This window comes from Nonomuraea sp. NPDC049504, from assembly GCF_040676845.1.
GTDB lineage: Bacteria > Actinomycetota > Actinomycetes > Streptosporangiales > Streptosporangiaceae > Nonomuraea > Nonomuraea salmonea.
The window spans coordinates 111260-167724 of the sequence record NZ_JBFAPT010000007.1 but is presented as its reverse complement, the minus strand read 5'-3'; the positions used below and the strand labels follow the sequence as shown (position 1 = coordinate 167724).

The window sequence follows — 56465 nt, the reverse complement described above, 5'->3', positions numbered from 1 at the left end:
ATGCACCACCGAGCCACTCCTTACCGCGATTCGCCCATCTAGTCTGAACTCAGGTTAATCCCGCCGCGCACTTGCCAACAGATTCGCCGCGTTTCCCTGTCAAAGACGCTCTACATCAGATGTGGTATAAATGCCCTACATCACGTAACAGCGGCTGCCCGAGCCCCTGGGAGCGTCCCTGGTGGTTGATATCGCGGTAATCGACGACCACCCCATCGCCCGTTATGGGGTCGAACACGTCGTCGCCGACGCCCAGGATCTGACGGTCGTCGCATCGGTGGGTTCCGTGGCCGAGTTCACGCGCCTGCTCCAGAGCGGCGGCCACGCCGACGTGATCATTCTCGACCTCTACCTCAACGGTGACGATGCACCCAGCCTGGCCGCGGTCGCGGACCTCGTCACGGCCGGCAGAGTGCTGATCATGTCGACCTCGGCCAAACCGAGCGACGTGATCAGCGCAGTGCGCGCCGGAGCCGCCGGATATCTCACCAAGCGCAGCCCCGCGGACCTGCTGATATCAGGCATTCGCACCGTCGCCGCCGGAGGCTTCCTGCTGTCGGCCGAACTGGCGGACATCGTCCATGACTCACTGCCCTCGCTGCAGCAGAAGGAGCCCCGCCTTTCCCCGCGCGAGGAGGAGACGCTACGGCTCATCGCCTGCGGACTCACCCACGGCCAGATAGCCACTCGGCTCGGCGTGCGCAAACCCACCGTGGACACCTACGTCGAACGCATCAGAGCCAAGCTTAACCTCGGCAACAAAGCGGACCTGACTAGAGCCGCGCTAATCCGTCAAGGCCAAATACCGGAAGATCCTCTGCATTTTCCGTAATCTCCGCCCGCGGGCCGTCCAGCGATTCCTCCACACCCCGATGTAGGTGCTTCTGCCGAACTGACGGCTTGCGCGGCATACGGCATTCTCCAGGTGATGGCGATGATCGCCATAACAAGGAGCCCCTATGGTCAACAGCGTCTTGACGGCCCAGCGCCGTAACCTCCGAACCCTCATCCTGGCCACTTTGGCCGTCGTCGTGGGCGGCTTGATCGCAGCCCCGCCGGCACTCGCTGCCTCAGGCACCATCTCCACCGATGGCCGGACGGATACACCTACTACAAGCGCGAGTGCGTGTCCTTCGCGGCATGGGCCGTCCGGAACGACGGCGTCACCGACCGGAACACCGATCTCACCTGGCTCGGGAACGCCCATTCTTGGGGCCACGACTCGCGTGCCGTCCAGCGCACCGGAACGCCTCGCCCAGGCGATGTCGCCTGGTGGGACAAGAGCGGCAACTACCCCCTCGGTCATGTGGCATACGTGGCCGAAGTTTCCGGAGGCAGTGCCCGCCTGTACGAATACAACGAGCGCGGCGACCATCTCCTGCGTACCGACCGGTGGGTCAGCCTGTCCAACCCCACCGCCTTCCTGACGTTCTCAACCCCGTTCACGCACGTCGCTGGTGCCTCCTGTTCCCGCTCACAGTGAGATCGGCGATGCGGACGCGACCCGTCGTAAAGATGCCCAGCCGGATGCCTCTGGAGTGCCTTCGGCCGGCGAGACGACGCCTGACCCGAGACGTACAACTGAAAGCGAGCCCATCCTCCGGTGGAACGCCCTTGGTGTCGACGCCCATCGACCTCCGGGAACCCTGATCCATGCTGGTGTCGATCGAGACCGGTATCCGTGTCCGGTGAGACCGCCAGATCGCCGCCACACGCGCGGACGAAGGCGAGCACAACGTTCAACGTGGACGGCTTGTTGCCCTTGCTCGCCGGCGAAACGCTGCAACGGCCCCCTGCCCCAGACCAACGTTCCTATCCCTTCGTTGTGCACGGGCGACAGCGCCAGCCCCGACCCCCGATATCAACCAGCACGAAGATTCGTTCCCCATTTACCGCGTCACGCGGAAGGAGACGTAACAGTGAGGTCATCGGTTACTTCCAGGAGCAGGATGAGAATCGCCCGTCTCGTGGGCGCCGCCGTCATCGGGGCCTCCGGGATTCTGCTCTCGGCGACCCCTTCGAATGCCGCCGACATCGCGGCCTGCAGGAACGCCCCGGGCGACGCGAACTGCACCGGCGCGCAGATCAAGCGGCACGACGCGTGCTGGGAAAACTCCCGGGTCGTGGCGGCACGGGCGTACTCCGAGCTGGGGTGGAACTTCCTCACCACGTTGCGCTGGAGCCAGCAGTGCCAGTCCAACTTCGCGGTGACGGAACTCACGTCCCTGGACATCCTCCACAGCCCGTACTACGAACTGCGCAACAAGGTGCGTCGCCACGCCGGCCCGAACGGGCCGTACCGGATGCTGTACGCCCCCTGGGCGAGACTGACCGGCGACGTCGGCAGTCTGGTCATCTCGCCGCTGGTCTGGTCGCCGACCAACCCCGCCGAGGCTTGCCTGAGCATCCGGTCGAACGATCAGGTCGTCTGCACTGAGGCGATCTGAGGGCAGAAACCCGCCCGGGACCGTCTGACACGGTCCCGGGACTCTCAAGCGCCTGACCAGCTAGATCACTTGACAGCCGTGTTCGTCGGGTGGCCGTGCTGCGCGCATACCGCAGCCCCTCGGTGATGAGCCAGGGGGCCCGGCCGCACCCACGGGCGAATGCGGCGCCGCAGGGACAGCTCCTGCTGTTCCCTGCTGACAGCGCAGCACCCGCACGTGATCCGGGCCGAGCGTGGCAGCAGAGCGCCGGGTCGACCAGCCACCTTCACCAGCCGCGTACGCAACGAGCTCCCAGCAGACCGGCCTCGACGGTGGCGTCGACTCGCGGCGGGACCAGGCCGGCGTTCGGCCCCAAAGCGATTTCCCCTGGTGAAGATGGAGGGCGACGGCCTGCTCGGGGCTCTTGCCCGAATGACCGACGGTCAAGCAGGGCGCCCGCGAGCGCGTCGAGGGCGCCCTGCTTGGCGGTCTTGCAGATCTGGTTCACCGTCATCCGGTTGACGCCATATCTGCCGGCGGCTTCGCTACCCGCGGTTGATAGGTGTTTCGGACTGGGACTGGTTCATTGACTCTGACGCGGAAGGGGGCCGGCACCTGGTGTGGACGGTCATGAGTTTCTCCAGGTAGGCGGCCAGCCTGATCCAGGCTGGCGGCCATGCCATCTCCAGGTAGATGGACATGTGACGTCCAGGTGAACGGTCAGGTCAGAGGAACGACGCCCTTCCCGGCGAGGGCCTCGGCCAGGCGATGGGATTCGCCGCTGGTCTCGACCATGTGGGCGTGGTGCATGAGCCGGTCGACGGTGGCGGTGGCCATGGTCTTGGGCATGATCGTGTCAAAGCCGGAGGGGTGGATGTTGCTGGTGACAGCGAGGCTGCGGCGTTCGTAGGCGGCGTCGACCAGGCGGTAGAAGGCTTCAGCAGTCTCGTGGCTGACCGGGAGCAGGCCGATGTCGTCGACCACGATGATGTCGGAGCGGCAGATCTTGGCGATGGTTCGGGCGACGCTGCCGTCGACTTTGGCCTTGTCTATGGTGATGGCCAGGGTTTCCAGGGTGAACCAGGACACGCGCAGGTCGGCGTCGATGGCCTTGTGGCAGAGCGCTTCCATGAAGTGGGTCTTGCCGGTGCCGGACGGACCGGAGATCACGCAGTTTTCGCGGCGGCTGACCCACTCCAGAGTGCGCAGGGCGTTCTGGGTGGCCTGCGGGATGGACGACAGCTCGCTCTCCCAGGAGCCGAAGGTCTTGCCGTTGGGCATGCCGGCGCTCTTGCGGCGGCTGCGCCGGGTGGCGTTGTCCCGGCCGACGACCTCTTCGGCGAGCAGCACCCGCACCACTTCGGCGGGATCCCAGCGCTGAGCGCGGGCGGTGGCCAGAACGTCGGGTGCGGCTTTGCGGGCGTAGGGGAAACGCATCCGGGTGAACAGGGTCTCCAGTTCGGCCGGGATGGGTGGCGCCTTGGGCAGGGAAACGCTCATGTGTAGTCTCCAAATGTTGTTGTTGGTGGTCAGGCCGCCGGATCGGCATGGTGGTTGATGCCGGCGGTCTGGTCAGTCCGTGCTCGTGCGGTTCCGGGGTGTTGCCCGGAAGGCGGCCCAGGAGGCGGTGCCGGGCTGGGCGGAGTGCTCTTCATCGGCCACGGAGGTGGGGCCCGCTGCTGAAGCGCGGGTCAGGTGGTCGCAGATGGAAGCCAGATCGGTCTCACCGAAACGGCCGTGGACGGCGGCCAGGCCGAGCGCTGCATCGACGCGTTCGGTGCCGATCAGCGAGGCGAGTTCGATGGCGCGGGCCATCTTGGCGCGGATGCGGGCCACGCCGGTGGCCGCGGCTTCGATCAGCCAGGTCTCGGCGCCCGGGCCGATGGCCAGGAAGCGTTCTTCCGCCTTGGTCTGCGGGCGTGGTTTGGGCTGGCGTGGGCCGTTGCCGCCCGGGTGGTCGGGATAGTGCGCCTCGACGATGCGGGGCCGGCCGGGAGTCGAGAGCTGATGCCGCCAGAGTTCGGCCAGCGCGACGCCGCCGGTCTGCTGCTCACCGGGCCCGCCGTGCTTCCGCTGGCCGACGATGACCAGTTCATCGCCGTGGACGCGGCACCAGACCTTGCGGCCTTCGTGTCCGGGCGGCACCGAGTAGCGGACATCGCCCCAGCGGACGGTGCGGTCCTCGCCGACGAGTCGTTCCTCGCCCAGCGCCAGTGCGTAGGGATCGGCAGGCAGTGGGTGCAGGTGGGCGAGTTCCTCGTCGAGCATGTGAGCGGGCAGCCGGTGGGTGGACCGGTGCATGCGGTGGTTGACCTGCTCGGCCCAGCGGGCGCAGGCGTCCTGCAGTTCGGCGAAGCTGCCGTAGCTGGAGCGCAGATTCGTGGTGGTGGGCACCAGATCGGCTTTGGCGATCTTCACGGTGTTTTCCACGCCGCCCTTGGACTCGGGGTCGAACGGCTCGCAGGTGTGGACCACGCATCCGTAGTGGCGGCCGAGTTCGACCATCTGCGGGTGCCGGACCGGGATCTTGGCGATGTGCTCGACGGTGACCGTGCGGGGGTTGTCGGTCAGCAGATAGGTGGGCGCCCCGCCGATCGTCCGCAGCGCCGCGTCCAGGCAGGCGGTCAGCGAGCCGAGCGTCTGGTCCCAGGACGGCAGCACCACCCGGAACTTCGACCAGGCCAGCCAGGCGCAGAACAGTTGTGTGCGGCGTCCTGCGATACGGGGTCCCTCGCCCCAGTCCCATTGCAGCCACATGCCCGGTTCGGGGATCCAGGGCCGGTAGACCCGTCGCCGGCCCGCTCGCCACGACTCCTTGATCGTCGCGACGGCTCGCCGGGTGGTCCGCTCCGAGCCGCGAAAGCCCATCGCGACCAGGTCTCTGTGGACCACATCGGCCCGGACCTTGCCGCCTAATCGTTCGACCTTCTCCTCGATCTTGGCGAGGAACGGATCGATCGACTTGGGCCGCGGTGCTCGTTCCGACGGGACGCCGCCCGCATCGCGCATCGCAACGTAGCTGATGGAGATCTTCGGCGCCTACGATTTGACCGGATGTGCCTGGTCAGCGGCGCAACTGGCCGGGTGTGACCCCAAGACGGTGCCCATCAGGACCCATCAGGCCATCTACCTGGAATCATCTGTCCGCCGACCTGGAGTTTTAGATGGCCGCATACACCTGGTTCTCGTGACGGAGCACCGGCAGCTCAACGTCCGTGGACATATCAGCGCTGACCAGCACCGTTAGGAGACGATGCAGCAAGACGCAGTTCAGAGCACGAAATCGGGTATCCGAGCGCGACAGCCTTGCCCGGCGGCGGCCAGCTCTTGCGAAAGTCGCCGTTCGAGGCCGAAACCGCTTTGGCCGACGTGCCGTCGCACGGTGCCGGCCCGCCGCTGCGGCGGGCCGGCGTTCTCATGGCCGGGGAGCGATCAGCAGGGTGACCGTGCGGTTGCGGCGGTCGTCACGGAAGGGTTGCGCGCGCTGGTCCCCGCTGACCAGCTTGAACGACGTGCGTGGCAGGTCGCCGCCCTCGGCCAGATGGGCGGCGGCCACGACGGCGCGGGCCAGCGCGAGCACGGAGCCGTCGCGCGTCCGCCCGCCTGGCACGGCCACCGCGTGTCCCACCACGGTGATCTCCGCGTCCATGCCCGCCATCCGGCGGCCAAGTCCCTTCAGCAGCTCCGCGCCCGCGACGCTGATCTTGTCGTCGACCGGGAACAGTGCTGTGCCGAACCGCACCCGTACGTACTGGGGACGGCGCTGGACGAGCACGCCCGGCATGGTCACCCTCCGCGCGATGGCGGCCACCTCGCGCTTGCGGCGGGCCGTTTCCTCGGCGCGGCGGGCCTCGGCTGCGGCCCGGCGTTCGCCGGCGGCCGCGCGTTCGGCCTCGAGGGCCGCCAACCGCCTGCGCGTCTCCTCCGCCCTGGCCGCCTCGCTGGTCGCCGGCCTCGCGGCGGCCTCCCCGCCTCCCGGACGCGCGAGCTGACCGCCAGGGACGAGGACGACGATCCCCGCCACGAGAACCACGGCGGCCACCGCCGCCGCGGCCACCCCGAGCCAGCCAGTGTGGACGAGCGGGCGCTTCCTGCGGCGGCCGGCATTGATCTCCTCAATCGTGCGCCGCCCCGCCGCCGCCCCCTGGTCGTCCGGCGACACGGCCTGTACGGCGGCCCAGCACCGGTCCGCTTCGGTCAGTTCCCCCCGCTGAGCGTGCAGCCTGGCCCGTAGGTCCAGCACCGCCACGGCGGCGTCTCCAGCGGTGTTGACCGTATCGGCAGTGTCGGGTACGTCCAGGGCCTCCAGGAGGCGGACGGCGGTGGCCAGGTCACCGGTGCGGGCGGCCGCACGGGCCCGGTTGACAGTGAACTGCGCCCGCAGCGTGTCGCTCATCGTCTGATCAGGCCAATGATCTTGTCCTGCTCCTCCTTGGGCAGCATCCGGATCATGCGCTGGTTCACCCCTTCGAGCTCTTGCTGGTCACCACGGGTGATGGCCCGCTCGCCCTCCCGGATGAGGTCGTGGGCCCGCCCCGTGAGCGTCAGCGCCTCCCGCAGCGCCTGGAACACCTTGACCGGCCAGTCCGGCCGGCGCCGTTCCAGCTCCATCAACAGCGAGTAGGCCCGGTCAGTCTGGGTGCGAATCGCCGTGAAGTCCTGTGCCTGGATCGCGTCGCGTGAGCGCTGCCGCAGCGCGGACAGCTCCTGCCGATCCCCCGCGTCGCCCGCCGCGAGGATCAGCCGGTCCGCCTCGGCGAGCAGCCCTTCCAGCTCCTCCACCAGCGCGGGCAACTGCGCGGCGTCCTCGACGGCGTCCAGCTCGCTCTGCAGCTCCCGTAGCCGCTCCTCGGCCGTGGCCGCCGCGCCCGCGTCCACCCTGGCCGCCCGTACCTGCGCGCGGGCCACATCGAGGCCGCCCTCCTGGTCGATCTTCTCCAGGCGGCGCACGGCCTCGGGTACGGTGGAGCCGCGCAGCGCGGCCAGCCGCTGCTCGACCTCGGCCAGCAGCCGCTCCAGCGTGTCCGCGTCGGGCGTGCGGACCTCGGTCAGGTTGATCTCGGCCTCGAACTGCGTCTGCACCAGCGGTACATCCGCCACCACCGTGACCAGGCTGGAGTTGTCGACCTCGAAGGTGACCTCGACCTCGGTGCCCGCGGGCAGGTCGATGGTGACGTCCCTCGGCTTGATCTCCAGCTTGCCGACCTCCCGGTTACGATCGCCCCGGCTGCGCTCGCCCTGCAGGATGGGGATGCTGATCAGGGCCTCGCTGTCGGAGCGGTGCAGGGCGCTGGAGGTGTGGAACACCTCGCGTACGGAGGCCGGCAGGGTCGCGCCCTTGCGCAGCATCGGCGCGAACGCGCGGTCGGCGAGCTGGATGCCCAGCGAGTGCGCCAGCCGTACCCCGCCGAATTCCACCTCGCCCAGTTTGATGGACAGGGAGTCCGGCGTCAGCGGCCGGGGCGCGCCCTGCTCGTCGAGCAGCTCGACGCTGAACCGGGAGGTTCGGCCCTCGTCGAGGTCCACCTCGGTGACGAAGTGGCCGGTGGCGTTGAGCGGGACGCGGCCGGTGGTGAACGGGGGCCGTCCTTCGGGGTTGTTGAGGACGACGGAGTAGCCGTTCAGGTCGTCGGCCGGACCGCTCACCCGTCCCGCGACGGTCGGCGTGGGGTTCGTGACGATGGGCTCGTAGGCCAGGTCGACCACGAACTCGCCTTCCGCGCGGGTCAGTTTCCGCGGGCGCCGCAGCGTGCTGGCGAAGATGGCCGCGCCGCGGGCGACGACGGTGGTGGGGTCGAGGCTGGAGTCGAGCTCGATGCCCAGGCCGTGGCGCGGGTCCGCGAGCCGTTCCCTGAGCCCGGGCGACAGGGTGACGCCGCCGACCAGCAGCAGCCGGTCGATGTCGGACGGGTTCAGCGAGGCCTGCTGCAGCGCGTTCCGGCACAGGTTGATCGCCCGATCGTAGAACGGCTCTGCCATCGAGTCGAGTTCGCCGCGGCGCAGCAGGTACTCGAAGGTCTCGACCTCGCCGTCCTCGCCCGTGAGATCAACGGTGATGTCGGTCGTGTCGGAGCGCGACAGCCGGATCTTGGCCTCTTCGGCGGCGGCCTTGAGCTTGGCGAAGTTGGCGCTCCACCGGCGGTTGTCCCTGCGGAACTCGGCGAAGCCCAGCTCACGGACCACGGCGGGGGCCAGGATCCGCTCCACCAGCGCCCAGTCGATGAGCTTGCCGCCCAGGTACGGGTCTCCCGAGTGGTCGAGCACGCGCAGGTCGCCGTCATGCTTGCTGACCACCGCCGCGTCGAAGGTGCCGCCGCCGAAGTCGAACACCATCCAGTACGCCCGCTCGTCGGCGTCGTGGAACCCGTACGCGAAAGCCGCCGCCGTCGGCTCCTGCACCAGCGGGCACGCCGTGGTGAAGCCCGCCAGCATGGCGGCGTCGGTGGTGGCCTTGTTCTGGTTCAGCGTGAACGCCGCCGGCACCGTGATCACCGCGGCGTCCGGCGCCGTGCCCGTGTGGTGGGCCGCGTCAGCCCGCAGCGCCTTGAGCACCTCGGCCGACAGCTCCTGCGGCGACAGCTCCACCCCGCCCTTGACGAACGTCTTGCGGGCGTCGGCCAGCCCCATCTCCAGCTTGAACTCGGCGACGGCGTTCTCGGGGTCGACCTCGACCCGGTCCCGGGCCCGGCGGCCGACGTGAATGAGCTCCGGCTTGGGCATCCACACGGCGGACGGCGTGGTGTCCCACCCGTCGTTGTTCTTGATCACCGAGACCGTGTCCTGCTCGGCCACCGCGATCGCGCTGTTGGTGGTGCCGAGGTCGATCCCGAAGTCGATGGTGTCACGCATACTCGTTCCTCACGTGGTCTCGGGGCGGGCAGCCGACGATCACCTGGCCCATCTGGATGTGCCGATCCCCCAGGTAGATCGACGGTCGTACGGTCTCCAGCACCGTCTCGACGCTGAGCGACGGGTCGTCCTGGAACAGCAGGACCTCGATGGCGCGGCCGGAGTGGAAGGTCTCGCCATCGTGGTCCTGGACGACCAGCCCGGCGTCGGACAGCGCGCCCCGGGTTGTGCGCAGGTAGCGCCCGGCCTGGCGGCTGGTGGCATCCTTGCCCTGCTGGGCGAGCTTGCGCTCGGCCCGCCACAGGTTCGTGGCCGCGGTGGCCAGCGCCTTCTCGTCCAGCGGCGAGGCGGGCTCTGGGGCGGCGGGATCCGAGGCGGCGAGCAACCGGTCGAGCAGGTCCTGGACGGTCTCGTCCCAGAGCGGTGGCGGGATGCGGAAGGCCCGGTGGTGGCGGCGCTGCCGGAACTCCTCCCGCAGCCGGGGCAGCAACCTCACATCACCACCCCCCTGCGCCAGAGCCGCAGTCTGGGCAGGTGCTGTTCGCGTAGTGACGGCCAGAGTGCGATGGCTTCCTCCATGAGCTCCGTGGCCCGGCTGAGCTGGCCGGGTACGCGGTAAAGGCGCAGCGCCTCGGCGGCCAGCCGCCGGGCGTGCTCGTCGGGCGGCCTGGCGGCGGGCTCGCGCCGCTCACGCAGCGCGGCGGCCAGCACGCCGGCGTTGGGGGGCCGGTTGCGCGGGTCCCGCTCGAGCGTGGCCATGACGATCTCGTCGAGCCGGGGATCGACCTCGTCGTTGTACCTGCTGGGCGGCAGCAGCGGCCGGTTGAACCGGGTGAAGGAGTAGGAGGCGAAGGGGCCGGCGCCGTCGTCGTATGGGAAGTGGCCGGTGAGCAGCAGGTACGCGATCGTCCCCACCGACCACACGTCGCTCGCGCACGAATAACCCCCGTTGGTGACCACCTCGGGCGCCATGAAGACGAGGGTCCCGCGCGCGCTGGCCATGTGCGTGAACGGGTCGGCCCGCTTGGCCAGGCCGAAGTCGCTGACGCGCACCCGCATGACGCTGCCGTCGTAGCCGACCAGAACGTTGGCCAGCGTGACGTCGCGGTGCACGATGGGCGGGTCCTGCTCGTGGGCGACAGAGAGGCCGCCGGCGATCTGTTCCATCACCTCCACGGCGATGCCGGTCGGCACGCCGTGCGGGTAGGCCGCCATCAGGCTCTCCAGGCTGCCGCCGGGGACGTACTCCATCGTGAAGAAGCCACGCAGCCCTTCCGGGGTCTGCACTGTGTTGGCGTCGAAGAGCCGCACGATGTTGGCGTGCCCGAGCGTGGACAGCAGCCGGGCCTCGCCCAGCATCTGGTGGGTCTCCTCCAGCGAGGCGACCTTCTTGAACAGCTTCATCGCCTGCAACCCCAGGTACGCGTGCCGTACCCGGTGCACCTCGGCGAACGCGCCCTCGCCGAGCAGCCGATCGATCACAAGGGTGTCGGTGACCCGGTCACCGCTGTTGAGCAGCGCCATCGCCCCACCTCCCCGTGCCGTACTGCACAGCGATCACCGACACGTCGTCGATCGCCCCGCCCGCCGCGGCCGCGCCGAGCAACCGCGCGCACACCCTCTCGACGTCCCCGGCCGTGGTCAGAATGGCCCGCAGTTCCTCATCGCCCACGCTGTGGACGAGCCCGTCGGTGCACAACAGGACGCGGTCGCCGGCGCTCAGCTCGTGCACCGACACGTCCGGATCGGCGCGGCCCGGCATCCCCACGAACCTGGTCAGCCGCCCTTCGTGCACGTGGTCCTCGGTGAGCCGGGCGAGCAGCCCGTCGCGGGCCAGGTAGATCCGGCTGTCGCCCAGGTGCACCGCCAGCGCCAGGCCGCCGCGAACCAGCAGCAGGGCCGTGGCAGCGCCCGTGGTGCCCGGCCCGCTCCTGGCAGTGTCCCTGACGCGGTCGTTGAGCTCGGCCGCGGCCTCGGCTGCGGCGCGGGCGGCCTCGGGGGCGCCGATGGCCGTCACGCGCTCGCGCACCCGCAGAGGGAGCTGCTCGACGACCGCCCGGGCGGTGAGGGCCGCGTCGGCCAGGCCGCCGATGCCGTCGGCCACGACGAACGTGCCCGCTGCCGGGTCGGCCGCCAGCCGGTCCTGGTTCTCCTCGTGCAGGCCGCCGGCCCGGGTGCCGGACGCGTACGTGATCACGCCGGTGGCCCGCTGACGTTGAGCCGGTAGCCGATGCCCGTGACGGTCTCCAGGATCCGCGGGCGTGAAGGGTCCACCTCGATGCAGCGGCGTACGGCGCGCACCACGCCGGCCAGGTCGGACCTGGTGTACGAGCGGTGCGGCGCCCACTCCTCCGGCGGCCCCCACAGAGCAGCGATCAGGGCCGCATGGTCGCAGGCCACGGACTCGCCGCCGGTGCCGCGCCCGGCCATGTACCGCAGGAGTTGGTGACCCTGCGGGCGCAGCCCGGTGATGGGCGTCTCCACGCCGTTCTGGACGCGGTAGGCGCGCGCGGCGACCCAGTCGTAGCGCAGTCCCGGCCCGGTGTGGCGGACCTCGGAAGGCGGCCCGAACGGCGCCGGCTGCGTGGTGTGCGGGTCCAGGAAGGTCAGCTCCCAGTACAGGGGTTCGCCGTCGGCCGTCATGTCGCCGAGGATCAGCAGCTTGTCGCCGTGCTGGACGCGCTTGCGCCCCTGCAGCCGCTCGGTGACGTCACCGTGCCGCAGCAGCGTGCCGTTGACACTGGCGTTGTCGGTCACCGACCACATACCATCGGCGAAATCGAGCGTGCAGTGCAACCGCCCCACCCAGCGCTGCGGGTCGGGTCCCAGCTCCACGTCGGGGGCGTGGTCGGGCGAGGCGCGGCCCACCGTGATCGGCCCGCTGCCCAGCTCGACGCCGCTCATCACGCCCTCCGGTGAGCTGATGCGCAAGGTCACCGCCCGAACCAATGCCTGAACCTCCCGATCGTGCTGGTACGAAACTCGCTGAAGGTGCCGCCGCAGGCCATGGGAGCCAGGCGAAAACCAGATGGACGCCTCATCGCGGCATCCCGCTGAAGAGCCGGTCGTCCTCGCGGTGGACCAGGCACACGGCGTAGATGAGGCTCTCCTGGATCGCGCGTTCCTTGCGCACCCGCACCGTCATCCGGAAGGGGGTGCCCACGCCGATCTGCAGGTGCGAGGTGGCGGAGCCGCACATCTCCTCGGCCTTCTCCTCGACCTTGTCGTCAGCCGGGGTCTTGTCCGCGGCGCCGTACAGCTTGACGTAGGCCGCGATCTGCGCCCAGTGCGGGTAGTCGCACTTCACGATGTCGACGCTGTGCGGCGACTTGTCCCACTGTGACTGCGACTGAATGCAGCTGTCCGCCGGCGGATTGTCGTAGAGGGCCGGGGAGAGAACGTCCATCCGCACGGCCACGTTGTCCGCCCCCGGCGGAGGATCGGCCACGCGCCTGCCCGACGGGATGGACTCGCCGTCTTTCCGGCTCACCAGGCAGGGCGCATAGTTCTCGTACTCGCCGTCGCCGGTGTTCCAATGCTCCTCCCTCGGCACCACGGTGCCGGTCTCGTACTCGTCGAGCGGCAACTTCTGACGCAGTTGCAGAACTTTGCACTCGAACTCGGCCAGTGCGGAGACCTGGTCGCGGCCCGGATACGTCGAAGGCGCGTCGCCGAGCGACACGTACCCCAGCACCTCACCCCAGTGCGGCTCGTCGCACGAGATCGTCGGAACCTGGGCGATGTCGTGCTGAATCCAGTCGACGGGCTCGGCCAGGCACTCTCCCACGGGCGCGTTGTCCGCCTGCTTGGGGGCGAACAACGCGACGGTCGAGTTGCCGAGGGCGTCGTACTGGGTCAGCAGGAACCCCAGGGCGGCCAGCACGGCGAGCCAAAAGAGCAGTCTGAGCCCGCGGCGGCGCCGCCTGACCCCGTAACCGCCGGGGTGGTAGGCCGGCGCCGGACGCGCCGGCACCGTGCGGGTCGGTGCCGTTCTGTATCGGGAGCGGTTCAGGCCCAGTTTGGCGCGGATCCGGTCGAGCTCCGATCGGCTCGCCAGGTCGCCCAGTTGCCGCTCGAGGTGGGCCAGATAGGCGTTGGCCTGGCGGTGCCCACCCCCGGCCAGCAGGGCACTGGCCTCCTGTTCGATCGTCGTGAAGATGAGGATGAGCTCGTCCAGCGAGGCTTTGTTCCCCCTGATGGCCTCCGACGTGTGCGAGTCGGGGCTCAGCCGCCCGGCCGCGCCGAACCACTTGCGTGCCTGTTCGGCCGCTGCGAGCCCGGCGGAGTCGATGAGCGCCATGGCGCAGTTGTTGAACAGGATGGCGGTGTCATTGCGCAGTTTCGCCGTGGGGCGGTGCCGCTCGGGGGGCACCAGCACGGACAATCGGTTGAGGTCGGGTAATACCTTGTCGTAGACGTTGGAGGCGGCACGCTTCGGCTCGCCCTCCTCGAGCAGGCCGGTCGACTCCGACAGGGCCGCGCGCACCGACTCGTACATCGGCGCGGCGACCTCTTCAAGTTGGTCGTCGATGACCTGTCGCGGCGCGGGCCAGCGGCGGGCCAGGCCGGCCAGGCGGCTCTGGGTCGCCGTCGTGCCGCGCTGTCCGGCTAGCTCGGCCAGCGGCCTGAGCAGCGCCGTGGCGAGCGCGTCGCGCAGCGCGTCCACGGCTGACTCGTCGAGTTGACGGTCGTCGAGCGCGTCGATGCGGCTCCTGACGTGGTCCCAGAAGGATGCCCTGCGCAGGACGCCCTTCCACTCCCGTGCCGCCTTCTCCCACAAGGTCCTGCGCTCGTCGTCGCCCGTCATCGTGCCCTCGATCTCCCGGTCGAGTGCGGCGCTGTGGGCGCGTACGGCGGCGTCGTGGTCCTGGTGCAGGGCCTTGGCGCAGGAGCAGGTGGCGTCGGGGGTGTCCCAGAACCAGAGCAGCTCGTCGACCAGGCGACGGCGGGGGTCGTCGAGCAGGCGGTCGAAGGCGGCGCGGACCTCGTCAGGCCCGACCGGCATGCCATGGTCCAGATCGGCGTCGGCGCCGACCTGGAGCGCCGTGTTGACCCGCTGCCTGCGCTGCCGGATGGCGCGCCGGTCCGCGTACGTCGACAACCCGGTGATTCGGAACGCGTTACGCCGGTAGAGCCCGGCCCCGGCGATCTCGCGCAGCGCCGCGCCCGCTGCGTCGCCGGATCTGCTCACATCGCCTGCCCCGTACATGTCCTCCCCATCACGACCGAGGTACCGGTGGAACGACCTTGGCTCAGGCTCCTGCCGAGTTCCATGGCACGCGGATGGAATCCAGATGATCGGTGGTCGCGGGTGCTCGCCCGTCATTCATAACAACAGGACGCTTATGGGGGGCAAGGGGGTGATGGGGTATGCACACCGTGTAGCGGCCATGGCCACGGATCTTACGTTGATCGTGATATGCCGTACAACTCAGCAGTTCTTCCCCATTGCCTGACGCGTCGGCGTATCGGTCGCTTGAATGGTCACGTCGATCAGGCCCCGACCTCTTTCGAGCGGCCCCCGACATGTATGTACAGTCCGCCGTCACCGGGTCTACCCATGTGCGCGACCAGCCAGACCACCGGCACATAGTGGTATTCGGGCAGCGGCTTCATCATCAGGAATCGCACAGCCGGTACAGCAGGTCGATGACATCCCGGATGGCGTTGCGCGTCAGCGGCCCGTTGTCCCATACCTCTCCGGTGTCACACGTACTTGACGCGCTGCCCGCTCGACCCGAGCTTGGCACACCAACCGCACGACCGAGTCGACGTGGAAGGGTTTCTCGTGGCCGTAGCGCCGACACAGGTAGCTCGCTGCGAGCCTGGCCAAAAGCACCACGCAACGCCCGCCGTTCTATCTAACCGATGAGCGCAGGAGCCATCTTTTCCATATGTCTACTCGCTACCTGAAGAAGCGGTTTGATGAAAGCCATGATGACCAACCGGCCGCACGTGTCCGCTGCCCGCCCGCTGGTGCTGCTCGACGTGGACGGCGTGCTCAACCTGGAGGTACGACCCGGCCCTGGCTGGCAGCCGCATCGAGCACAGTCGCCGATCGGCACCTTCGACGTCATCCTCAACACCGGCCACGGACGGCTGTTGCTGGAGTTCGCCGACAGAGCCGGCGCTGATCTGGTCTGGGCCACGAGCTGGCAGCATTACGCCAACCATGAGATCGCACCGAGGATCGGTCTGCCGGAACTGCCGGTGATCGAGGTCAACGCCCATACGGGCGCGGCCGGCATCCACCCGAAGACACCACCGGTCGCCGAGTACGTGGCCGGTCGGCCGTTCGTGTGGTTTGACGACGACCTCGACCCGGCTGACACAGCCTTCCTTGAGCGGCACGGCAGCGTGGGCCACTTTCGCATCATCCACGTGGACCCGCATCACGGACTGGACGAGCATCACCTCCGCCAGGCCGCCGCCTGGCTCGCGTCCCTCCCTTCCTCGCACGAGAACACGAAATAGTGTCATTCCCCGCAGGGGCGGTTCTACCGATGCGCTGCCCAGTGTGCTGAGTGGAGGCAGCCGCTGTGGCCCGACGCCTGACGGACCTGGCCGGAGAACTGATCGGCACCCGCAGCGTTCTCATGCTCAACCGCGCTGGCGATGGGGCCGGCCAGCGTCGGGATAGTAACGCCGCAGCACCACCACCTCGTGCAGGAGACGGAGAGGCACAGGAACCGATCTCGCCTGAGCCGCCATCTCAGGTCGACCTGCAGGTCAAGCGCCCTGCGATGCATTTTGCAGCGGTACACGGCCTGGGCGGCGGCGCGTGGTGGACGTCGATCGTGCCGTTCCCACCCGGCCACGTGCCGAAACCGTGCCGAAGAGCATTCGGCGAGCGACCACGGGAGCGCCTCACCGTGGCGGGAGCCACTCGGAAATCGAGAAACCCCAGATCAGGGCCCTGAACTGGGGTTTCCACGCAGTGCGCCGCCAGGGACTCGAACCCCGGACCCGCTGATTAAGAGTCAGCTGCTCTGACCAACTGAGCTAGCGGCGCCCGACACGAAGGAATATACCGGTGATCGGGATCCTGGTCGAATCGGAATCCGCGGGACAGGAACGCTAGAATAAAGTTCGGTACTTCGGCTCCGGCAGACAGGATCCTTGATGTTCGACTCCCCCGCCGACGTGACGGAGCGGCTCGCCGCCGTGGACTACCTCTCCGACGACGCCATCTCCACCTCGGTGTTCCTGGCCGCCGCGCTGGGCAAGCCGCTGCTGGTCGAAGGACCCGCCGGAGTGGGCAAGACGCAGCTCGCCAAGGCCGTCGCCCAGGCCACCGGCGCCGGCCTCATCAGGCTGCAGTGCTACGAGGGCCTCGACGAGGCCAGAGCCCTGTACGAGTGGAACTACAAGAAGCAGCTCCTGCGCATCCAGGCCACCAGCGACGACGACGACATCTTCACCGAGGAGTTCCTGCTGGAGCGCCCCCTGCTCAAGGCGGTCAGGGCGCAGGAGCCGACCGTGCTGCTCATCGACGAGACCGACAAGGCCGACGTCGAGGTCGAGGGGCTGCTGCTGGAGCTGCTGTCCGACTTCCAGGTGACGATCCCCGAGCTGGGCACCATCGCCGCCACCCGCCGCCCGTACGTCGTGCTCACCTCCAACGCCACCCGCGAGCTGTCGGAGGCGCTCAAGCGGCGCTGCCTCTACCTGCACATCGAATACCCGACGCCCGAGCGCGAGCGCGACATCGTGCTGGCCCAGGTGCCGGGCCTGCGCGCCGGCCTGGCCGAGCAGCTCGCGCGGACGGTCGCCACGCTGCGGGCGCTGGAGCTGAAGAAGGCGCCGTCGGTGGCCGAGACCGTCGACTGGGCCAACACGCTGCTCGCGCTCGGCCGCGACGAGCTGGACGAGGCCACCGTGGCCGGCACGCTGGGCGTGGTGCTCAAGCACGCCTCCGACCACGCGCGGGCGGTCAAGGAGCTGGGGCTGCCCGATGCCTGAGCCGACGTCGCTGGTCGATCGGCACGTCGGCTTCGTGCACGCGCTGCGCGAGGCCGGGCTGCCGGTGTCGGTCGCCGAGGGGCTCGACGCGGCCAACGCGCTGCGGGTGATCGAGCTGGCCGACCGGGAGTCGCTGCGTGCCGCGTACGCCGCCACGCTGGTCAAGAAGCCCGCCTACCGGCCGGGGTTCGACGTGCTGTTCGACCTGTGGTTCCCGGCGTCCACGTCCGCACTGCGGGCGCGATCCCGTACCGACTTCGAGACGGCCGACGTCAAGGAGCTGCGCGCGCACCTGGCGGAGCTGCTGAGCGGCTCGACCGACCAGGAGATGCGCGCGTTCGCCGAGGCCATGGTGGCGCGGTTCGGCCGGCAGGAGGCCGCTCCCGGGCGGCAGAACTGGTTCTCCTACAGCGTGCTGCGCGCCCTGTCGCCCGAGACGCTGATGGCCGGCATCCTGCGTGCCGTGCTCCAGGGGCAGGAGCGCGGCGGGCTGGCGGAGAAGACCGTGCGGCAGCGGGTCACGTCCAACATCAGGCGCTTCGAGGAGGCGGTGGCCACCGACGTGCGCCGCCGCATCGCCGAGGACTCGGGGATCGAGCGCATCGCCCGCTCGGCCGTGCGCCCGCCGCTCGACCAGATCGACTTCCTGCGCATCACCAGAGCCGACCTGGCCAGGCTGCGCAGGGAGGTGCATCCGCTGGCCCGCCGGCTGGCCGCCCGGCTGACGATCAGGCAGCGCAGGGGCAAGCGCGGCAGGCTCGACTTCCGCAGGACCATGCGGGCCTCGCTGCAGAGCGGCGGCGTGCCGCTCACCACCCACTTCAGGCCGCCCCGCCCGCACAAGCCCGAGCTGGTCGTGCTCTGCGACACCAGCGACTCGGTCTCGTCGTTCGCGCACTTCACGCTGCTGCTCACGTACGCGCTGCGCGAGCAGTTCACGAAGGTGCGGGCGTTCGGGTTCGTCGACACCGTGGATGAGATCACCCGGTTCTTCCAGCCGGGCTCCGACGTGGTGGAGGCCATGGCCAGGCTGGCGGACGAGGCCGACATGGTGCGGTTCGGGCGGACCAACTACGGGCACGCGCTGGAGCGCTTCGCCGAACGCTACGGCGACGCCATCGGCCCGAAGACGTCGCTGCTGATCCTCGGCGACGCCCGCTCCAACTACCAGCCGCCCGCCCTCGACACGCTCAAGTCGCTGGTGTCGCGGTGCAGGCACGCGTACTGGCTCAACCCTGAGCCCACGCAGCAGTGGGACACGGGCGACTCGGTGGCGGGCGACTACGGCACGGTCGTGCCCATGCACGAGTGCCGCAACGTCGCCCAGCTCACCGCGTTCATCGAGACCCTGGCGTAGACCGGGGTCAGACGCGCTGCAGCTCGCGGGCCGCCGTGCGGGAGAGCAGCTCGATCTGCGACGGGCTGAGCACGTCGCGGTCGGCGGCCTTGATGAGCTTGGCCATCGCGCGCGGCTTGGCCAGCGTCAGGCCCTCGGCCACGACGACGCCGCTCTTGGGCAGCAGCCCGCAGTGGACCGCGAGCATCGGCGTGATGCGCACCTGGACGCCGGTCTCGCGGGTCAGCAGCTCGGCGAACGCCTCGGCCTGCTCGACCAGCGGCTTGGCGGTCTTGCTGCCGTACTTCTCGCCGAAGAACAGCCGGCCCGCGTAGCAGGCGATCTCGGTGTCGGGACTCCACGACTCGTTGTCGATGATCCAGACGCCGCCCGGACCGATCACGAGGTGGTCGATGGAGGCCTGGCCGCGGATCGCCCGGCCGTCGAGCACGTGGTAGCTCTGGCGGCTGAGCGAGCGGCGCAGCAGGCGCCCCGTGATGAGCTCGCCCCTCTTGGCGCCGCGCCACACCGCGGTCTTGTGGAAGGAGTACCAGTCGAGCAACCAGTCGCCACCGAACGTGAGCGCTCCGAGCAGCAGGCCGGTGATCGCGGATCCGCCCGCGAGCCCGAACCTGATCCCCAGGGCGATGCCGATGACGAAACCCACAGCGGCCTTGGCGTACCTGTACTTGCGCCGGTTCGGAGCGTCCTCGCGCCAGAATTTCTCGTACCACCACTGCGGGGATGAGCCTGTGTACTTCTCGTTGGGCTGCACGTAGATAGAGCCACCGGGCACGGCAAACTCCCCGAATGTAGATGTTGTGCAGGATCTGCCACGCCGAAGATCCCTCGCCGGTCAAGGGATACCCGTTCCCCAACCAAGGCGAGCCTAAGGTGACGGAATTAGTACCCGCAAGACCATCAACCGACCAGTCGGTATGCTAAGCCGGTGACCAAGGGGGACCGAGTGAAAGACGAACCGGTCAGGCAGCGCCTGCTCGCCGAGGCGACCCGGCTGTTCGCCGAGCGCGGCTTCGAGAGCACCTCGGTGCAGGAGATCGTGGTCGCGGCGGGCGTGACCAAGGGCGCGATGTACCACTACTTCGACTCCAAGGACGATCTCCTCCACGAGATCTACGCCCGGGTGCTGCGCATGCAGATGGACCGGCTCACCCATATCGCCGACGGGCCCGGCACGATCAGGCAGCGTCTCCACCGCGCCGCGGCCGACGTCGTGGAGACGACGGCCGCCAACCTCGACGACTCCAAGATCTTCTTCAGGTCGATCCACCTGCTCGCCCCCGAGACGCAGAAGACCGTGCGCGCCGAGCGCCGCCGCTACCACGAGCGCTTCCGCGCGCTCGTGGCCGAAGGGCAGCGCACCGGCGTCTTCAGCGACCGCGTGCCGGCCGAGCTGGTCGTCGACTACTTCTTCGGCTCGGTGCACCACCTGGGCACGTGGTTCAGCACGCGGGGGCCGCTCACCGGAGCCCAGGTGGGTCAGCACTTCGCCGACCTGCTGCTCGCCTCACTCGGGGCCGGGGACGTCGACGAGTGAGGCCAGCGCCTCCCGGTGGTCGCCCGGCGTGCCGAGCGCGACCTCGGTGGCCTTGGCGCGCTTGAGATAGAGATGCACGGGGTGCTCCCAGGTCATCCCGATACCGCCGTGCAGCTGCAGGGCCTCCTCGGCCGCGTGCACGGCCACGCCGGCGTTCCACGACTGGGCCACCGCCACGGAGATCGACGAGGCGTCCGCGACCGCGTTCCTGGCCGCCGCCCTGGCCCTGACGACGTCCAGCCAGAGGTCCGCGAGGCGGTGCTTGAGCGCCTGGAACGAGCCGACCGGGCGGGCGAACTGGTGGCGCTCCTTGACGTACGCGAGCGTCGTCTGCAGGCACCACTCGGCCACCCCGAGCTGTTCCGAGGCGAGCAGCCCGGCTCCGAACCGCAGCACCGCGGCCAGGTCGCAGGCCCCGACCCGGCGGGCCCTGGTCCTGGTGAACGTGACCGTGGCCACCGGCCTGGTGAGGTCCAGCGACGACACGACGCGCACCACGCCGGCCTCGATCGCGTCGCCCTCGACCGCGTACAGGTCGCCGTCCACCGGCACCAGCAGCACGTCCGCCACCTCGGCTCCGGCCACGCCGGTCACCGAGCCGGACAGCCGTCCTCCGCCGTCCACCCGCACCGACGCGCCCCGGTCAGGCCGGTACGCCGACGCCCCGAACGACACCACCAGCGCCGCCGTCCTGCGCCCCTCGGCCAGCTCGCCGAGCAGCGCGTCGCGGGTCGGCAGCAGCGCCCGCGTGGCCAGCACCGAGCTGGTGAAGAACGGCACCGGCGCGACCGCCCTGCCCAGCTCCTCCAGCACCACGGCCGCCTCGCTGGCCGACGCGCCCGCCCCGCCCAGCTCCTCGGGCACCAGCAGTCCCGCCACCCCGATCTCGCCGGCCAGCGTCTTCCACAGGTCCAGGTCGTACGGCTGCGACTCGACGCGCTGCAGCACCGCGGACGGCGGGCAGCGGTCGGCCAGCAGTCCGCGTACGGCGGCGCGCAGCTCCTCTTCGACCTCGGAGTACAGCAGGCTCATCGCGGCAGGTCCTTCCACGGCACGTCCTTGTCGACACGGGGTTCCGACGGCAGGCCGAGCACCCGCTCGGAGATGATGTTGCGCAGGATCTCGGAGGTGCCGCCCTCGATCGAGTTGCCCTTGGCCCGCAGATAGCGGTAGCCGGGGCCGCGGCCGTAGAAGTCGACCTCCTCCGAGCGGCGGAACGTCCAGTCGTCGTAGCCCAGCTCGCGCCTGAACTCCATCTCCAGCCCGGTCAGCGCCTGGTTGAGCCGGGCGAAGGAGAGCTTCATGCCCGAGCCCTCGGGCCCCGGCTGGCCGGCGGCGAGCTGCTCGCGCAGCCGCGCGCCCGACAGGCGGGTCACCTCGGCCTCCACCCACAGCGACAGCAGCCGCTGGTGCAGGTCGTGGGTGCGCAGCTCGGGCTGCTCGCGCCAGGAGGCCAGCACGGACGCCATGACGCCGCCGCCGCGCCGGGTGGGCGCGCCGCCGATGGCCACGCGCTCGTTCATCAGCGTGGTCTGGGCGACCCGCCAGCCGTCGCCGACCGCGCCGAGCCGCAGGTCGTCGGAGAGCCGCACGCCGGTCAGGAACACCTCGTTGAACTCGGCCTCGCCGGTGATCTGGCGCAGCGGCCGCACCTCGACGCCGGGCGCGTGCATGTCGCACACGAAGTACGTCAGCCCGCGATGCTTGGGCACCTCGGGGTCGGTACGGGCGACGAGGATCGCCCACCGCGCGTGATGGGCGCCCGACGTCCACACCTTCTGCCCGTCGACCACCCATTCGTCGCCGTCCCTGACCGCCCTGGTGGCCAGCGTGGCGAGGTCGGACCCGGCGCCCGGCTCGCTGAAGAGCTGGCACCAGATCTCCTCGCCGGTCCACAGCGGCCTGAGGAAGCGGCGCTTCTGCTCCTCGGTGCCGAACGCCAGGATCGTCGGCGCCGCCATGCCCAGCCCGATGGCCTGCAGCCCGGCGTTGAGCTGCGGGGTGTCGGCGAGTTCCCTGTCCACGACCTGCTGCAGCTCGCGCGGCGCACCGAGGCCGCCGAGCCCTTCTGGGAACCACACCCAGGCCAGCCCGGCGTCGAACCGGGCGCGCAGGAACTCAAGGCGGTCCCCGCTCGGATCGTGCTCGCCGAGGAACGCGGCCACGCGCTCCTTGATCTGCGCCTCGTTCACATGTACCTCTTCAGCTCGCGATAGGCCAGGGACCGCTTGTGCACCTCGTCGGGGCCGTCGGCCAGGCGCAGCGTACGGGCGTGCGCCCAGAGCCCGGCCAGGGGGAAGTCCTGGGAGACGCCGCCGGCGCCGTGGACCTGGACGGCCTTGTCGAGGATCCACTCCACCGTGATCGGGGTGGAGATCTTGATGGCCTGGATCTCGGTGTGGGCGCCCTGGTTGCCCACCGTGTCCATGAGCCAGGCCGTCTTGAGCACGAGCAGGCGGGCCTCCTCGATCTTCACGCGGGACTCGGCGATCCAGTCCTGGACGACGCCCTGCTGCGCGACCGGCTTGCCGAAGGTGGTCCGCGACAGCGCCCGCCGGCACATCAGCTCGACCGCGCGCTCGGCCATGCCGATCAGCCGCATGCAGTGGTGGATGCGGCCGGGGCCGAGCCGCGCCTGCGCGATGGCGAAGCCGCCGCCCTCCTCGCCGATGAGGTTCGCGGCGGGCACGCGGACGTCCTCGAAGACGACCTCGGCGTGGCCGCCGTGGTCGGCGTCGGTGTAGCCGAAGACGTGCATGCCGCGCTTGACCTGGACGCCGGGCGTGTCACGCGGCACGAGGATCATGCTCTGCCTGCGGTGCTTGGGCGCCTCGGGGTTCGTCTGGCCCATGACGATGAAGATCTTGCAGTGGGGGTTCATCGCGCCGGAGATGAACCACTTGCGGCCGTTGATGACGTACTCGTCGCCGTCGCGCACGATCGAGGTCGCGATGTTCGTGGCGTCGGAGGAGGCCACGTCGGGCTCGGTCATGGCGAAGGCCGAGCGGATCTCGCCGTCGAGCAGGGGCTGCAGCCACTCCTTGCGCTGCCACTCGCTGCCGAACATGGACAGGACTTCCATGTTGCCCGTGTCGGGGGCCGCGCAGTTGGTGGCGACGGGGGCCAGGGCCGGGCTCCTGCCCATGATCTCCGCCAGCGGGGCGTACTGCAGGTTCGTCAGCCCGGCGCCGTGCTCGCCGGGCAGGAACAGGTTCCACAGGCCGCGCTTCCTGGCCTCGTCCTTCAGGTCCTCGATCAGCGGCGGCGGGCTCCAGCCGCTGGTCTGCGCCTGTTCCTCGAAGGCCGGCTCTGCGGGGTAGACGCATTCGTCCATGAAGCGGAGCAGTCGCTCGCGCAGGTCCTCGGTGACGGTGTCGAAGGCGAAGTCCATGACGCGACCCTACCGACCGGCCGGTATGCGTGTCGACAGGTGGTTTCCCGTAAATACCCCCAGGTGGACATCTACCTGCACGTTCTCATGCCCCTACAGTGACCGCCATGACCGCGAAGCTGCCTACCCCCACCGTGCTCGAGAACGACGTCGTCCGGCTTGAGCCGCTCACCATGGACCACGTGCCCGACCTGTTCGCCGCGGGGGGCGGCGACGAGGAGGTCTGGCGCTGGATGCCGGCCGCCGCGCCGCGGACCGAGGAGGAGCTGGGCAAGGTCGCGCGCATGCTGATCGACGACGACAAGCACGTGCCGTTCGCCGTGGTGGTGAGGGCGAGCGGGCGGGCCGTGGGCTGGACGACGTACGCCGACGTGCCGGGTTTCGAGGCCAGCGTGGAGATCGGCTGGACGTGGTACGGCCGCGCGTCCTGGCGTACGGCGGTCAACACCGCGTGCAAGCTGCTGCTCGTGGACCACGCCTTCGAGCTGGGCCACAACAGGGTGCTGCTCAAGACCGACATCCGCAACGAACGCTCGCAGAACGCGATCAGGCGCATCGGCGGCGTGCACGAGGGCACGCTGCGCCGGCACCGCCGCAGGGCCGACGGCACCTGGCGCGACACGGTCTGCTTCGGCATCCTCGACGACGAGTGGCCGCCGCACCGCGCCCGACTCCAGGCCCGCCTGGCGGCGTCCTAGCCTTCAAGCCCGCCCCGCGACCTCCCGGCCTTCAGGCCCGCCCGGCGCCCTCCCAACCTTCAGGTCCGCCTGGCGGCCTCCCAATCTTCAGGTCCGCCTGGCGGCCTCCTGACCGAGCATGCCCGCGAGCAGCTCGCGGACGAGCTGTTCGAGCTCCTCCCGCGTGGGCACGGCGCCGGCGCCGGCGATCGCGTCGAACAGCAGGCCCTCGGCGAAGGCCACCATCGCGCGTCCGTGCCGCACCGGGTCGCGGGAGCCCAGGGCGGCCAGCATCGCCACGGCGGGGTCGCGGAAGCGGCGGCCCGCCCGGTCGTAGATGGCGCGCAGCTCGGGCCGCCTGGTGGCCTCCAGCGCCAGCTCGTAGCGGGCCAGCGTGCGGGCGCTGTCGCAGAGCTGGATGTGCAGCGCCTCGGCCAGCCGGGCGGGCAGCCTTTCCGGGTCGTGGCCGCCCTCGTGGTCGCCCTCGTACGCGCCCGACAGCGCCTCCGCCTCCCGCTCGGTGAGCCTGGCCAGGGTCAGCTCCAGCAGCGCCGCCCTGGTGCGGGCCAGGTTGGAGGTGGAACCAGGCGGCAGGCCGGCGGCCTCGTCCACGGCCCGGTGGGTCAGGCCGCGCATGCCTCGCTCGGCGAGCAGCGCGATGGCCGTGTCGGCGACGACGTCTGAGCGCTTCACGGAAGCCGATACTACTGCGGTAGTGGGACCGGACTACGGGCGTAGTACGGTTCAACTACGGACGTAGTGACCGGAGGAGGCGCGGATGGCCAGGGCTGTGGTGATCGGTGGCGGGATCGGCGGGCTGAGCGCGGGAGTAGCGCTGCTGCGCAAGGGGTGGGACGTGACCGTGCTGGAGCGGGCGCCCGCCATCGAGCCCGTCGGCTCGGGCCTCGCGATCGCCGCCAACGCGCTGAAGGCGCTCGACGTCATCGGCCTCGGCGACAGGATCCGCGCCCTCGCCCACGCGGAGGGGCCGATGGGCCTGCGCAGGGCCGACGGGCGCTGGCTGGCGCGGGCCACGGAGGAGGAGGCGGACGACGCGTACGGCGACTCGGTGGTGGTGATGCTGCGGGCCACGCTGCTCGACGTGCTCACCGGCGCCCTCGCCGAGGCGGGCGGGCCCGGCCGCCTGCGCCTCGACACGAGGGTCACGGAGGTGGACGCCGAGCGCGGCGTCGTACGGACGGAGGCGGGCGACCTGGCGGGCGACCTGGCGGGCGACCTGGAGGCCGACCTGGAGGCCGACCTGGTGGTGGCCGCCGACGGCATCCACTCGGCCACCCGCCGCGCCCTCTTCCCCGGCCACCCGGCCCCGGTCTACGCGGGCGTGACCGCCTGGCGCGGCCTCATCCCGCTCGCCGACCTGAAGGAGAGCCAGGACACCCGCGCTCCCTCACGGTCGCCTGAGGCGGGGAGCCGGGACGGTCGCGACGCCTTGCGGGTGCCGAGGTCGGAGAGCTGGGGGCGGGGCACCGTGTTCGGCATCCACCAGCTGGCCGGCGACCTCGTCTACGTCTACGCCACCGACGTCGCGCCGCCCGGCGGCACGGCCGCGGACGAGCGCGAGGAGCTGCTGCGCAGGTTCGGCGACTGGCACGAGCCCATCCCGGCGCTGCTGCGGGCCGCCGACCCGGCGCGGATCACCCGTAACGACGTCTACTACCACGCCACGCCGCTGCCCGCCTTCCACCGGGGCAGGGTGGCGCTGGTCGGCGACGCGGCCCACGCGATGACGCCCAACCTCGGGCAGGGCGCCTGCCAGGCGATCGAGGACGCGGTCGTGCTGGCCCACCTGGCCGATCCCGGCGCCCCGGGTGACGGCGCCTCGGGTGACGGCCTGGCCGCCTACAGCGCGGCCCGGACGCGGCGGACGGCGCGGGTCGTCCGGCGGTCGATGACGCTGTGCCGGCTGACCAAGTGGCGCAACCCGGCGGCCGTGTGGCTGCGGGACGCCGGGGTGGCGGCGGCGAGCCGGCTCAGCCCAGATCTGATGTTGCGGTCGATGGACGAGGTGCTGCGCTGGCGTCCACCGGCGCGGGCGTGACCGCCTGCTCGGCGGGAGGCGGGGCGGCGGCCGGCTTGGCGGGAGGTGCGGCGGCCGGCTTGGCGGTGTGGTCGGGGGCCAGCCGGCCCAGCGTGATCGTGCCGCCGATGGTCAGCGCGGCGGCCAGCAGGGCGGGCACCGCGGTGCTGGGCGAGGTGGGCAGCGGCTCGCCCAGCAGGATCGCCCCGGCGAGCACGGACGTGATGGGGTCGATGACCTGGACGCCGGCGTAGGCGATGCCGAAGTAGCCGACCGCGTACGAGCGTTGCAGCAGCACCACGGCGCAGATCAGCAGCACCGGCACGACCAGGCTGAACCAGTGGATCAGCCGGCCCCAGTCGCCCTGCATCCCGCCGCCGACCACCCGGACGAACGTGGACACGCTCGCCGTCATGACGCCCGCGCCCACCGACAGCAGCAGCGCCTTGTTCGCCCCGTGCACCCGCCGGGCGAACAGCTGGCTGACCAGCGTGACGGCGCCGATCACGGCGATGAAGGCGAGCGCGGCGCCGTCGCCGAGCCGGGGCGTCACGTCGTGCGCGGGCACCAGCAGCATGAGCCAGAGCAGGCCGACGGCGACGGCGATCGAGCCGAAGATCTCGGCGCGGTACGGCCGCCGCCCGTACATGAACGCGGCCAGCGGCACGGCGAAGACCAGGGTGGCCACGCTGATCGGCTGGACGGCGACCAGGGGCGCGAAGCTGAGCGCGACGGCGTGCAGGCAGGCGCCGGTGAAGGAGATGACGCCGCCCACCCACCAGCGGGGTCGCCGCACCAGGCTGAGCGAGGCGCCCTCGGCCACGACCTCGTACTGCTGCAGTGCGGCGCCCAGCGCGTAGCCCAGCGCCCCCGCCAGCGCGATCAGCATGCCGACCCAGGTCATCGCGGCCCGCGCAGAAGCAGGGATCCTCTCAGGAGCATTGCCCCAGCTTATGAGGCCGGGCGAGGGGGAGAATCACCCTTTGGTCGGAAAAGTCCATACAAACCGGCCTCGGCCTGCACGAACTTGTGGCTCATCCTTGGGCCCCGCCTGGCCGCCGACCGCCCCCTTTTGCCCCGTTACGCCGGCTGCGGGCAGACGCAGAAGAGGTGGCCCTGCGGGTCCTGCAGCACCACCCACCGGGTGCCCTCCTCGGTGACGCCCGGCTGGAACTCGGGCCTGGTCGCCCCCAGCTTCAGGTAGTCCTCGACCGCCTGCGCCACGTCCGGCACCCGGAAGTCGAGGTGGAACTGCTTGTCGGGGCTGGGCCACGTGACCGGCTTGCGGTCGGCCACCCGGCCGAAGTAGATCGAGACCGTGCCGTCGGTGATGGCGGCGTACTCGTCCTCCGCGTAGGTGATCTCCATGCCGGTCACCTGGTGGTAGAACTCGGCCAGCGCCTTGGGGTCGGCGCAGTCGAGGCTGAAGGCCAGAAGGTTCGCTTTCGTCGTCATGGCGCCCAGCGTTCCAGCCATACCTGCCATCTCCTGTCAGGTACGTACGCGCTACCCGCAACAGCCCTCTTGTCGGGCAACGCGCTAACTACCGGTCGGTACTCGTGTAAACCCGTAAGAATGCCTTTGCTGTCCTTTAACCATTCCGCAAGCTGATGCCGCCACCCTTCCCCCATCAGAAAGGAGACGCCGTGCGTACCAGGCCAGAACGGCTCTACGAGATCGACGGGCTCCGGCTGCTTGCGGCGTTGTGCGTCGTGCTGTTCCACTACGTGTTCTCCGGCTGGGCAGGCGGCAAGACCACTGTGACGTTCGTCACCGAGAGCGCCTGGGCCAAGTACGGCTACCTCGGCGTCGACCTGTTCTTCTTGATCAGCGGGTTCGTCGTGCTGATGAGCGCGTGGGGAAGGACGCCACGGCAGTTCGTGGTCTCGCGGGTGGTGCGGCTCTACCCGGCCTATTGGGTGGGCATCGCGGTCACGGCGACCGTCACCGTGCTGCTCGGGTGGGGCCTGTTCCAGGTGTCGGTGCCGCAGGTGCTGGCCAACCTGACGATGTTCCAGTCGGTGCCGAACATCGAGAACGTGGACGTCGTCTACTGGACCCTCTGGGCCGAGATGCGCTTCTACATCCTCATGCTGATCGCCACCGTGATCGGGATCACCCGGGGGCGGATCATGGCCGGGCTGTGGGGGTGGCTCGCCTTGACGTTCCTCGTCGAGCTGGGCGTGCTGCCGGGCATCGCCGACCTGGTCGTCCAGTCGGAGTTCTCGCACTACTTCATCGCCGGCATGGCGCTGTTCATGCTCTACCGGTTCGGGCTCGACTGGCAGATCGCGCTGCTGGTGCCCATCTGCCTGGGCAACGCCGTCTACCGGGCCATCGGGTACGCCGAGGCCGTCGGCGAGCGGTATCACGTCACGTACTCGCCGGTCGTCATCACCGCCGTCGTCGTGCTCATCTTCCTCGTGATGACGTTCATCGCGCTGCGGGTGACCAGAGCGCTCGCCCGGCCGTGGCTGGTGACGGCGGGGGCGCTGACCTATCCGCTGTACCTGCTGCACGCGCACGTCGGGTTCATCCTGTTCGCCAGGCTCGAAGGGGCGTTCAACAAGTACGTGCTGCTCGCCGGGATGATCGTGGTCATGCTGGTGGCCGCGTACGCGGTGCACCGGTTCGTGGAACGGCCGCTCGCGCCCGTGCTCAAGCGGCTGCTGTCCAAGCGGGAGCCTCCGGCGCACGCCGCGGTCCCGGCCGGCAGCCCCACGGGGTGAGTCGACTCTGCCGACAACCCGTTGTCAGGGCGGGCGCGGAGATCCCGGGGCCGGATACGATCCGCGTCACCGAAGCGGCGTCGCTGAACGGCGAGAGGGGGCCGGATGAGTCTCGGCGAACACGAGTGGGCCCCGCCCGGCGTCGACCCGGAGCGGCCCACGGTCGCCCGCGTCCACGACGCCCTGCTCGGCGGCACCGAGAACTTCGCCTCCGACCGCGCCGTCGCCCGCAAGCTCAAGGACGTCGTGCCCGAGGTGGTGAACCTGGTGTGGTGCGACCGGGCCTTCGTCGGCCGGGTCGTCGACTACCTCGTCCGTGAGGCCGGCATCCGGCAGATCATCGACCTCGGCGCCGGGCTGCCCACGGTCGAGAACACCCACGAGGTCGCCCAGTTCGCCGACCCCACCTGCCGGGTCGTCTACGTCGACAACGACCCCATGGTCGAGCCGCACGCCAAGGCCATTCTCGGCGGCAACGCGAACGCCGACGCCATCACCGCCGACCTGCGCGACGTGGACGCCGTGCTCGGGCACCCCGCGCTGCGCCGCCTCATCGACCTGTCCCAGCCCACCGCCGTCCTCGTCATCGGCGTGCTGCACCTGCTCGCCGACCACGAGGACCCGCACGGCGTCGTCCGCAGGTACGTCGCCGCGCTCCCGCCCGGCGGTCACCTGGCCGCCTCGGGGTTCCTCGCCTCCGGCAACCCCAAGGCCAAGGCGCTGGAGGTGATGCTCCAGGCCACCATGGGCACCGGCCACTTCCGCGACCGCGCCGCCATCACCCGCTTCTTCGACGGCCTGGTGCCGGTCGAGCCCGGGGTCGTGCACTTCCCCGAATGGCACCCCGACGAGCGCCTCCCCGGCCCCCTCGCCCCCTGGGAGGAGCTCCTGCTGGGCGGCGTCGCCCGCAAGCCCCACCCCTGACCGGCTATCGTGGGGCGCATGCATCGGCGCTTCATCTGTTCTCCGCCCCCCGCCCGCTAGCGGGCGGCATCCTCTGAAGCTCGCCGGGTCACACTGATCCGGGGGTGGTCGCTGCCCGCACACCGGGCCATGATCGACCTTCACCTCCGGAGAACCCTTCAGATGACGCATGTCTCCGCCCGGCGGGGCGCCCTTTACGTGTCCGTGGCCGCGACCGCCTGGGGCACCGGCGGCGCCGCCGGGTCGCTGCTCTTCCAGACCGGCGGGCTGGGCCCCGTCGGCGTGTCCCTGTGGCGGTATGTGATCGGCGCCACCTTCCTCGTCCTGCTCATCCGCCCGGCGGGCCGCCCCACGCTCACGGGCCGCACGCTGGTGGTCGGCGCCGGGATGGCCGTCTACCAGACCGCCTACTTCGCCGCCATCGCCCACTCCGGCGTCGCGGTGGCGACCGTGGTGACGATGGGCGCCACCCCGATCTTCACCGCGCTGGGCAGCCGCTTCCTGCTCAAGGAGCGCCTCGGCCGTACGGCGCTGCTCGCCCTGGCGGCGGCGCTGGCCGGCCTCGTCCTGCTCACAGGCGAGTCGGTCCTGAACACCCAGGGAGCGGGCACCCAGGGAGCGGGCACCCCGGTGCTCGGGGTGCTGCTCGCGCTGGCCTCCGCCGCCGGGTACGCCGGGGTGACCCTCGTGTCCAGGCGGCACCGCGACGACGGCGGTCCCGAGGCGGCCGCGATCGGCGGGTTCGTCGTGGCCGCGCTGTGCCTGGCGCCGTTCGCGCTGGCCGAGGGCGTGCTGCCCGAGGTGAGCTGGACGTCGGCGACGCTGCTCGTGTATCTGGGCGCGGTGCCGACGGCGCTCGCGTACGGGCTGTTCTTCCGTGCGCTGACCGCCCTGCGCGCCACCACCGTGTCGATCATCTCGCTCGGCGAGGCGGTCGGCGCGGCGCTGCTGGGGGTGGCGCTGTTCGGCGAGCGGCTCACCCCCTTGGCCTGGGCGGGGTGCGTGCTGCTGCTCGCCGCGGTGGCCGTGCTCGCCGCACGAGCCGATGCGGCGTGATGTGACGGCGCAGGCGGCCGGATGAGTTAAGGTCCGGTACGGCGGCGCTTGCCGGATCGTCGCTCCGTTCCCCCACAGCGGCAGGGGGAACGGTGTCGGCGTGGCGCGCGTTGGAGGAACTGTGGCCTCGTTCAAGGGAATACTGAGGAACCTCCTGGACCGACCGGGAGGCGTCCCCCTCGCGCCCTACCAGAAGATCGTCAAGGCGGCCGAGTCGCGGGCCGACCGGGTGCGCGGTCTCGACGAGTTGCCGGCGCCCGACAAGAGCGACCTCATGAGCGACCTCGCGGAGTTCTGCGCGGTGGCCCGCGAGGCCGCCGACCGCACGCTCGGCCTGCGCCCCTATGACGTGCAGTTGCTCGGCACGCTGGCGTTGCTCGACGGCAAGGTGGCCGAGATGGCCACCGGTGAGGGCAAGACCCTGTCGGGAGCGATGGCCGCGGCGGGTTACGCCTTGCAGGGCAAGCACGTCCACGTGATCTCCGTCAACGACTATCTCGCCCGGCGCGACGCCGAGTGGATGGGCCCGTTCTACGAGGCGCTGGGCGTGAGCGTGGGCTGGATCGACCAGAACTCCACGTTCGAGGAGCGGCGCGAGGCGTACGCGAAGGACGTCACGTACGGGCCGGTCAGCGAGATCGGCTTCGACGTGCTGCGCGACCGGTTGCGCACCGACGCGAGCGAGCTGATCGTGCCCGCGCCCGAGGTGGCGCTGATCGACGAGGCGGACTCCGTGCTGGTCGACGAGGCCAGGGTGCCGCTGGTGATGGCCGGGGCGTCCGAGGTGGGCAACGCGGTGCCGGAGATGGCGGCGCTGGTCAGGCAGCTCGTCCGCGGCTACCACTACGAGATCGACGAGCAGGCCCGCAACGTCTATCTGACGCCCAAGGGCGCCGACAGCGTCGAGAACATCCTCGGCGTCGACCTCTACGACGAGCACGAGCCCGGCTCGCTGATCGAGCTCAACCTGGCGCTGCACGCCCACGCGCTCCTGACTCGCGACGTCGACTACATCGTGCGCGACGGCAAGGTGCAGCTCATCAACCCCTCGCGCGGCCGGGTGGCGCTGCTGCAGCGCTGGCCCGACGGGCTGCAGGCGGCGGTCGAGGCCAAGGAGGCGCTGCCGCCGAGCGAGAAGGGCGAGATCCTCGACTCGATCACCGTCCAGGGGCTGATCCGGCGTTATCCGCAGATCTGCGGCATGACGGGCACGGCGGTGGCGGTCAGCGAGCAGCTCGGCGAGTTCTACGGGCTGAAGGTCGCGGTCATCCCGCCCAACCGGCCGTGCGTGCGGGTCGACGAGCCCGACCGCATCTACCCGACGGTGCCCGACAAGGACGCGGCGCTGGTCGAGGAGATCCAGGCGGTCCACGAGACCGGCCGGCCGATCCTCATCGGCACGCTCGACGTCGCCGAGTCGGAGAACCTCGCCAAGCTGCTGCAGCGGCGCGGGCTTGAGCCGGTCGTCCTCAACGCCAAGAACGACGCGGAGGAGGCGGCGATCATCGCGCGGGCCGGCGAGCGCGGCGCGATCACCGTCTCCACCCAGATGGCCGGGCGCGGCACCGACATCAGGCTCGGCGACGACGTCGCGGAGCTGGGCGGCCTCTACGTCATCGGCTCCGGCCGCCACGCCAGCAGCCGGCTGGACGACCAGCTGCGCGGGCGGGCCGGGCGGCAGGGCGACCCCGGCGGCTCGGTGTTCTTCGTCAGCATGAAGGACGACCTGATCACCCAGTTCGTGCCCGACGAGCGGCCGCCGGCCGCCGACCCCGACGGCATCGTCAGGCACCGGCGCGGGGCGTACCTCGTGGGTCACGCGCAGCGCGTCGCCGAAGGCGTCAACCTGGAGATCCACCGCAACACGTGGCGCTTCACGCGGCTGCTGGAGCACCAGCGCGAGCTCATTCTGGAGTGGCGCGACAAGGTGCTCCACGGCGACGCCGCCGCCAAGGCGCTGGCCGAGGCCGACCCCGAGCGGTGGGCCGAGCTGCCCGAGGACACCCGCGACGAGACGGCGCGGCAGATCGTGCTGCACGCCATCGACCAGTGCTGGACCGAGCACCTGGCGTTCCTGACCGACCTGCGCGAGGGCATCCACCTGCGGGCGCTGGGCCGGATGAGCCCGATCGACGAGTTCCACCGCGAGGCCGTGGCCGAGTACAAAGCGCTGATGGCCGAGGTGGAGAAGCGCTCGCTGGCCTCGTTCGAGGCGCCCGAGCCCGATCTGAAGCGGCCGACGGCGACGTGGACCTACCTCGTGCAGGACAACCCGTTCGGCACCGAGTGGGACCGCATCCTCAAGCGCGTGACGGCCGCGACCCGCAGGGGCTGATGTTCTAGGGCCAGGTGGGGTCGCCCGACGGCACCACGGGCCCGTCGAGCACGCCCAGGCGTTCCAGCAGGGTGATGAACGTGGTCGCGTACGGCGAGGTCGCCGTGACGGCGGCCACCCGCGGCCAGTCCACCTGCTCGCGCAGCGCGCGCACCTGCGCCAGCAGCGCGCCGTAGTCGCAGGCGTGCTCCGACAGCGGCAGCAACCACGAGATCACCAGGTCGGTGGCCTGCAGCACGGGGACGATCACCGCCGACGCCTTCAGCGGCTCGGCCCGGTCGAGCAGCTCGTCGGTGATCGCCATGTCGGAGACCCGGAAGATCAGGTCGACCAGCCGGCCCTCGTCGTACGCCTTGACGAGCCAGTCCTCCGGCGGCTTGGCGGTCTGGAAACCGATGCCGCGCAGCGCCTCCAGCGCGGCGGGCACGTCGTGCTCGGTGAGCACGAAGTCCACGTCGTGGAGCGAGGGCGCGGCGCCGCGCGCGTACGCGGCACAGCCGCCGGCCAGCGCGAACTTCACTCCGGCGTCCTTCAGCCCCGTGCTGGCTCGCTTGAGCGTGTCGAGGATCGCGTCGGTGACCGCGTGGCCGTGGCTGCTCATGCCGATCGGCTACCCAAACGATCGTCAAGTAGGCGTTGGAAATAGGGCCGTCAGGGTAGCCCGATGAGCCATGAGCGACATCCTGGAAAAGACCGAACGGACCTACGCGAACGGGCACGATCGACCGCTTGCGCGCTACGCCGGGCTGCTCGCCGCGTACGGCGGGACGGTCGGCGTGGCCGCGGCCGCGGTGGCGCTCGCGGGGCGGCGGGTGCCCGAGCAGGTCGGGGTGCTGGACATCCTGCTCATGGCGGCCTGCACGCACAAGGTGTCCAGGCGGCTGGCGAAGGACCCCGTCACGAGCCCGCTGCGCGCCCCGTTCACCCAGTACGAGGGTCAGGGCGGCCCCTCGGAGGTGCAGGAGAAGCCGCGCGGCGCGATCGGCGAGCTGCTGGCCTGCCCGTTCTGCCTCGCGCAGTGGGTGGCCACCGGCTACGCGGCCGGCCTCGTGCTGGCGCCCCGGGCGACCCGGCTGGTGGGCGCGACCATGACCGCCGTCGCCATCTCGGACTGGCTGCAGTTCGCGTACGCGAAACTGATGAAGACCGCCGAGTGACGCCATGATTTTCCCTGCGCCGCGCCGCGGAGGAAAAATGTTAATGAGCGCCCGGCCAGGGCAGTAGCAGACCCATGGCTACATTGCTCTGGATCATCGCCGTCATTCTCGTCATCGCCGGGATCTACGTGCTCCTGGCCCGGCGCGACATCCTCTGGGGTATCGTGCTCATCGTTCTCGGATTCCTGGTCGGGCCCGGCGGGGTCAGCATCTTCAATGTCTAGGGGAACCGTTTCTCCGGTTCCCTGTCCGCCACCCACGAAAAGAAAAACGCTCCCCGCCGACGGGGAGCGTTTTTCTTTTCGGGCTATGCGTGCGCGTCCTCGCAACTGACGCAGTAGACGCAGTAGGCCCGGCCGAGCACCGGCAGCGCCACGTTGCGCACCCGGATGCCGCCCGGCGTCATGCCCTTCTCGCTGCCCTTGTGCGCGTGACCGTGCAGGACGAGGTCGGCGCCGGCCGTGTCGACGGCCTCGGCCAGCAGGTAGCTGCCGAGGAACGGGTAGATCTCCGGCGGCTCGCCCTCCAGCGTCTCCTTGATCGGCGAGTAGTGGGAGAGCACGACGCGGTAGTCGGCGGTCATCTCCTTGAGCGCCATCTTCCACGACTCGGCGATGTGGCGGGTGTGGGAGACGAAGTTCTTGATCTCGCGCTCGCCGAACTCGCTGGCGCACTTGCCCGCGAACCCGCCGCCGAACCCCTTGCCGCCGACGACGCCCAGCTTCGTGTCGCCGCACTGCAGCACCACGCCGTCGTCGTCGAGCACGATGACGCCCGCGTCGCGCAGCTCGTCGGCGATCTCGCGCTCCAGGTCGGAGTGGTAGTCGTGGTTGCCGAGCACCGCGACCGTCGGGATGGGCAGGTCGCGCAGCTCGTCGGCCACGATCCGCCCTTCCTCCAGGGTGCCGTGCCTGGTCAGGTCGCCCGCGAGCAGGAACACGTCGGCGCGGTCCTCGATGTCGTGCAGCCGCTTCCTGTACTGGCCTCTGACGTCCTCGCCCAGGTGGATGTCACCCACCGCGGCTATGCGCAGGTCAGTCAAGACGCTCATCCTCCCCCGGCTCGCCGGCATCGACGACGTTGATCTCGTTGTGCAGGTGCAGGTCGGGCGCGACCTCGTGGGCCACCTGCCCGAGCCGGTCGCGCTGCTCGCACCCGCTCACCTGACCGCGCAGGAAGAGCTGGTCGCCTCGGATGTCGACGCGAATTCCCAGCTCGGTCGTACGACCGTCCTCGGCCAGCGCCTGCTGGACACGGGCCGCGACGTACTGCGGAGCTTCCATCGCTCGTCCTCCTTCTCTGTCGCCGCATGCCCGAGCGTCAATCGCTCAAACAGTACGAATCAGGTCGATGACCGCCCGTTCCACCGGGCCTGCCGTGGCGAGCTGGCCGAAGTCGGCGCCCGCGCCCAGCTCGGTCAGTGCCGCGCCGATCGTCCTGTCCTGCTCGTACGCCTCGATCACCCGCGGGTCCACGTACGACGCCCTGGCCACGGTCGGTGTGTTGCCCAGGTACTCGGACACCTCGCGCATCACCCGCGTGACGGCCCGCTTCTTGCGCGTGACCCCCTCGCGCCCGGCCGGCCGCGACACCGCCAGCCCCACCGCCGCCAGCACGGTGGCGTGCCAGGTGCGGAAGTCCTTGGCGGTGACCTCGTACCCGATGGTCTCGCGCAGGTACTCGTTGATGTCCTCGCTCTTGATGTCGCCCCAGCCGTCCGCGCGCCGGTAGCGCAGCAGCTCGCCCTCCACCCGCAGCGCCTTCAGCGAGCGCAGCACCTTGCACGCGCCGGGGTCGGCCACCTCGACCTCGCGCAGGATGTCGCCCTTGGCCTGGTAGGCGCAGACGACGATGCCGCGCGAGCAGGTGACGTGCTCCATCCTGAGCGTGGCCAGGCCGTAGGTGTCGTAGCTCTCGCCGCCGATGCGGAAGAAGCCGATGTCGAGCAGGCGGGCGGCGGCGGCCAGCACCCGCTGCCTGGTCAGCCCGCGCCCCTGGAGCTGCTCGTCCACGATCTTCCTGAACGCCGGCAGCCGCTCGGCCACCTCCAGCACCCGGTCGAACTTCGCGCGGTCCTGCTGCTCGCGCCACACGTCGTGGTAGCGGTACTGCCGCCGCCCCGCCGCGTCGGTGCCCACGGCCTGCAGGTGCCCGTCGGGCGAGGCGCAGATCCACACGTCCTGCCAGGCCGGCGGGATGGCCAGCGTCTTGATGCGGGCGAGCACCTCGGGGTCGCGCACCGGCCGCCCGTCGCAGTCGAGATAGCGGAACCCGCGGCCGCACCTGCGCCGGGTGAAGCCCGGCTCGTTCTGGTCGCTCGGGCGCAGCTCGACGTCAGGCCCGCCGGCGAACGCCGCCGCCAGGGCTTCGGCGTCGGGCGGCTGCGTGGGGGGAGCTGTCTCGGGCACGCGGTGCGGCTACCCCCGACGTTAGGCGACAAACAGCACGGGCAGGTGAGCCGCATGTCTGACAACGGAGAGTGGCACGAGGAACGGGACAGCAGAGGTCACGCCATGGTGCCCTCGACCCCCCGCGACGTGGTGCACATCAGAGTGGTGTCCTTCATGCTGGTGTTCCTTTTCGCGTTCACGGTGCTGGGGATCATGACGCGGGCGTGGGTGCTGGCCGTCATCGCGATCGTGCTCGCGGTGGTCGCGGTGATCGACCTGCTGGTGGCCGTACGCCGGCAGAAGCAACGTGCCGGACACGACGGAGAGGCGGGCTGATCCTGACATGGCACCACTTCGAGGACGAGTTGTCGTGGTGACGGGCGCGAGCGGCGGGGTGGGGCGGGCGGTCGTCCGCGAGCTGGGCGCTCAGGGAGCCAAGGTGGCCCTGATCGCCCGTGGCACCACCGGGCTGGGCGCGGCGGCCGTGGACGTCGGCACCGAGGGCGGCACGGCCCAGGTCTACGAGGCCGACGTGGCGGACTACGAGCAGGTACGGCAGGCGGCCGAGCGGATCGAGAAGGAGCTCGGCCCGATCAACATCTGGATCAACACCGCTTTCTCCTCCGTTTTCGCGAAATTCGCCGACATCTCCCCGGAGGAGTTCGAACGCACCACCGCCGTGACGTACCTCGGCTACGTCTGGGGCACCAAGGTGGCGCTCGACCTGATGCGCCCGCGCAACGCCGGCGCGATCGTCCAGGCCGGCTCGGCCCTGGCGCACCGCGGCATCCCCCTGCAGTCGGCCTACTGCGGCGCGAAGCACGCCATCAAGGGCTTCACCGAGTCGGTGCGCACCGAGCTGATGGCCGACGGCAGCGAGGTCAAGATCACTCTGGTGCAGCTGCCGGCGCTCAACACGCCGCAGTTCCAGTGGGTGCTGTCCAAGCTGCGCAAGCACCCCCAGCCCGTACCCCCGATCTACCAGCCCGAGGTGGCCGCGCGGGCCATCGTGTACGCGGCCGAGCACCCCGAACGCAAGGAGTACTGGGTCGGCACCAGCACGGTCGCCACCCTCCTCGCGCAGAAGGTCGCGCCCGCCCTGGTGGACCGCTACCTCGCGCGGACCGGCGTCGAGTCGCAGCAGACCGAGGAGGAGACGCCCAGCGGCGTGTCCAACCTGTGGGAGCCCGCCGACGAGGACACCGACTACGGCGCGCACGGCACGTTCGACCGCCGCTCGCACAAGCGCAGTCCCCAGCTCTGGCTCGCCCAGCGCCGCGGGCCCGTGCTCCTCGCGCTGGCCGGCGGTGGCGCGGCCGCGGCCGCGTACGCGGCGCTGCGCCGGGCGGGACGGCTCTAGAGCGCTCGGGGCGGGAGCCGACTTAAGCGCTCCCGCCCGGGTAGACGGGGCGGAAACACCGTCTACGAGGAGGCTCCACCGTGCCTGAGCGCGATCTTCAGTATCTGGCCGGGCTCGCGGCGCAACTGCGCGTCGACTCCGTACGCGCCGCCGCCGCGGCCGGCTCCGGCCACCCCACCTCGTCGATGTCGGCCGCCGACCTGATGGCCGTGCTGTTCGCCTGTCACCTGCGCTACGACTTCGACCGGCCGGACAACCCGGCCAACGACCACCTGATCTTCTCCAAGGGACACGCCTCTCCCCTGCTCTACTCCCTCTACAAGGCCGCCGGCGCGATCACCGACGAGGAGCTGCTGACGTTCCGCAAGCGGGACAGCCGCCTGGAGGGGCATCCGACCCCGCGCCTGCCCTGGGTGGACGTCGCCACCGGCTCGCTCGGCCAGGGCCTGCCCGTCGGCGTCGGCGTGGCGATGGCCGCGCGGCTGGAGCGCCTGCCGTACCGGGTGTGGGTCCTGTGCGGCGACAGCGAGCTGGCCGAGGGCTCCATCTGGGAGGCCGCCGAGCACGCGGGCAGCGAGGGCCTCGCGAACCTGACGGTCATCGTGGACGTCAACCGCCTCGGCCAGCGCGGGCCCACCCGGCACGGCTGGGACACCGGCGCCTACGCCCGCAGGTTCGGCGCGTTCGGCTGGCACACGATCGAGATCGACGGCCACGACCCCGGGCAGATCGACTTCGCGTTCACCGACGCCTCCAACACCCGGCGCCGGCCGACCGTGATCCTCGCCAAGACCCGCAAGGGCGAGGGCGTGCTGGAGGTCGAGAACCGCGAGGGCGCCCACGGCAAGGCTCTGAAGGACCCGGACAAGGCCGTGGCGGAGCTGGGCGGCGTGCGGGACGTGCGCGTCGAGGTGCATGCGCCGGACACGGGGGCGGACACGGCGGCGGAGCCGTTCCGCTTCGACGCGGGCGAGCTGGAGCCGCCCGTGTGGCCGGTGGGCGAGCAGGTCGCGACGCGGGCCGCGTACGGGGAGGCGCTGGCGGCGCTCGGCGCGGCCAGGGGCGACGTGGTGGCGCTGGACGGCGAGGTCGCCGACTCCACCAAGACCGAGACGTTCGCCGAGGCGTTCCCCGAGCGCTTCTTCGAGATGTACATCGCCGAGCAGCAGCTCGTCGCCGCCGCCATCGGGCTGCAGGTGCGCGGGTGGAAGCCGTACGCGGCCACCTTCGCGGCGTTCCTGACCAGGGCGCACGACTTCATCAGGATGGCCGGGGTGAGCGGGTCGTCCATCCGGCTCGTCGGCTCGCACGCCGGGGTGGCGATCGGCGAGGACGGGCCGTCGCAGATGGGCCTGGAGGACCTCGCCATGCTGCGCACCGTGCACGGCAGCACCGTGCTCTACCCCTGCGACGCCAACCAGACGGCGGCCCTGCTGGCCGAGATGGCCGACCTGGACGGCGTGTCCTACCTGCGCACGACGCGCGGGGCCACGCCGGTGATCTACCAGCCCGGCGAGCGCTTCCCCGTGGGCGGCTCGCGCGTGCTGCGGCACTCACCCGGCGACCGGGCCACGATCGTGGCGGCCGGGGTGACCGTGCACGAGGCGCTCGCGGCGGCCGACGACCTGCGCGAGGCCGGCATCCCGGTCGGCGTCATCGACCTGTACTCCATCAAGCCCGTGGACACCGCCGCCCTCATCGAGGCGGCCACCACCACGGGAAACCTCATCACGGTCGAGGACCACCGGATCGAGGGCGGGCTGGGCGACGCCGTCACGGACGCGGTGAGCGAGCTGGGGCCGCGCGTCATCAAGCTGGCCGTCACCGGCCTGCCCGGCTCTGCGACGCCGCAGGAGCAGCTCGCCGACGCCGGCATCGACCGCCACGCCATCGCCGACGCCGTCAAGCGCCTGCTGTGAGCCGGCCTTGCGGGTTCGGGAGGCTTCCATGCAGTGCGGCCGGGGCGGGTGTCACCACCCGCCCCGCTCGCTGTCCTGGCACGCGGCTGGACGGGACGAGTGGGGACATGCGAAAGGGCCGGCGATTCGCGGCGGTGGGTGACCGCCGCTCCTCGTCGGCCCTCTCGTCGGCCCTTTCGTCGGGCTCTGGTCGGGCCTCTCGTCTGACGGGCCCGGCCCGGGGGCGGGAAGCTCGCGCGGGGGACGCTCAGCGGGACTTCGCCGTGGCCTTCCTGTTGGCCTTCTTGATGGCCGTGACGAGCTCCTGCTTGGTCATCTTCGACCGGCCGCGCACGCCCAGCCTGGCGGCCAGGCTCTGCAGGTGCTCCTTGCTGGCGTTGGCGTCCACGCCCTCGGCCGTACGCCCGGAGCGATCGGTCGCGCCCTTGTCGGAAGGGCCCTTCTTGTCCTTCGGCTCCCAGTGGTCGCCGACCTTCTCGAAGGAGTGCTTGAGCGCGGCGAACGCCGTCATGTGGGCGCGGCGCCCCTCGCCGTACTCCTTGACGGCCGAGTCGTGCGCCTTGATCCACGTGTTCTGCGCCTTCTTGGGAGAACGCTTGACGGTCGACGGCAGCTCTTCGACACCTGGCATGTCGCTTCACCTCCTACAGCGGTGAGGTCAGAGGGGCGGTTCGTCGTAGTGGCGGCGGTCCTCGTACACGGTGGTACGACGGGCCTGCGGCTCCTCGTAGATCTCGTGGCGGTGCACCGGCTCGTCGATCGGCCCGACCGCCCGCCGCGCGACCCTGATCCGGTAGAGACCGAACCCGAGCCCGACCAGGCCACCGAGCATGAGCACGACGCCCACTACGTTGATGTCGAGGCCGGCGAGGTCGAACTCGACGGCCCAGGTGAGGATCGCACCGAGCATGATGAGGATGATGCTTCCGGCGATGGTCATCAGATTTACCTCCTTGACACGAAGGAACCTCTATCCACATGTCGAAAAACAAACACGTCGTAATGATCGGGCTCATGGGCTCGGGCAAGTCGACCTCGGGGCGGCTGATCGCCGAGGCGCTCGGGCTCCTGCTGTCCGACAGCGACCAGTACCTCCTTGACAAGCACGGCGCCACCTCCGCGCCTATCGCGGCCCGCGAGGGCAAGGAGACCTTGCACAGGTACGAGGCCCAGCACGTGCTGGACGAGCTGGCCGGGCCGCCCAAGGTGATCGCGGCGGCGGCCAGCACGCTGGAGATCCCCGAGGTGCGGGCGGCGCTGGGCCGGGCGTTCGTGGTCTGGGTGGATGCCGACGACGCGGTGCTGCGCGAACGCATGCACACCAGCGACCACCGCCCCGACTACGACCCCGCCGCCATGCGGGCCCGCCGCGAGCGGTACTTCCGCGAGGTGGCCGACCTGGTCTGCGACGTCGGCGTGATGGCCCCCGAGCAGGTGCGCGACGCCGTACTGAGCAAAATGGGCTTGCCCGGCGATGATCGCGACTGATAGCCAACGAGGATGTTCGCTGAGAAACCCACGCTGAGTGGCGAGCGCGTGACGCTGTGCCCGGTCGGGCCCGAGCACGCCGAGGGCCTGTTCGAGCTGGTGTCCGACCCGGAGGTGCGCCGGCTCACCGGCTCGCACGCCCGCGCCGACCTGGAGAGCCTGCGCACCTGGTACGCCACCCGCGCCGGCCACTCCGACCGGCTCGACCTCGCGATCACGGCGGACGGCGCGTTCGTCGGCGAGGTGGTGATCAACCAGCTCGACACCGACAACCTGTCCTGCAACCTGCGCATCGCGCTGGTCGGCGCGCGCGCCTTCGGCAGGGGCTACGGCAGCGAGGCCATCGAGCTGGTGCTCGACCACGTCTTCCGCACCACGCCGCTGCACCGGGTGCGGCTGGAGGTCTACGCTTTCAACGAGCGGGCCAGGCACGTCTACGAGAAGGCCGGGTTCGTCGCCGAGGGCGTCGAGCGCGACGCGCTGCTGTGGGAGGGCGAATGGCACGACGCCGTGGTGATGGCCGTCCTGCGGCCCGAGTGGCAGGCGCGAACGGGAACCCTGGCATAATGATCATGACGCATGGGTCCCCCGAGGCGCGCGGGGGACCTGTGGCGTCTTCGAGGCAACCAATGGGCGGTGTCGTGCATCTAAGCATCAGTGACGATGCGCTTGGTGCCCGGTGACCCCGAGAGGCTTGGCGGCTACTGGCTGGCCGCCAGGCTCGGCGCGGGCGGGCGCGGTGTCGTCTACGACTCCTACGACGACGAAGGTCGCCGCTACGCCGTCACCGTGCCCCTGGGCGAGGTCGGTCAGCGCTACGAGCAGGTGACCTGCCGCCATCTCGCGCGGGTGGTGGCCGTCGGGTCCGACGCCGGCGTCCCCTACGTCGTCAGCGAATACGTCAGCGGGCCCGACCTGCGCCAGGCCGTGGGACTGCACGGCGGCCCCTACTCAGGTGACGAGCTGGTCGCGCTGGCCGCGGCCCTGGCCGCGGCGCTGCGGTCGCTGCACGCGGCCGGGCTGACCCACTCCGGGCTCAACCCCGAGTGCGTGCTGCTGGCCGACGACGGCCCCCGGGTCATCGAGCTGGGGCTGGCCGGCGCGCGTACGACCGATGGCGCGTGCCCGTACCAGGCGCCCGAGGTGCTGACCGGGCAGGAGGCCGGGGCCGCCGCCGACGTCTTCGCGTGGGGCGCCGTCGTGCTGTTCGCGGCCACCGGCGACGACCCGTTCGGCGGCGACAGCCCCGGCGCCGTCATGCACCGGCTGCTGACCGTCGACCCCGACCTGAGCTGCCTGCCCGAGCCGCTGGCCGGGCTCGTCGAGCGGGCGCTGGCCAAGAGCCCCGCCGACCGGCCCGCCGCGGCCGAACTGCTCATCGAGAGCGCGACCGAGCTGCGCCCGCCCGACGCGTACGTGCGCACGCCGTCGCTCGGGGAGGCGGCCGAGCAGGCGTACCTGTCGCTCACCCCCCGCCAGCAGGAGGAGGTGCCCGGGCTGCTGCTGCGGCTGCTCGACGGTGACCGGCCGCACGACGAGGGCGACGTGCTCGCCCCGCTCATGGCGGCCGGCCTGCTCGTACGGCGCAGCATCCGCGTACCGTCCGCCGAGACCTCCATCGGCAAGCTCGTCGCCGTCAGCGACGACAAGGTCGCCCCCGCCAGCGCCGCCCTCTACCGCGCCTGGCCCCGGCTACGCGGCTGGGTGGCCGACGAGCGCGACGGCATGACCGTGCACCGGCACCTGCGCCAGTCCGCCCGGCAGTGGTCGGAGCACCGGCGCGGGCGCGGCCACCTGCTGCGCGGCGACGAGCTCGCCACCGCGCTCGGCTGGGCCGCGGCCAAGCGCCGGCACGTCCGGCTCAGCCAGCTCGAACGCGACTTCATCAGCGACAGCGTGGCCCTCGCCAAGCAGCGCAGGAAGCTCCTCGTGCCCGCCCTGTCGGCCGTCGCCGCCGTGGTCGCGGTCGCCGTCACCATGACGGTGGTGACCGTCCAGGGACAGAACGACCTGCGCGGACGCCTCCTCGAGGCCGGCGCGCGAGCCGTCGCCGCGCGGGCCGAGGCGCTGCGCACCACCGATCCGCGGGCCGCGATGCGGCTCAGCGTGGCCGCCTGGCGGATGTCGCCGATCTTCGAGGCGCGGGCCGCCCTGCAGTCCTCGATCGTACAGCCCGAGCTGGGCGTCTTCACCGACCCCGGGGCCGACGGGCGGGCCCGCTACCTGCTGCGCGGCGACGAGCTGGTCCGGTGGGACGCCGGGGCCGTGACCATGTACGAGGTGTCCGGCGGGCGGGAGGTGGCGTCGTACCCGCTGCCGCCGGGGAGCATCGGGCTGAGCGACGACGGGCGGTTCGCCGAGGGCGCCTCAGGGCCCGTCGAGGTGGCGACCGGGCAGGCGCCCGCCGACGGGGTCTTCACGATCAGCCGGGGCAACCGCACGCGGGTCTACCAGGGGACGCGGGTGCTGTTCGACGTCATCGACCGCAAGGTGGCGCTGTCGCCCGACGGCAACAGGGCCGCGCTGTCCGGGCTGGACGGGCGGGTCGAGCTGTGGGAGCTGGCGCCGCGGCGGGTGCGTACCGGGGTGGTGAAGGTCGAGCCGCTCACCGGCTCCGTGGCCGCCGCCCCCGCCCTCGCCTTCAGCCCGGACGGCGGCACGCTCGCGGTCGCGGGCCGCGACGGCGTCACGCTGGTGGGCGCCGGCGCCCGGCACACCGGCGCCCCGGAAACCCTCGCCACCCACCACCCCGGCCTCCCCACCCCCACCACACCTCCTTCCCCCGGCCCCGGCCTCCTCGCCCTCCCCTCGACCCTCGCGGACCCCTCCCCCGCCCAACCCTTCACCGCCGCAATCCCGACGTCCCCCGGCACGACCGGCTCACCGCCCTTGCCGGGCGTGGCAGCCGCCCCCACGTCCCCCGGCCCGGCCCAGGCCCCCGGAACGACCACCGCCCCTACATCACCCGCCCCGGCCGGGGCCCCCGCCTCACGCGGCACGGCCGCCGCCCCTGCGTCGCCGGGCACGGCCGGGGCGCCTGCCACACCCGGATCGGGTCCTTCCCGGCAGGCCGAGACGTTCGGCTTCGCACCGCACACCCGCGCGTCGGCCCTCCCGTCGCGCGCCGAGGCCGCGTCCCCCAAGCCGGCCGCCTCGGGGACGCGCGCCGGCACTACCGGTCGTCCGCAGGCCGTGTCCCCGTCCCGCACCCCGGGCCCCCGAGCCACGGCCGGCCCGACCCCCTCCAAAACCCCCGCCTCCAAGGGCACCGCCACGGCGGGTCCCGGCGGCAAGGGAGCGCCGGACGGCCACGCGGGCGCGCCGGATCAGGACGCCGCCCGCGACACGGACTCCGCCCGCGACGCCGACGCCGCCCGCGACGCCGACTCCGCCCGCGACGCCGAGGCGACCCGCGACACCAAGGGTGAGCACAAGGCCAAGGGTGAGCGCGAGGCCAAGACCGCGAGCGACGCCGAGGCGGCGCGCACCGCCAAGGACGGGCGCAATGCCGCGGCCACGCCCAGCACGCCCAGCACCCCCAACACCACCAACGCCAAGACCGCGCGCAACGCCAAGAGCGGGAGCGATGCCGAGGCCGCGCCCAGCAACCCTGACGCCAAGGCCACGCGCGATCCCGACAGCGGGAGCGATGCCGAGGCCGCGCCCAGCACCCCCAACACCCTCAACGCCCTCAACGCTGAGGCCACGCCCGGCACCCCTGACACCCCCAACGTCAGGGCCGCGCGCGACGCCGAGGCGGCGGTGGTGCGGGATGGGGGTGCGGGGGCGGATCCGGGGGCCGGGCGTGATGCCGGCTCTGCCCGCAGGATCAAGGCTGATGTGGCGCGGGTGGTGGCGCAGGCGGTGCGGGCCAAGAGGGTGCGGGTGAAGAGTGGGGATCCGGGCTCCGGGGCGGAGAGGGCCTGGGGAGTGGAGATCGTGGACGGGCTGGAGGTGACGCCTGCCACGGCGGCGGGGCCGCTGGTGTTCAGTCCCGACGGACGCCTGCTGGCGCTGCCCGGCGACGGTGAGGTGCGGGTGTGGAACGTGGCCGAGCGCCGCCTGGCCGGCTCGTACCCGCTCAAGGATCCTGGCCGGGGGCTGGCGTTCTCGGCGGACGGCCGCACCCTGCGTTACCTGAGCGGCATCGGCTCGGTCGTCTCGCTCGACGTCTCCGGCCTGCCGGCCCCGGCTGGCGAGGGCCAGGTGGCGGCGTTCTCGGGCAACGGGCGGGTCGCGGCCAAGGAGGTGGGCGACGCGATCGAGCTGACGGACGCCGAGAGCCGCAGGACGCTGGGCCGCATCGCCGCAGCCGGCGACCTGGCGTTCGACGCGACAGGCCGGCTGCTGGCCGTGGCGGGCGACCCGGTGACGGTGTGGGAGGTGGCGAGCGGCCGGCAGGTGACGTCGATCGAGGCGGGCGGCGACGTACCGGCCGTGGCGCTCTCCCCCGACGGCGGCACGCTGGCGACGGCGCGCGGCACGCTCCTGGAGACGTGGGACGTGCGCTCGGGCCGCCGGATCAAGGCGTACGAGGGCGTCGGCGACTTGGCGCTGGCCTTCAGCCCCGACGGCATGACGCTGGCCGCGGGCACCCGCCTGCTCGACCTGCGCACCGGCCAGGTGACCCCGCTCGACCTGGCGGCCAGGGCCAGCGGGGGCGCGGCGGCGACGGCGCTGGCGTTCTCGCCGGACGGCGACCGGCTGGCGTTCGGGCTGGAGGGCGGCCGGGTGCTGCTGTGGGGCGTGCACGAGCGGGCCCCCATCGGCACGATCAGGACCGGCAGCGGCCCCGTGGACGAGGTGCGGTTCTCGCCGGACGGCGGCCTGATGGCGATCGACGCAGGCCGTACGTCGCTGTGGGACGTCAGGACGCTGCGCGAGGTCGGCCAGGCCGGGTCGTGGGCGGCGGGGCCGGCGTTCAGCCAGGACGGCACCCGGCTGCGCGGCGTGGCGCTGGACGGCTCCGTACGCGAGTTCCCCGTCGATCCCGCGCTGACGGCGCAGGCGGTGTGCGAGCGCGCGGGCGGTTCGCTGACCAGGGAGGAGTGGGCCCGGCTCATCCCGGAGGCCGACTACCGCGAGGTCTGCTGACCACCACGCCCGGCCACGCGCCACCGCCCGGCACGCGCCACCACCCGCGGCCACGCGCCACCGCCCGGCACGCGCCACCGCGCCCGGTCAGGCGCCGCCGCGGAGGGGCCGCGAGCGCCTATTCGTTGCGGATCAGTTTGAGCACCTTGCCCTGAGGGCTCGCCACGAGGTAGCCGGTGCGGTGGTAGTCGTCGCTGACGTAGACGAGCAGCACCGGATTGACCGAGGTGAAGGCGTAGTCGGTGTCGACGATGATGTAGCGCGAGGTCGGCTTGGGCACGCCGAGGTCCTTGTCGGCCCGCTTGAACAGGGCGGGCAGCCGGTCCCAGTTGAAGGTGTCGAGGTCGGCCGGCGAGGTTCTGACCTGGCCGCCGATGCGGGGCTCGTCGACCTGGCCGTCGCGGTAGTCGTAGGTGTTGTAGACCTTTTTGTCGCGCTTGAGCGGGACGTCCAGGCTGGCGTGCGTCTCGTGCACGGACATCCCGATGACCTTGCTGGTGCCGATGACCGGCTTGACCACGCGAAGCATGGCGCGGATCCCGTCGGGGGTCAGCAGCTTCTCCCGCACGGGCTGCTTGGTGCTCGGTGTGAGGCTGGGGATGGTCACGCGGGGGATGGTCGGCGTCCTGGACGGCGTGGCGGTCATGGCCAGGTGGCTCGGCTCGGGGTCGGGCACGGTCGCGTCGGACGTGCTCGGCAGCAGCCGCCACACCAGCACGCCGGCCACGACGACGGCCGAGAGCGACACGGCCGCGGCCGCTCCCCTGCCGCCACGCTTGGGCCGGGGGTTGAGCGTGTCGGCCTGCGGCACCGGCCCGCCGCTCCAGGGCCGCGGGTACCCGGGCGGCACGGTGTGCGAAGGACCCGGAGGCGGCGGCGCCTGCATCACGGGCGGGGGTGGAGGCGCGGCGTTCGGGTCCATCGCCACGGCGAGCATGCGGTCGAGCGTCTCGGCGTCCGGCCTGGCGGCGGGGTCGCGGGCGAGCAGCGCGGTCAGTACGGGCGTCAGCGCCCCGGCCCGTACGGGCGGCGGCACCTCCTGGTTGAGCACCGCCGCCAGCGTGGCCAGCGCCGTGCTCCTGCGCAGCGGGTGGCGGCCCTCGACGGCGACGTACAGCATCATGCCGAGCGACCACAGGTCGGAGGCGGGGTCGCCCTCGACGCCGTTGATGCGCTCGGGGGCCATGTACTCGGGCGAGCCGATGAACGCGCCCGTGGACGTCAGGCTGGTGGACTCGCGCATGGCCGCGATGCCGAAGTCGGTGAGCACCGAGCGGCCGTCGGCGTGCAGCAGCACGTTGGCGGGTTTGACGTCGCGGTGGTGGATGCCGACCGCGTGGGCCGCGCGTAACGCCGACAGCACCTCGCGGCCGGTCCGCGCCGCCTCCGCCGGGTGCACGGGGCCGCTCTGGATGCGGTCTTGAAGCGAGCCGCCGGTGGCCAGCTCCATGACGATCCACGGGTAACCCTGCTCGCCGGGGTCCACGATGTGGTGGATGGTCACCACGTGCGGGTGGTTGAGCTGGGCCAGGGCTCGCGCCTCGCGCAGCATCCTGGCGCGCAGCTCGCGGGCGTGCGTCGGGTCCTGCTCGTCGATCGTGGGGTCGGGCGGGCGTACCTCTTTGAGCGCGACCTCGCGGTGCAGGGCGACGTCCCAGGCCCGCCAGACCAGGCCCATGCCGCCGCCGCCGAGGCGCTCCAGCAGCTCGAAGCGGCCGTCGATAACCCGTTTCTGCATGCGCAGCAGATTAGGGCCGAGCCCCCGCCGCCGTCATCAGGCGCTGGTCGCGAGCTCCTCGGCCGCCACGCCGTGCGCGAACGGCAGCCCGCGCGCGTACCTCGCGACCTCGTCCACGGCCAGGTCGGCGATGCGGGCCAGCTCGCCGCCGAGCGAGCCGGCGACGTGCGGGGTGAGCAGCACGTTCGGCAGGTCGTACAGGGGTGAGCCGGGCGGCAGCGGGTCGGGGTCTGTGACGTCGAGCACGGCGTACAGGCGGCCGGAGGTCAGCTCGGCGATGAGCGCGTCCTGGTCGACGAGCGCGCCCCTCGCGGTGTTGATGAGCGTGGCGCCGTCGCGCATGCTCGCCAGGCGGGCCGCGCTGACGAGGTGGCGGGTCTCGGGCAGGTCGGGCGCGTGCACGGTGACCACGTCGGAGCGCTCGAACAGCTCGTCGAACCCGACGTGCGCGACGCCGAGGTCCTCGTTCAGGTACGGGTCCGCGACCAGCACGTCCAGCGCGAACGGCCGCAGCAGCTCGATCACCCGCCGCCCGATCCTGGACGCCCCCACGACGCCCACCGTGCGCCGGTAGTTGCCGAACCCGGGGAACATCGCGTCGAGGTCGGGCCGGTCCTGCCGCTCCCGGTAGAGCCTGGCGCTGTCGAGCACCCGCTTGCCCGCGAACAGGATCGCGGCCAGCGTGTACTCGGCGACCGGCTCCGCGTTGGCCGCCGCCGCCGACGACACCAGCAGCCCGCGCTCCCAGCACGCCTCGGTGACGTGGTGCTTGACGGACCCGGCGGCGTGCACGATCGCGCGCAGCCTGGGCGCCGCGGTCAGCACGTCGGCCGTGATCGGCGGGCACCACCAGCTCGTGAGCAGCACCTCGGCCTCGGCCAGCGCGGGGGCCACGGCGGGGTCGGCGAAGTCGGTGGCGATGAGGCCGGGGTCGATGTCGGCGACGGCGAGCAGCCGGTCGCGCACGGGGCCGGTGATGAGCCGGGCGGCGGTGTCGGCGCCCATCGCGAGCAGGGTCTTCGGCCGGGAATCCGTCATTCGTGCTCCCCCGATGCGCTGCGGTCGCTCTTGATCATAACGACGGCGATGACGACGGTTCGCCCGGGGTCATTCGCGTAGGTCGCTCAGGCGGCCGATCAGCGCCGTACGGGAGGTGATGCCGGGCTTGGTGCAGATGTGGCTCGGGTGGTATTCGACGCCGTCTTGCCGATCCCCGCCGGCCTTTCCAGCACGACGAGGCAGGACCGGCCCTCGGCGGCCCGGCCGAGCTGGGCGTGCAGCACGGCGAGCTCCCTGATGCTTTCCGCCCGGGGCGTTCATAGCCTCCAACGTGGACGAATGCCCCTCACTTCCCGAAGATCGCCGGCCCCGACGGAGTGGCACGAATCTCTCAAGAATGAACTCACAAGCGCGTACGATCGGGCGTGAGGAGACCACATGCCGGCGGCTTCGCCGGCGTCGCTGGGGCTATTGCGGCCCGGGACCGGCCGCAATAGCCCCTACCTGGTCACCATGCATCCCCTCATCACCCGGCGGGCCGCCGCCTGCCGGCGTTCCTGGCGCCGGGCGACGAGCACGCGATCGGGGTCTCGGACGGCCCTTCCAGGGGCTAAAGGAGTGCGCCGGCGCGGCGGAGCCGCCGTTCGCGGAAGGCCAGCAGCGGGGGCAGGCCGATCCGCAGCGCCACGTACGCGGTGACCGCGATCGCCTCCCAGAACGCGGCCGACCCGACCTGCCCGGACAGCAGCCGCTCCACGCCCCACTGGGCCAGCGACACCATGAGGGGCAGCATGACGGTGAGGAAGAGCCAGACCATGACCGCCATGCCCGCCACGTACAGGAGCGCGAACCAGCGGGCCATGTCGCGGTCGCGCGCCCCTGACGCGGCGAGCTCGGCGGCCTCCGCCTCGGTGAGGCGGAAGATCCGGTTCTTCACGGTCAGCCAGGTCGTCCGGTAGAGATTGTGGCAGCGCAGCGCGTTGGCGAGCAGCGCGTACGAGTCGCTGCGCAGCGGCAGCGCGGCCCACTGCCACACGATGGCGACGACCCTGAACAGGATGACGGCGGCGAGCAGGTCGTCCAGCAGGCCGGGCGGGACGATCATCCGCAGGCCCAGCGCGACGGCGACGACCACGACCTCGACGGCCATCCCGGCCAGATAGACGCCGTGCCGGCGGTCCCGCGGCACCGCGACGATCTGGGTCAGGTCGGTCTCGTAGACGATGTACATGCCCCGGTAGCTGACGCGGAACGTGGCGGGCACCCCGACGGCCCGCCCGGCGAGCCAGTGCCACGCCTCGTGCAGCGCGCCGAACGCGATCCCCAGCACGAGCCAGCCGAGCACGGACAGGCCCATGCTGGGCAGGAACCACGCGTCCTGCCAGGAGGGCCGCAGGTCGGGGCGGGCCACGAGGACGGCGAGCGCGAAGACCAGCGCCGCCGCGTACACCGACCAGCCGATACGCCCGAACAGGCGGGCGGCGGCCCGGGGGCTGACGCCCTCGATCCACCTGATCCGGCGGCCGCGCTCCGCGGTGTCATCGTCCTGGGCGGCGGCCGGGTCGAGGAGGCCCGCTGCGGTGAGCCCCTCGATGAAGTCGCCGCCGTCGACCGGCTCGCCCGCCTTCTCGCTCGCCCGCTCGGTGGCCTGGGTGACCGAGCCCGTCTGCTGCAGGGTGGTGATGAAGATCGCGCCTGGTTCCGGCACCGCGACGAACACTCCCAGGTCCGGCCGGCCCAGCACCCAGGCCTCGCCGTCGAAGGTGACGGTCAGCCGCGCGGCTCGCTCGCGCAGGCCGGCGTCCGTGGCCGCGGTCATCGGTCTTCACCACCTCAGAACGTGAGTGGGGGGCCGCGCCGCACACCGGAGAGAGGCGCGGCCCCGATACTTCAGCTGTCGGAACCCGGGTCCGCGTCGACGGTCAGACGGGTGTTCTCGATGCGCACGATCTCGATCTTCATGGGTCACCTCCCTCCGCACACTTCACAGCCGGGATCGCGGGTCCATTCGGTGCGACTGGTGGCGCACCCGCCCGCGAAGTCGATGATGAGCGGCCGGCCCGCGTAGGCCGGCGGCTCGAAACCGGTGAGGTAGCGCAGGACCTCGAACGCCCCGTACGCGCCGAGCAGCCCGGCGACGGGCCCGATGCCGCGGTTCGGGCGGGGCCCGTCCCGGTAGAGGCGGATCGCGGCGAGGTCGGGCGTGTCGGGGTCGGCGCTCGGCGGCACGCAGGCCCGGCAGGCGCTGACGCCCGGCTGGACGGACCACACGGTCCCCGAGGTGACCCACATGCCGCCCCGCACGAACGGCACCCCGTGCCGCACGCAGGCCGCGTTCACCCACAGGTCGATCTGGGTCGGCCGGTCGATGCCGGAGGCCACCACGTCGGGGCGGGTGCGGCCGACGAGCTCGTCGAGCTGCTCGGGGCTCTCCACGCCCATGTCGACGGTCTCGACCTCGATGGAGGGGTCGAACGCGCGCACCCAGTCGGCGGCGCGCTCCACCTTGCGCGCGCCGACGTCGTCCCACCGGTAGAGGTACTGGCGGGCGAAGTTGCGCGGGTCCACGGTGTCGCGGTCGAGCAGGGTCATCTTGCCGACGCCGAGCCCGGCGAGGTGGGGGATGGTGTTGGAGTTGAGGCCGCCGGTGCCGAGCACCAGCACGTGCGACTCGCGCAGCCGGCGCAGCACGTCCTCGCGGCTGCGGTCCAGGGTGCCGAACGACTCGAAGAAGGCCAGGTTGCTGAAGTGGCGCTCGGCGTCTTCCTGGCCGAGCAGGCCGAGGTGGTCGCCGTCCTCCAGCAGCCGCTCCGCGTCCAGGGCCTTGACGGCGGCGGAGACGTCGGAGACCGGCAGGGACAGCTCGGCGGCGAGTTCCTCGACCGTCCTGCCGCCCTCTTCCAGGAGGTCGAGGAGCTTCTCCACCGTCCCCTCAGGGTCGGTGAGGACCAGCCGGTCGCGGGGGTCGTACACGAGTCTGAGCTCGTGCCCGACGCGCTCGCGGGCGAGGGTCTTCAGTCGCGGCCTCATCGGTTGTACAGCGCCCAATCTTGACGGGAGTGCTGGACAGACATTGACAGCCGGCCGCATGGAGGCTGTATGGACGCCGCATGGATCCCGCAACGAACGGCGGTGGGTCCGATTGATCCCTCAATGGGCACTGCACTAGCGTCTGCGGTTGTGCGTAAGGCTGTCCGCGTCCTCCTCCTCGGTCCCCTGGAGGCCGTCGTGGACGGCGAGGCGGTGCGTCTGACGGGCCGGCAGCGCGCCTTGCTCGCCGCCCTGCTGCTCGACGCCGGGTGCGTGGTCTCGGTGGAGCGGCTGGCCGAGCGGCTCTGGGGCGCCGAGCCGCCGCCGTCTGCGGCCCCCCGGGTGCGGGCGCTGGTCACGGAGCTGCGCAGGGCGCTCGGCGCGGCGATCGTCACCCGGAGTCCCGGTTACCTGATCCCCGAGGGCGCCGTCGAGGTGGACGCCGACGCGTTCGGCGCCCTGGTCGGGCAGGCGGGCGGCGCGGAGCCCGAGGAGGCCGTCGCCGCGTACGACAGGGCGCTCGAGCTGTGGCGCGGCGACCCGTACCCGGATCTGGGCGGGCCCGTCGCGGAGGCGGAGCGGCACCGGCTCGACGAGCTGCGCATCCAGGCGATCGAGGGCCGCGCGCAGGCCCAGCTGGAGCTGGGGCGCCATCAGGCGGTCGTGGCCGGGCTGACCAGGCTGGTGGCCGAGCAGCCGCTGCGGGAGCGGCCGTACGGGCTGCTCATGCTGGCGCTGCACCGCGACGGACGCCTGCCCGAGGCGCTGCGCGTCTACCGGGAGTTCCGCGACCGGCTCGTCCGCGAGCTCGGCGTGGAACCGGGCAAGGACCTGCACTCGCTGCACCAGCGCCTGCTGGCCGAGACCGCCGCGGCCGCTCCGCCGGAAGAGCCGCCAGGAGAGCCGGCGGACGAGCCCGCCGCGCCGGTCCCCCGCCAGCTCCCGCCCGTCACCGGCCACTTCGTCGGCCGCGAGGCGGAGCTGCGGCGCATGGACGACGGCCGGGTGACGCTCGTGGCCGGGCCGGCGGGCGTCGGCAAGACGGCGCTGGCGCTGCGGTGGGCGCACCGGCGGGCGGACCGGTTCCCCGACGGGCAGCTCTTCCTCGACCTGCGGGGCTTCGACCGGCGCGCGCCGATGACGCCCGCCGAGGCGCTGCCGCTGCTGCTGCAGGGGCTGGGCCAGGCGGCCAAGGACATCCCCGTCGAGCTGGACGCGCAGGTCGCGCTCTACCGCTCGCTGCTCGCCGGCCGGCGCGTGCTGCTGGTGCTGGACGACGTCGCGGAGCCCGACCAGGTACGCCCGCTGCTGCCCGGCGACCCCGGCTGCCGCGTCGTCATCACCAGCAGGAACCGGCTGGGCGGCCTGGTCGCCCTGGACGGCGTCGAACGCGTCACGCTCGGCGTGCTGGAGCAGGACGAGGCGCTGCGGCTGATCTCGGCGGGCGTCGGCGAGGAGCGGCTGTCGCGCGAGTCGGAGGCGTCGCGGGAGCTGGTGGCGCTCTGCGGCCGCCTGCCGCTCGCGCTGTCCATCGCCATGTCCTGGATCGGCGACCACGAGCACCGCAGGATCGGCGACTACGTGCGCGAGCTCGCCGACCGGGGGCGGCTGGTGCGCCTGCGGGTGGACGGCGACGAGAGCGTGGCGGTGCGGGCGGCGCTCGACCTGTCGTACCGGGCGCTGCCCGCGCCGGCGCAGCGGGTGTTCCGCCTGCTCGGCCTGGCGCAGGGGGCCGGCGTGTCGGCCGCGGCGGTCGCCGCGCTGGCGGGCACCACGCGTGAGCAGGCGGCGGTGCTGCTCGGCATGGCGGCGCGCATCCACCTGATCGAGGAGGTCGGCCACGACCGGTTCGCCGCGCACGACCTGGTGTGGGAGTACGCGGCCCAGCTCGGCCTCGCCGAGGACGCCGCCGCCGACCAGGAGGCCGCTCTCCGGCGCCTGTACGACCACTACCTGCGCACGGCCGCGGGGGCGCTCACGGCGGCCGGCTTCGAGGTGCCCGAGACGCCCGGCGGCGAACCCGTGGCCTTCGCCGGGCGGGAGGAGGCGCTCGCCTGGCTGGACGTCGAGTGGGACAACCTGGCCGGGGTGATCGCCTCCGGCACGCCGCCGTACGCCTGGCTGCTGGTCGAGGCGCTGACCGACGTGCTGCTGCAGTACCGGCGCAGCCGCGTGGAGTGGCTGCGGCTGGCCGAGACCGCGCTCGCCGCCGCGGAACGCGCCGGCGACCTGCGCGGGCAGGCGGCGATGTGCCACTCGATCGGCCGGGCCCGCCTGCTCGTCGCCGACCTCAAGGGCGCGCTCGGCTACCTCGGGCGGGCGCAGGAGCTGTGCCGCCGCGCGGACTGGCCGCAGCAGGAGGCGGCGGTGCTGCAGGCACTCGGCGTGGCGCGCAAGCAGCTCGGCGAGCCGCGCCGGGCCATCCCGCTCTACCGGCGGGCGGCGGAGATCAACCGCTCGCTCGGCCTGGTACGCGGCGAGGCCCGGGTGCTCAACAACCTGGCCTCCGCCCACCTCAAGCTCGCCCACCTCGACCAGGCGGAGGAGTCGCTGCTGGCCTGCCTCGCGCTCACGGGCGAGCCCGAGAACGCGCACCTGCGGACGCTGACACTGGTCAACCTGGCGCTGGTCCGGCAGCGGCAGGCCAGGTTCGCCGACGCGCTCGGCCACCTGGACGAGGCGCTGGCCCTGGCCCAGGGGGCGGGCCTGCTCTACGCCGAGGCGGTCACGTACGAGACGTACGGCTGGGTGCACCGCGACGCCGGCGACCACGTACGCGCGATCGACGCCTTCGCCCGCGCGCTCGGCCTCGCGCAGGAGGTCGAGAACCGGCGCTGCCAGATCGCCTCGCTCGCCGGCGCCGCCGCCGCCGAGACCGGGCTCGGCCGGATGGAGGCCGCGCTGGCGCGTCTCGACGCGGCGGCCAGGCTCGCCGAGGACACCGGCACCGACCTCGACCAGGTGCTGCTGGAACGCGCGGAGGTCCGGCTGCGCCAGGGCAGGCACGCCGACGCCATGCTGGACGCGGGCCACGCGCTGGAGCTGGCGCGCACCGCCAACCCGCTCGACCTGCCCCGCGCGCACATCCTGCGCGCCGCCGGCCACCTCGCGTCCGGCGACACCGAGTCGTGCGTACGTGAGTGCGAGCGGGCGCTGCGGCACGCCCGCAGGTCGGGACAGCCGCTGCAGCACGCCCGCGCCCTGACCACGCTCGGGCACGCCCGCAGCAGGGCGGGCGACGACGGCCGCGCGGCCCGCCTCTGGTCGCAGGCCCACGCCCTGTTCACCGGCATCGGCGTGCCGGAGCAGCAGGAGACCGCGGCGCTCCTCGCCGGTCACTGAGAAATTTTCGCGTCCCGTGGTAATCGAGAGACCGCCGCCGGGACTACTGGGTGTGGACGATCCCAAAGAGCGATTCACCGCGCTGTACGACCGGTACTACCGGAACGTGCTGGGCTACGTGCTGCTCCGCGTCGAGCAGGCCGTGGCGGAGGACGTGTGCAGCGAGACGTTCCTCGTGGCCTGGCGGCGGCTCGACGAGCTGCCCGAGCAGGTGCTGCCCTGGCTGCTAGGCGTCGCCCGCAACAAACTCGCCAAGCAACGTCAGGTACGGCACCGGCGGCAGGACCTGGTCGAGCGGATCGCGGCGCTGACCAGCGAGCACGAGCACCTCGCCTGGGACGTCGCCGAGCACGTGGTGGACCGGGAGCAGGCCGTCTCCGCCCTGCGCGCCCTTCCGGAGAAGGACGTGGAGGCGATGATCCTGGCCACCTGGTACGGCCTGACGCCCGACCAGGCAGCGACCGTCCTGGGCTGCTCGGCGCGGACGTTCAACGTCCGGCTGCACCGGGCGCGCAAGCGGCTCAGCGGCGCCCTCAGCCGCCAGGCCGCCCGGTCACCAGCGCCACCTCCGGCACGACCGCCGCGCAGCCGATTCGCCGAGGAGAGCTGACGTGCGCAAGACCATTCGTAGGGGGAGAACATGACCGATCGTACGTTCGCCCGGCTC

At 71.6% G+C, this 56465-nt stretch carries 50 protein-coding genes, 1 tRNA gene and 1 pseudogene (2 of these 52 running past the window's edge); 24 read left to right on the top strand and 28 right to left on the bottom strand.

Annotation, left to right across the window (positions count from 1 at the left end):
* On the bottom strand, window positions 1-9 hold the 5' end (the start) of the coding sequence (locus tag AB0K28_RS16025) for an ATP-binding protein (RefSeq protein ID WP_364370019.1). It extends 1122 nt beyond the left edge of the window; only the first 9 of its 1131 coding nucleotides appear in the window; the start codon lies at window positions 7-9; the stop codon falls past the left edge of the window.
* A gap of 172 nt (window positions 10-181) precedes the next feature.
* Here AB0K28_RS16025 and AB0K28_RS16020 point away from each other — a divergent pair, with 172 nt between their 5' ends.
* The 3 genes and pseudogenes from AB0K28_RS16020 to AB0K28_RS16010 all read left to right on the top strand — a co-directional run bounded on the left by AB0K28_RS16020 (window position 182) and on the right by AB0K28_RS16010 (window position 2447).
* Window positions 182-832 carry a response regulator transcription factor gene (locus AB0K28_RS16020; protein ID WP_364370016.1) on the top strand — a complete coding sequence of 217 codons (651 nt, stop codon included), beginning with the start codon at window positions 182-184 and terminating at the stop codon, window positions 830-832.
* A gap of 279 nt (window positions 833-1111) precedes the next feature.
* A pseudogene (locus AB0K28_RS16015) lies at window positions 1112-1483 on the top strand (CHAP domain-containing protein); the annotation flags it as partial.
* A gap of 466 nt (window positions 1484-1949) precedes the next feature.
* A complete protein-coding gene (locus AB0K28_RS16010) occupies window positions 1950-2447 on the top strand; it encodes a hypothetical protein (RefSeq protein WP_364370013.1) in 498 nt (165 codons plus the stop codon).
* 699 nt (window positions 2448-3146) lie between these two features.
* Here the strand turns inward: AB0K28_RS16010 and istB are convergent.
* From istB to AB0K28_RS15965, 9 genes are all read right to left on the bottom strand, one after another.
* Window positions 3147-3926: an IS21-like element helper ATPase IstB gene (gene istB, locus AB0K28_RS16005; RefSeq protein ID WP_364370010.1), complete on the bottom strand. Its 780-nt coding sequence runs from the start codon at window positions 3924-3926 to the stop codon at window positions 3147-3149.
* 72 nt (window positions 3927-3998) lie between these two features.
* Window positions 3999-5435, bottom strand: coding sequence for an IS21 family transposase (gene istA / locus AB0K28_RS16000; protein WP_364370007.1), 1437 nt, complete (start codon window positions 5433-5435; stop codon window positions 3999-4001).
* Window positions 5436-5841: 406 nt separating this feature from the next.
* Window positions 5842-6822, bottom strand: a complete 981-nt coding sequence (locus AB0K28_RS15995; RefSeq protein WP_364370005.1) for a hypothetical protein — start codon at window positions 6820-6822, stop codon at window positions 5842-5844.
* On the bottom strand, window positions 6819-9275 hold the full coding sequence (locus AB0K28_RS15990; protein WP_364370002.1) for an Hsp70 family protein: 2457 nt from the start codon (window positions 9273-9275) through the stop codon (window positions 6819-6821). The genes AB0K28_RS15995 and AB0K28_RS15990 overlap by 4 nt, the downstream gene beginning before the upstream one ends.
* Window positions 9268-9771 carry a hypothetical protein gene (locus AB0K28_RS15985; RefSeq protein WP_364369999.1) on the bottom strand — a complete coding sequence of 168 codons (504 nt, stop codon included), beginning with the start codon at window positions 9769-9771 and terminating at the stop codon, window positions 9268-9270. Before AB0K28_RS15985 ends, AB0K28_RS15990 begins: the two co-directional genes overlap by 8 nt.
* Window positions 9768-10799, bottom strand: a complete 1032-nt coding sequence (locus AB0K28_RS15980; protein ID WP_364369996.1) for a serine/threonine-protein kinase — start codon at window positions 10797-10799, stop codon at window positions 9768-9770. The genes AB0K28_RS15985 and AB0K28_RS15980 overlap by 4 nt, the downstream gene beginning before the upstream one ends.
* Entirely contained in the window at window positions 10777-11472 is a 696-nt protein-coding gene (locus AB0K28_RS15975) for a PP2C family serine/threonine-protein phosphatase (protein ID WP_364369993.1), read from the bottom strand. Before AB0K28_RS15975 ends, AB0K28_RS15980 begins: the two co-directional genes overlap by 23 nt.
* The gene (locus tag AB0K28_RS15970; protein ID WP_364369990.1) at window positions 11469-12212 is read right to left on the bottom strand and encodes an FHA domain-containing protein; all 744 of its coding nucleotides are present in this window, start codon (window positions 12210-12212) and stop codon (window positions 11469-11471) included. Before AB0K28_RS15970 ends, AB0K28_RS15975 begins: the two co-directional genes overlap by 4 nt.
* A gap of 100 nt (window positions 12213-12312) precedes the next feature.
* A complete protein-coding gene (locus AB0K28_RS15965) occupies window positions 12313-14466 on the bottom strand; it encodes a hypothetical protein (protein ID WP_364369988.1) in 2154 nt (717 codons plus the stop codon).
* Between the two features lie 734 nt (window positions 14467-15200).
* Between AB0K28_RS15965 and AB0K28_RS15960 the strand changes: the two genes are divergently transcribed.
* Window positions 15201-15749: an HAD domain-containing protein gene (locus AB0K28_RS15960; RefSeq protein WP_364369985.1), complete on the top strand. Its 549-nt coding sequence runs from the start codon at window positions 15201-15203 to the stop codon at window positions 15747-15749.
* Window positions 15750-16213: 464 nt separating this feature from the next.
* Here the strand turns inward: AB0K28_RS15960 and AB0K28_RS15955 are convergent.
* Window positions 16214-16287: transfer RNA gene (locus AB0K28_RS15955), tRNA-Lys, on the bottom strand.
* Between the two features lie 110 nt (window positions 16288-16397).
* Between AB0K28_RS15955 and AB0K28_RS15950 the strand changes: the two genes are divergently transcribed.
* Both AB0K28_RS15950 and AB0K28_RS15945 read left to right on the top strand, forming a co-directional pair.
* Window positions 16398-17237, top strand: coding sequence for a MoxR family ATPase (locus AB0K28_RS15950; protein ID WP_345388929.1), 840 nt, complete (start codon window positions 16398-16400; stop codon window positions 17235-17237).
* Window positions 17230-18594: a VWA domain-containing protein gene (locus tag AB0K28_RS15945; protein ID WP_364369982.1), complete on the top strand. Its 1365-nt coding sequence runs from the start codon at window positions 17230-17232 to the stop codon at window positions 18592-18594. The genes AB0K28_RS15950 and AB0K28_RS15945 overlap by 8 nt, the downstream gene beginning before the upstream one ends.
* A 7-nt stretch (window positions 18595-18601) precedes the next feature.
* On the opposite strand, the gene AB0K28_RS15940 is transcribed toward AB0K28_RS15945, so the two are convergent.
* Window positions 18602-19369 (bottom strand): nuclease-related domain-containing protein, encoded by a 768-nt coding sequence (locus AB0K28_RS15940; RefSeq protein WP_345388933.1) that lies wholly within the window; start codon window positions 19367-19369, stop codon window positions 18602-18604.
* A 171-nt stretch (window positions 19370-19540) separates the two neighbouring features.
* Between AB0K28_RS15940 and AB0K28_RS15935 the strand changes: the two genes are divergently transcribed.
* Window positions 19541-20131, top strand: a complete 591-nt coding sequence (locus AB0K28_RS15935; RefSeq protein ID WP_345388935.1) for a TetR/AcrR family transcriptional regulator — start codon at window positions 19541-19543, stop codon at window positions 20129-20131.
* Here the strand turns inward: AB0K28_RS15935 and AB0K28_RS15930 are convergent.
* The 3 genes from AB0K28_RS15930 to AB0K28_RS15920 are packed head-to-tail and all read right to left on the bottom strand — an operon-like array spanning window position 20102 to window position 23522.
* On the bottom strand, window positions 20102-21163 hold the full coding sequence (locus tag AB0K28_RS15930; protein ID WP_345388937.1) for an acyl-CoA dehydrogenase family protein: 1062 nt from the start codon (window positions 21161-21163) through the stop codon (window positions 20102-20104). The genes AB0K28_RS15935 and AB0K28_RS15930 overlap by 30 nt on opposite strands.
* Entirely contained in the window at window positions 21160-22323 is a 1164-nt protein-coding gene (locus AB0K28_RS15925) for an acyl-CoA dehydrogenase family protein (RefSeq protein WP_345388939.1), read from the bottom strand. The genes AB0K28_RS15930 and AB0K28_RS15925 overlap by 4 nt, the downstream gene beginning before the upstream one ends.
* Window positions 22320-23522: an acyl-CoA dehydrogenase family protein gene (locus AB0K28_RS15920; protein WP_364369977.1), complete on the bottom strand. Its 1203-nt coding sequence runs from the start codon at window positions 23520-23522 to the stop codon at window positions 22320-22322. The genes AB0K28_RS15925 and AB0K28_RS15920 overlap by 4 nt, the downstream gene beginning before the upstream one ends.
* 107 nt (window positions 23523-23629) lie before the next feature.
* Between AB0K28_RS15920 and AB0K28_RS15915 the strand changes: the two genes are divergently transcribed.
* Window positions 23630-24220, top strand: a complete 591-nt coding sequence (locus AB0K28_RS15915) for a GNAT family protein (RefSeq protein WP_364369974.1) — start codon at window positions 23630-23632, stop codon at window positions 24218-24220.
* Window positions 24221-24307: 87 nt separating this feature from the next.
* On the opposite strand, the gene AB0K28_RS15910 is transcribed toward AB0K28_RS15915, so the two are convergent.
* A complete protein-coding gene (locus tag AB0K28_RS15910; protein WP_364369971.1) occupies window positions 24308-24892 on the bottom strand; it encodes a TetR/AcrR family transcriptional regulator in 585 nt (194 codons plus the stop codon).
* A gap of 85 nt (window positions 24893-24977) precedes the next feature.
* On the opposite strand from AB0K28_RS15910, the gene AB0K28_RS15905 reads away from it, so the two are divergent.
* Window positions 24978-26258: an FAD-dependent monooxygenase gene (locus tag AB0K28_RS15905; RefSeq protein WP_364369968.1), complete on the top strand. Its 1281-nt coding sequence runs from the start codon at window positions 24978-24980 to the stop codon at window positions 26256-26258.
* Here AB0K28_RS15905 and AB0K28_RS15900 read toward each other — a convergent pair.
* Together AB0K28_RS15900 and AB0K28_RS15895 are read right to left on the bottom strand one after the other, a co-directional pair.
* The gene (locus AB0K28_RS15900) at window positions 26191-27141 is read right to left on the bottom strand and encodes a DMT family transporter (RefSeq protein WP_364369965.1); all 951 of its coding nucleotides are present in this window, start codon (window positions 27139-27141) and stop codon (window positions 26191-26193) included. The two genes, AB0K28_RS15905 and AB0K28_RS15900, sit on opposite strands and share 68 nt — an antisense overlap.
* Window positions 27142-27317: 176 nt before the next feature.
* On the bottom strand, window positions 27318-27692 hold the full coding sequence (locus AB0K28_RS15895; protein ID WP_364369962.1) for a VOC family protein: 375 nt from the start codon (window positions 27690-27692) through the stop codon (window positions 27318-27320).
* Between the two features lie 191 nt (window positions 27693-27883).
* Between AB0K28_RS15895 and AB0K28_RS15890 the strand changes: the two genes are divergently transcribed.
* The 4 genes from AB0K28_RS15890 to secA2 all read left to right on the top strand — a co-directional run bounded on the left by AB0K28_RS15890 (window position 27884) and on the right by secA2 (window position 33281).
* The gene (locus AB0K28_RS15890) at window positions 27884-28966 is read left to right on the top strand and encodes an acyltransferase (RefSeq protein WP_364369959.1); all 1083 of its coding nucleotides are present in this window, start codon (window positions 27884-27886) and stop codon (window positions 28964-28966) included.
* Between the two features lie 105 nt (window positions 28967-29071).
* On the top strand, window positions 29072-29890 hold the full coding sequence (locus tag AB0K28_RS15885; RefSeq protein WP_364369956.1) for an SAM-dependent methyltransferase: 819 nt from the start codon (window positions 29072-29074) through the stop codon (window positions 29888-29890).
* A 162-nt stretch (window positions 29891-30052) separates the two neighbouring features.
* A complete protein-coding gene (locus AB0K28_RS15880) occupies window positions 30053-30946 on the top strand; it encodes an EamA family transporter (protein WP_345388951.1) in 894 nt (297 codons plus the stop codon).
* A 121-nt stretch (window positions 30947-31067) separates the two neighbouring features.
* Window positions 31068-33281, top strand: a complete 2214-nt coding sequence (gene secA2 / locus AB0K28_RS15875) for an accessory Sec system translocase SecA2 (protein ID WP_345388953.1) — start codon at window positions 31068-31070, stop codon at window positions 33279-33281.
* Between the two features lie 4 nt (window positions 33282-33285).
* Here the strand turns inward: secA2 and AB0K28_RS15870 are convergent, their stop codons facing one another.
* Window positions 33286-33882 (bottom strand): nucleotidyltransferase, encoded by a 597-nt coding sequence (locus AB0K28_RS15870; protein ID WP_345388955.1) that lies wholly within the window; start codon window positions 33880-33882, stop codon window positions 33286-33288.
* 70 nt (window positions 33883-33952) lie between these two features.
* On the opposite strand from AB0K28_RS15870, the gene AB0K28_RS15865 reads away from it, so the two are divergent.
* Window positions 33953-34438, top strand: a complete 486-nt coding sequence (locus tag AB0K28_RS15865) for a DUF1360 domain-containing protein (protein WP_345388957.1) — start codon at window positions 33953-33955, stop codon at window positions 34436-34438.
* A gap of 74 nt (window positions 34439-34512) precedes the next feature.
* A complete protein-coding gene (locus AB0K28_RS15860; RefSeq protein ID WP_345388959.1) occupies window positions 34513-34662 on the top strand; it encodes a GPGG-motif small membrane protein in 150 nt (49 codons plus the stop codon).
* Window positions 34663-34745: 83 nt separating this feature from the next.
* Here AB0K28_RS15860 and AB0K28_RS15855 read toward each other — a convergent pair whose 3' ends face one another.
* From AB0K28_RS15855 to AB0K28_RS15845, 3 genes are read right to left on the bottom strand one after another with little or no spacing between them, the layout of a single operon-like run.
* Entirely contained in the window at window positions 34746-35489 is a 744-nt protein-coding gene (locus AB0K28_RS15855; RefSeq protein WP_364369950.1) for a metallophosphoesterase, read from the bottom strand.
* Complete coding sequence (locus AB0K28_RS15850; protein ID WP_345388963.1) at window positions 35473-35721, bottom strand: BON domain-containing protein; 249 nt, start codon at window positions 35719-35721, stop codon at window positions 35473-35475. The genes AB0K28_RS15855 and AB0K28_RS15850 overlap by 17 nt, the downstream gene beginning before the upstream one ends.
* Window positions 35722-35766: 45 nt before the next feature.
* Window positions 35767-36846, bottom strand: coding sequence for a DNA topoisomerase IB (locus AB0K28_RS15845; RefSeq protein ID WP_364369947.1), 1080 nt, complete (start codon window positions 36844-36846; stop codon window positions 35767-35769).
* 54 nt (window positions 36847-36900) lie between these two features.
* On the opposite strand from AB0K28_RS15845, the gene AB0K28_RS15840 reads away from it, so the two are divergent.
* The 3 genes from AB0K28_RS15840 to AB0K28_RS15830 all read left to right on the top strand — a co-directional run bounded on the left by AB0K28_RS15840 (window position 36901) and on the right by AB0K28_RS15830 (window position 40107).
* Window positions 36901-37164 (top strand): hypothetical protein, encoded by a 264-nt coding sequence (locus tag AB0K28_RS15840; RefSeq protein WP_345388969.1) that lies wholly within the window; start codon window positions 36901-36903, stop codon window positions 37162-37164.
* A gap of 7 nt (window positions 37165-37171) precedes the next feature.
* On the top strand, window positions 37172-38188 hold the full coding sequence (locus AB0K28_RS15835; RefSeq protein ID WP_364369944.1) for an SDR family oxidoreductase: 1017 nt from the start codon (window positions 37172-37174) through the stop codon (window positions 38186-38188).
* A gap of 80 nt (window positions 38189-38268) precedes the next feature.
* A complete protein-coding gene (locus AB0K28_RS15830) occupies window positions 38269-40107 on the top strand; it encodes a transketolase (RefSeq protein ID WP_364369941.1) in 1839 nt (612 codons plus the stop codon).
* A gap of 247 nt (window positions 40108-40354) precedes the next feature.
* On the opposite strand, the gene AB0K28_RS15825 is transcribed toward AB0K28_RS15830, so the two are convergent.
* A complete protein-coding gene (locus AB0K28_RS15825) occupies window positions 40355-40738 on the bottom strand; it encodes a ChaB family protein (RefSeq protein ID WP_345388975.1) in 384 nt (127 codons plus the stop codon).
* A 27-nt stretch (window positions 40739-40765) separates the two neighbouring features.
* Window positions 40766-41047 (bottom strand): hypothetical protein, encoded by a 282-nt coding sequence (locus tag AB0K28_RS15820; RefSeq protein ID WP_345388977.1) that lies wholly within the window; start codon window positions 41045-41047, stop codon window positions 40766-40768.
* A 38-nt stretch (window positions 41048-41085) separates the two neighbouring features.
* Here AB0K28_RS15820 and AB0K28_RS15815 point away from each other — a divergent pair, with 38 nt between their 5' ends.
* The 3 genes from AB0K28_RS15815 (at window position 41086) to AB0K28_RS15805 (ending at window position 46689) form a co-directional block, all read left to right on the top strand.
* The gene (locus AB0K28_RS15815; protein ID WP_364369938.1) at window positions 41086-41595 is read left to right on the top strand and encodes a shikimate kinase; all 510 of its coding nucleotides are present in this window, start codon (window positions 41086-41088) and stop codon (window positions 41593-41595) included.
* 12 nt (window positions 41596-41607) lie between these two features.
* Window positions 41608-42162, top strand: a complete 555-nt coding sequence (locus AB0K28_RS15810) for a GNAT family protein (protein WP_364369935.1) — start codon at window positions 41608-41610, stop codon at window positions 42160-42162.
* Window positions 42163-42258: 96 nt separating this feature from the next.
* Window positions 42259-46689, top strand: a complete 4431-nt coding sequence (locus tag AB0K28_RS15805; protein WP_364369932.1) for a protein kinase — start codon at window positions 42259-42261, stop codon at window positions 46687-46689.
* 118 nt (window positions 46690-46807) lie between these two features.
* On the opposite strand, the gene AB0K28_RS15800 is transcribed toward AB0K28_RS15805, so the two are convergent.
* From AB0K28_RS15800 to AB0K28_RS15785, 4 genes are all read right to left on the bottom strand, one after another.
* Window positions 46808-48427 (bottom strand): serine/threonine-protein kinase, encoded by a 1620-nt coding sequence (locus tag AB0K28_RS15800; RefSeq protein WP_364369929.1) that lies wholly within the window; start codon window positions 48425-48427, stop codon window positions 46808-46810.
* Window positions 48428-48463: 36 nt separating this feature from the next.
* A complete protein-coding gene (locus AB0K28_RS15795) occupies window positions 48464-49465 on the bottom strand; it encodes a hydroxyacid dehydrogenase (protein ID WP_364369926.1) in 1002 nt (333 codons plus the stop codon).
* 571 nt (window positions 49466-50036) lie between these two features.
* Window positions 50037-51245 (bottom strand): hypothetical protein, encoded by a 1209-nt coding sequence (locus AB0K28_RS15790; RefSeq protein WP_364369923.1) that lies wholly within the window; start codon window positions 51243-51245, stop codon window positions 50037-50039.
* Window positions 51246-51391: 146 nt separating this feature from the next.
* Window positions 51392-52456, bottom strand: a complete 1065-nt coding sequence (locus tag AB0K28_RS15785; RefSeq protein WP_364369920.1) for a ThiF family adenylyltransferase — start codon at window positions 52454-52456, stop codon at window positions 51392-51394.
* Window positions 52457-52606: 150 nt separating this feature from the next.
* Here AB0K28_RS15785 and AB0K28_RS15780 point away from each other — a divergent pair, with 150 nt between their 5' ends.
* The 3 genes in view from AB0K28_RS15780 to AB0K28_RS15770 are tightly spaced (at most 52 nt apart) and all read left to right on the top strand, a layout consistent with a single transcriptional unit that may run on beyond the window.
* The gene (locus AB0K28_RS15780; RefSeq protein ID WP_364369917.1) at window positions 52607-55798 is read left to right on the top strand and encodes a BTAD domain-containing putative transcriptional regulator; all 3192 of its coding nucleotides are present in this window, start codon (window positions 52607-52609) and stop codon (window positions 55796-55798) included.
* Window positions 55799-55850: 52 nt separating this feature from the next.
* Window positions 55851-56408: a sigma-70 family RNA polymerase sigma factor gene (locus AB0K28_RS15775; protein ID WP_364369914.1), complete on the top strand. Its 558-nt coding sequence runs from the start codon at window positions 55851-55853 to the stop codon at window positions 56406-56408.
* Between the two features lie 30 nt (window positions 56409-56438).
* On the top strand, window positions 56439-56465 hold the 5' end (the start) of the coding sequence (locus tag AB0K28_RS15770; RefSeq protein WP_364369911.1) for a hypothetical protein. It continues 1179 nt past the right edge of the window; 27 of the gene's 1206 nt are visible here — the first part of the coding sequence; its start codon is at window positions 56439-56441; its stop codon lies beyond the right edge, outside the window.

Bases quoted from the DNA above. Each gene is read 5' to 3' on its own strand.
- AB0K28_RS16010 (WP_364370013.1), top strand. From the start codon at position 1,950: ATGAGAATCGCCCGTCTCGTGGGCGCCGCCGTCATCGGGGCCTCCGGG.
- istB (WP_364370010.1), bottom strand. From the start codon at position 3,926: ATGAGCGTTTCCCTGCCCAAGGCGCCACCCATCCCGGCCGAACTGGAG.
- istA (WP_364370007.1), bottom strand. From the start codon at position 5,435: ATGCGCGATGCGGGCGGCGTCCCGTCGGAACGAGCACCGCGGCCCAAG.
- AB0K28_RS15995 (WP_364370005.1), bottom strand. From the start codon at position 6,822: ATGAGCGACACGCTGCGGGCGCAGTTCACTGTCAACCGGGCCCGTGCG.
- AB0K28_RS15990 (WP_364370002.1), bottom strand. From the start codon at position 9,275: ATGCGTGACACCATCGACTTCGGGATCGACCTCGGCACCACCAACAGC.
- AB0K28_RS15980 (WP_364369996.1), bottom strand. From the start codon at position 10,799: ATGGCGCTGCTCAACAGCGGTGACCGGGTCACCGACACCCTTGTGATC.
- AB0K28_RS15960 (WP_364369985.1), top strand. From the start codon at position 15,201: ATGAAAGCCATGATGACCAACCGGCCGCACGTGTCCGCTGCCCGCCCG.
- AB0K28_RS15950 (WP_345388929.1), top strand. From the start codon at position 16,398: ATGTTCGACTCCCCCGCCGACGTGACGGAGCGGCTCGCCGCCGTGGAC.
- AB0K28_RS15945 (WP_364369982.1), top strand. From the start codon at position 17,230: ATGCCTGAGCCGACGTCGCTGGTCGATCGGCACGTCGGCTTCGTGCAC.
- AB0K28_RS15930 (WP_345388937.1), bottom strand. From the start codon at position 21,163: ATGAGCCTGCTGTACTCCGAGGTCGAAGAGGAGCTGCGCGCCGCCGTA.
- AB0K28_RS15920 (WP_364369977.1), bottom strand. From the start codon at position 23,522: ATGGACTTCGCCTTCGACACCGTCACCGAGGACCTGCGCGAGCGACTG.
- AB0K28_RS15915 (WP_364369974.1), top strand. From the start codon at position 23,630: ATGACCGCGAAGCTGCCTACCCCCACCGTGCTCGAGAACGACGTCGTC.
- AB0K28_RS15905 (WP_364369968.1), top strand. From the start codon at position 24,978: ATGGCCAGGGCTGTGGTGATCGGTGGCGGGATCGGCGGGCTGAGCGCG.
- AB0K28_RS15900 (WP_364369965.1), bottom strand. From the start codon at position 27,141: ATGACCTGGGTCGGCATGCTGATCGCGCTGGCGGGGGCGCTGGGCTAC.
- AB0K28_RS15895 (WP_364369962.1), bottom strand. From the start codon at position 27,692: ATGACGACGAAAGCGAACCTTCTGGCCTTCAGCCTCGACTGCGCCGAC.
- AB0K28_RS15885 (WP_364369956.1), top strand. From the start codon at position 29,072: ATGAGTCTCGGCGAACACGAGTGGGCCCCGCCCGGCGTCGACCCGGAG.
- AB0K28_RS15880 (WP_345388951.1), top strand. From the start codon at position 30,053: ATGACGCATGTCTCCGCCCGGCGGGGCGCCCTTTACGTGTCCGTGGCC.
- AB0K28_RS15870 (WP_345388955.1), bottom strand. From the start codon at position 33,882: ATGAGCAGCCACGGCCACGCGGTCACCGACGCGATCCTCGACACGCTC.
- AB0K28_RS15865 (WP_345388957.1), top strand. From the start codon at position 33,953: ATGAGCGACATCCTGGAAAAGACCGAACGGACCTACGCGAACGGGCAC.
- AB0K28_RS15860 (WP_345388959.1), top strand. From the start codon at position 34,513: ATGGCTACATTGCTCTGGATCATCGCCGTCATTCTCGTCATCGCCGGG.
- AB0K28_RS15855 (WP_364369950.1), bottom strand. From the start codon at position 35,489: ATGAGCGTCTTGACTGACCTGCGCATAGCCGCGGTGGGTGACATCCAC.
- AB0K28_RS15850 (WP_345388963.1), bottom strand. From the start codon at position 35,721: ATGGAAGCTCCGCAGTACGTCGCGGCCCGTGTCCAGCAGGCGCTGGCC.
- AB0K28_RS15840 (WP_345388969.1), top strand. From the start codon at position 36,901: ATGTCTGACAACGGAGAGTGGCACGAGGAACGGGACAGCAGAGGTCAC.
- AB0K28_RS15835 (WP_364369944.1), top strand. From the start codon at position 37,172: ATGGCACCACTTCGAGGACGAGTTGTCGTGGTGACGGGCGCGAGCGGC.
- AB0K28_RS15825 (WP_345388975.1), bottom strand. From the start codon at position 40,738: ATGCCAGGTGTCGAAGAGCTGCCGTCGACCGTCAAGCGTTCTCCCAAG.
- AB0K28_RS15820 (WP_345388977.1), bottom strand. From the start codon at position 41,047: ATGACCATCGCCGGAAGCATCATCCTCATCATGCTCGGTGCGATCCTC.
- AB0K28_RS15815 (WP_364369938.1), top strand. From the start codon at position 41,086: ATGTCGAAAAACAAACACGTCGTAATGATCGGGCTCATGGGCTCGGGC.
- AB0K28_RS15810 (WP_364369935.1), top strand. From the start codon at position 41,608: ATGTTCGCTGAGAAACCCACGCTGAGTGGCGAGCGCGTGACGCTGTGC.
- AB0K28_RS15805 (WP_364369932.1), top strand. From the start codon at position 42,259: ATGCGCTTGGTGCCCGGTGACCCCGAGAGGCTTGGCGGCTACTGGCTG.
- AB0K28_RS15800 (WP_364369929.1), bottom strand. From the start codon at position 48,427: ATGCAGAAACGGGTTATCGACGGCCGCTTCGAGCTGCTGGAGCGCCTC.
- AB0K28_RS15795 (WP_364369926.1), bottom strand. From the start codon at position 49,465: ATGACGGATTCCCGGCCGAAGACCCTGCTCGCGATGGGCGCCGACACC.
- AB0K28_RS15790 (WP_364369923.1), bottom strand. From the start codon at position 51,245: ATGACCGCGGCCACGGACGCCGGCCTGCGCGAGCGAGCCGCGCGGCTG.
- AB0K28_RS15785 (WP_364369920.1), bottom strand. From the start codon at position 52,456: ATGAGGCCGCGACTGAAGACCCTCGCCCGCGAGCGCGTCGGGCACGAG.